Annotated in this window: 36 protein-coding genes and 1 tRNA gene; 22 read left to right on the top strand and 15 right to left on the bottom strand. The window is 71.4% G+C overall.

Annotated elements, in window-relative coordinates; all coding sequences use genetic code 11:
- Positions 1-285 precede the first annotated feature (285 nt).
- Positions 286-358 (top strand) — tRNA-Thr (locus ABZZ38_RS26030).
- 55 nt (positions 359-413) lie between these two features.
- Here ABZZ38_RS26030 and ABZZ38_RS26025 read toward each other — a convergent pair.
- Positions 414-3,065 carry a SpoIIE family protein phosphatase gene (locus ABZZ38_RS26025; RefSeq protein WP_356744196.1) on the bottom strand — a complete coding sequence of 884 codons (2,652 nt, stop codon included), beginning with the start codon at positions 3,063-3,065 and terminating at the stop codon, positions 414-416.
- A gap of 308 nt (positions 3,066-3,373) precedes the next feature.
- Here ABZZ38_RS26025 and ABZZ38_RS26020 point away from each other — a divergent pair, with 308 nt between their 5' ends.
- The 10 genes from ABZZ38_RS26020 to ABZZ38_RS25975 all read left to right on the top strand — a co-directional run bounded on the left by ABZZ38_RS26020 (position 3,374) and on the right by ABZZ38_RS25975 (position 18,353).
- Positions 3,374-8,830 (top strand): HAMP domain-containing protein, encoded by a 5,457-nt coding sequence (locus tag ABZZ38_RS26020; RefSeq protein WP_356744195.1) that lies wholly within the window; start codon positions 3,374-3,376, stop codon positions 8,828-8,830.
- A gap of 244 nt (positions 8,831-9,074) precedes the next feature.
- Positions 9,075-9,755 carry a response regulator gene (locus tag ABZZ38_RS26015; protein ID WP_356744194.1) on the top strand — a complete coding sequence of 227 codons (681 nt, stop codon included), beginning with the start codon at positions 9,075-9,077 and terminating at the stop codon, positions 9,753-9,755.
- A 126-nt stretch (positions 9,756-9,881) separates the two neighbouring features.
- Positions 9,882-12,716 (top strand): DNA translocase FtsK, encoded by a 2,835-nt coding sequence (locus ABZZ38_RS26010; protein ID WP_356744192.1) that lies wholly within the window; start codon positions 9,882-9,884, stop codon positions 12,714-12,716.
- Between the two features lie 239 nt (positions 12,717-12,955).
- Positions 12,956-13,813, top strand: coding sequence for a helix-turn-helix domain-containing protein (locus ABZZ38_RS26005; RefSeq protein WP_356744190.1), 858 nt, complete (start codon positions 12,956-12,958; stop codon positions 13,811-13,813).
- Positions 13,814-13,908: 95 nt separating this feature from the next.
- The gene (gene rimO, locus ABZZ38_RS26000) at positions 13,909-15,390 is read left to right on the top strand and encodes a 30S ribosomal protein S12 methylthiotransferase RimO (protein WP_356744188.1); all 1,482 of its coding nucleotides are present in this window, start codon (positions 13,909-13,911) and stop codon (positions 15,388-15,390) included.
- Positions 15,387-16,199: a CDP-diacylglycerol--glycerol-3-phosphate 3-phosphatidyltransferase gene (pgsA, locus tag ABZZ38_RS25995; protein WP_356744186.1), complete on the top strand. Its 813-nt coding sequence runs from the start codon at positions 15,387-15,389 to the stop codon at positions 16,197-16,199. Before rimO ends, pgsA begins: the two co-directional genes overlap by 4 nt.
- Positions 16,196-16,717 (top strand): CinA family protein, encoded by a 522-nt coding sequence (locus ABZZ38_RS25990; protein WP_356744184.1) that lies wholly within the window; start codon positions 16,196-16,198, stop codon positions 16,715-16,717. Before pgsA ends, ABZZ38_RS25990 begins: the two co-directional genes overlap by 4 nt.
- A 109-nt stretch (positions 16,718-16,826) precedes the next feature.
- Positions 16,827-17,204, top strand: a complete 378-nt coding sequence (locus ABZZ38_RS25985; RefSeq protein WP_356744182.1) for a helix-turn-helix transcriptional regulator — start codon at positions 16,827-16,829, stop codon at positions 17,202-17,204.
- 239 nt (positions 17,205-17,443) lie between these two features.
- Positions 17,444-17,929, top strand: a complete 486-nt coding sequence (locus tag ABZZ38_RS25980) for a DNA starvation/stationary phase protection protein (RefSeq protein ID WP_356744180.1) — start codon at positions 17,444-17,446, stop codon at positions 17,927-17,929.
- Positions 17,930-18,029: 100 nt separating this feature from the next.
- A complete protein-coding gene (locus ABZZ38_RS25975; protein ID WP_356744178.1) occupies positions 18,030-18,353 on the top strand; it encodes a hypothetical protein in 324 nt (107 codons plus the stop codon).
- 12 nt (positions 18,354-18,365) lie between these two features.
- Here ABZZ38_RS25975 and ABZZ38_RS25970 read toward each other — a convergent pair whose 3' ends face one another.
- Entirely contained in the window at positions 18,366-19,190 is an 825-nt protein-coding gene (locus ABZZ38_RS25970) for a DNA-formamidopyrimidine glycosylase family protein (RefSeq protein ID WP_356744176.1), read from the bottom strand.
- A 34-nt stretch (positions 19,191-19,224) separates the two neighbouring features.
- Entirely contained in the window at positions 19,225-23,844 is a 4,620-nt protein-coding gene (locus tag ABZZ38_RS25965) for an ATP-dependent helicase (RefSeq protein ID WP_356744174.1), read from the bottom strand.
- A 161-nt stretch (positions 23,845-24,005) separates the two neighbouring features.
- On the opposite strand from ABZZ38_RS25965, the gene ABZZ38_RS25960 reads away from it, so the two are divergent.
- From ABZZ38_RS25960 to ABZZ38_RS25950, 3 genes are all read left to right on the top strand, one after another.
- Positions 24,006-24,866, top strand: a complete 861-nt coding sequence (locus tag ABZZ38_RS25960; protein WP_356744172.1) for an AraC family transcriptional regulator — start codon at positions 24,006-24,008, stop codon at positions 24,864-24,866.
- A gap of 130 nt (positions 24,867-24,996) precedes the next feature.
- The gene (locus tag ABZZ38_RS25955; RefSeq protein WP_356744202.1) at positions 24,997-25,671 is read left to right on the top strand and encodes an AzlC family ABC transporter permease; all 675 of its coding nucleotides are present in this window, start codon (positions 24,997-24,999) and stop codon (positions 25,669-25,671) included.
- Positions 25,668-25,976 carry an AzlD domain-containing protein gene (locus tag ABZZ38_RS25950; protein WP_356744170.1) on the top strand — a complete coding sequence of 103 codons (309 nt, stop codon included), beginning with the start codon at positions 25,668-25,670 and terminating at the stop codon, positions 25,974-25,976. The genes ABZZ38_RS25955 and ABZZ38_RS25950 overlap by 4 nt, the downstream gene beginning before the upstream one ends.
- 18 nt (positions 25,977-25,994) lie before the next feature.
- Here ABZZ38_RS25950 and ABZZ38_RS25945 read toward each other — a convergent pair whose 3' ends face one another.
- A complete protein-coding gene (locus tag ABZZ38_RS25945; RefSeq protein WP_356744168.1) occupies positions 25,995-26,900 on the bottom strand; it encodes a hypothetical protein in 906 nt (301 codons plus the stop codon).
- 79 nt (positions 26,901-26,979) lie between these two features.
- On the opposite strand from ABZZ38_RS25945, the gene ABZZ38_RS25940 reads away from it, so the two are divergent.
- The 4 genes from ABZZ38_RS25940 (at position 26,980) to recX (ending at position 32,805) form a co-directional block, all read left to right on the top strand.
- Positions 26,980-27,174, top strand: coding sequence for a DUF3046 domain-containing protein (locus tag ABZZ38_RS25940; RefSeq protein ID WP_356744166.1), 195 nt, complete (start codon positions 26,980-26,982; stop codon positions 27,172-27,174).
- Positions 27,175-27,361: 187 nt separating this feature from the next.
- A complete protein-coding gene (locus tag ABZZ38_RS25935) occupies positions 27,362-28,504 on the top strand; it encodes an AI-2E family transporter (protein WP_356744200.1) in 1,143 nt (380 codons plus the stop codon).
- A 2,603-nt stretch (positions 28,505-31,107) separates the two neighbouring features.
- The gene (gene recA, locus ABZZ38_RS25930) at positions 31,108-32,235 is read left to right on the top strand and encodes a recombinase RecA (RefSeq protein ID WP_356744164.1); all 1,128 of its coding nucleotides are present in this window, start codon (positions 31,108-31,110) and stop codon (positions 32,233-32,235) included.
- A 3-nt stretch (positions 32,236-32,238) separates the two neighbouring features.
- On the top strand, positions 32,239-32,805 hold the full coding sequence (recX, locus tag ABZZ38_RS25925; protein WP_356744162.1) for a recombination regulator RecX: 567 nt from the start codon (positions 32,239-32,241) through the stop codon (positions 32,803-32,805).
- A 402-nt stretch (positions 32,806-33,207) separates the two neighbouring features.
- Here the strand turns inward: recX and ABZZ38_RS25920 are convergent, their stop codons facing one another.
- The 8 genes from ABZZ38_RS25920 to ABZZ38_RS25885 all read right to left on the bottom strand — a co-directional run bounded on the left by ABZZ38_RS25920 (position 33,208) and on the right by ABZZ38_RS25885 (position 40,019).
- Positions 33,208-33,609, bottom strand: coding sequence for a rhodanese-like domain-containing protein (locus ABZZ38_RS25920; protein WP_356744160.1), 402 nt, complete (start codon positions 33,607-33,609; stop codon positions 33,208-33,210).
- Positions 33,606-34,148, bottom strand: a complete 543-nt coding sequence (locus ABZZ38_RS25915; protein WP_356744158.1) for a cysteine dioxygenase — start codon at positions 34,146-34,148, stop codon at positions 33,606-33,608. Before ABZZ38_RS25915 ends, ABZZ38_RS25920 begins: the two co-directional genes overlap by 4 nt.
- Before the next feature lie 92 nt (positions 34,149-34,240).
- Complete coding sequence (locus ABZZ38_RS25910) at positions 34,241-34,327, bottom strand: putative leader peptide (protein WP_356744198.1); 87 nt, start codon at positions 34,325-34,327, stop codon at positions 34,241-34,243.
- Positions 34,328-34,419: 92 nt separating this feature from the next.
- Positions 34,420-36,129 (bottom strand): FAD-dependent monooxygenase, encoded by a 1,710-nt coding sequence (locus ABZZ38_RS25905; RefSeq protein WP_356744156.1) that lies wholly within the window; start codon positions 36,127-36,129, stop codon positions 34,420-34,422.
- Positions 36,130-36,506: 377 nt separating this feature from the next.
- Positions 36,507-37,385, bottom strand: a complete 879-nt coding sequence (locus ABZZ38_RS25900) for an amino acid ABC transporter permease (RefSeq protein ID WP_356744154.1) — start codon at positions 37,383-37,385, stop codon at positions 36,507-36,509.
- Positions 37,382-38,056: an amino acid ABC transporter permease gene (locus ABZZ38_RS25895; RefSeq protein WP_356744152.1), complete on the bottom strand. Its 675-nt coding sequence runs from the start codon at positions 38,054-38,056 to the stop codon at positions 37,382-37,384. Before ABZZ38_RS25895 ends, ABZZ38_RS25900 begins: the two co-directional genes overlap by 4 nt.
- Positions 38,057-38,130: 74 nt before the next feature.
- Complete coding sequence (locus ABZZ38_RS25890; RefSeq protein ID WP_356744150.1) at positions 38,131-38,961, bottom strand: glutamate ABC transporter substrate-binding protein; 831 nt, start codon at positions 38,959-38,961, stop codon at positions 38,131-38,133.
- 272 nt (positions 38,962-39,233) lie between these two features.
- The gene (locus tag ABZZ38_RS25885) at positions 39,234-40,019 is read right to left on the bottom strand and encodes an amino acid ABC transporter ATP-binding protein (RefSeq protein ID WP_356744148.1); all 786 of its coding nucleotides are present in this window, start codon (positions 40,017-40,019) and stop codon (positions 39,234-39,236) included.
- 249 nt (positions 40,020-40,268) lie between these two features.
- On the opposite strand from ABZZ38_RS25885, the gene ABZZ38_RS25880 reads away from it, so the two are divergent.
- Together ABZZ38_RS25880 and ABZZ38_RS25875 are read left to right on the top strand one after the other, a co-directional pair.
- The gene (locus ABZZ38_RS25880) at positions 40,269-41,036 is read left to right on the top strand and encodes a response regulator transcription factor (protein ID WP_356744146.1); all 768 of its coding nucleotides are present in this window, start codon (positions 40,269-40,271) and stop codon (positions 41,034-41,036) included.
- A 15-nt stretch (positions 41,037-41,051) separates the two neighbouring features.
- Positions 41,052-42,443, top strand: a complete 1,392-nt coding sequence (locus ABZZ38_RS25875) for a HAMP domain-containing sensor histidine kinase (protein ID WP_356744144.1) — start codon at positions 41,052-41,054, stop codon at positions 42,441-42,443.
- A gap of 56 nt (positions 42,444-42,499) precedes the next feature.
- Here the strand turns inward: ABZZ38_RS25875 and ABZZ38_RS25870 are convergent, their stop codons facing one another.
- The 3 genes from ABZZ38_RS25870 to ABZZ38_RS25860 all read right to left on the bottom strand — a co-directional run bounded on the left by ABZZ38_RS25870 (position 42,500) and on the right by ABZZ38_RS25860 (position 45,181).
- Positions 42,500-43,498, bottom strand: coding sequence for a TAXI family TRAP transporter solute-binding subunit (locus ABZZ38_RS25870; RefSeq protein WP_356744142.1), 999 nt, complete (start codon positions 43,496-43,498; stop codon positions 42,500-42,502).
- Between the two features lie 123 nt (positions 43,499-43,621).
- On the bottom strand, positions 43,622-44,545 hold the full coding sequence (locus tag ABZZ38_RS25865; RefSeq protein ID WP_356744140.1) for a methyltransferase domain-containing protein: 924 nt from the start codon (positions 44,543-44,545) through the stop codon (positions 43,622-43,624).
- A gap of 249 nt (positions 44,546-44,794) precedes the next feature.
- Positions 44,795-45,181, bottom strand: coding sequence for an MMPL family transporter (locus ABZZ38_RS25860; RefSeq protein ID WP_356744138.1), 387 nt, complete (start codon positions 45,179-45,181; stop codon positions 44,795-44,797).
- Between the two features lie 339 nt (positions 45,182-45,520).
- Here ABZZ38_RS25860 and miaB point away from each other — a divergent pair, with 339 nt between their 5' ends.
- A complete protein-coding gene (miaB, locus tag ABZZ38_RS25855; protein ID WP_356744136.1) occupies positions 45,521-47,014 on the top strand; it encodes a tRNA (N6-isopentenyl adenosine(37)-C2)-methylthiotransferase MiaB in 1,494 nt (497 codons plus the stop codon).
- Between the two features lie 35 nt (positions 47,015-47,049).
- Positions 47,050-47,787: a class III extradiol dioxygenase subunit B-like domain-containing protein gene (locus ABZZ38_RS25850; protein ID WP_356744134.1), complete on the top strand. Its 738-nt coding sequence runs from the start codon at positions 47,050-47,052 to the stop codon at positions 47,785-47,787.
- Positions 47,788-47,923: the final 136 nt, after the last annotated feature.

Genomic DNA, 47,923 nt, shown 5'->3' with positions numbered 1-47,923 from the left:
ACTGCAGGGGGGACCCTGTGGGAGAGTAGGACACCGCCGAACAATTATTGTGGGAGAGCCCCGCACCTTCTGGTGCGGGGCTTTTCTGCGTTCACCGTACGAGCGGAGACCGACGGGCCGACTGACGTGGGATCAGAGCCCCGCCGCAAGTGGGGACTTGGGGAGCCGCGTGCCGCCACGGCTCATGGAGTCGCCGTGCCGCCCGCTCTGCCGGTTATGCATATCCCGCTGCTCGGGGTATGATCTATTCCGTTGCCGAGGGGGAAACCCCGAAGCGACAAGCCGGCCCCTATAGCTCAGTCGGCAGAGCGTCTCCATGGTAAGGAGAAGGTCAACGGTTCGATTCCGTTTGGGGGCTCCGTACGAAGAAGGCCCCCGCCCAAGTGGCGGGGGCCTTCTTCGCGTTGAGGTGCTCAGTCCGCGTGCGGCTCGGGGACGCGCATCGCCAGGATCGCCATGTCGTCGGAGGGCGGCTCCGGGGCGAAACGCTCGACCGCGCGCATGATGCGGGCCGTGACCGCCCCGGCCGTCAGGCCCGTACACGTGGTGAGGACGTCGGCCAGGCCGTCGTCGCCCAACATGCGGCTGCCCTCGCGGCGTTCGGTGACGCCGTCGGTGACGCAGAGGAGGACGTCGCCCGGGTCGAGGACGACGGTCTCCTCGTACAGTTCCAGGTCGTCCATGACGCCCAGCAAGGGCTGCGGTTCGGCGGCGGGCTCCACCGTGCCGTCCTGGCGCAGGCGCAGCGGCAGCGGGTGGCCCGCGCAGACGACCTTGAGGAGAGCGCTGCCGTCCTCCTGGGGCCACAGCTCGCCGTACAGCAGGGTCAGGAAGCGGCTGCGGGCGCCCTCGTCGAGGATCGCGGCGTTCAGGCGCTCCAGGACCGCCGGGCCGCCGAGGCCCTCACGGGCGAGCAGGCGCAGGGCGTGGCGGGCGAGGCCCGTGACGGCCGCGGCTTCCGGGCCCGTACCGCAGACGTCGCCGATGGCGAAGCCGTACGCGTTGTCGTGGATCGGGAAAAGATCGTAGAAGTCGCCCCCGACTTCGTTGCCCTCGCCGGCCGCGCGGTAGATGACGTCGACCTCGACGCCGGGCACCTGAGGGAGGCCGGGGGGCAGCAGGCTGCGCTGGAGGGACTGGCTGATCGCCGTGCGCTCGGAGTACAGGCGGGCATTGTCCAGGGCGAGGGCGGCCCGGCGGGAGAGGTCCTCGGCGAGCTCCAGGATCTCCTGGCGGAAATGGTCGTCGGTCGGCTTGCCCAGGGTCAGCATGCCGATGACGCGGTTGCGGGCGACCAGGGGCAGGACGACCGTCTCGCCGCCGACCGTGGCGGCCGTCGTCAGCGTCGTACCGATACCGGAGGAGAGCGGCGAGGAACTGTGACCCAGCTCGCGCATGGAGGTCCGCAGGGCGGCCTGGTGGGCGGCGTCGGCGGGGGCCGTCCAGATCCGGGCGCCGGGCGCCGGCACGGGCTCGGGTGGGGGGATCTTCGAAAGGAGGGCCTTGAGACCGTCGATGCGCTCCTCGTCCTCGTGCAGGACGTACGAGAGGTACGGGTCGGAGGTCGGGTCGGCGATCGTGTAGACGGCGCACCAGGTGGCGAGCGTCGGCACGGTCATCTGCGCCATCAGGGCCAGGGTCTGGTCACGGTCGAGGGTGCCGGCCAGCAGGTCGGACGCCTCGACGAGGAAGCTCAGGGAGCCGCGGCGGAGGCGTTCCAGCTCACCGAGACGGGCGGACTCGACGGCCAGGGCGATACGGTCGGCGGCGAACTGGAGGCGCAGGGCCTCCTCGTTGGAATACCGGCCGGCGGCTTCCGCGGCGACGCCGAGCGAGCCGGTCAGACGCCCCTCGACCTTGAGGGGGACGGTGACGACCGAGCGCATGCCGGTGCCGTTGAGGAGTGGGACGCCGCCGGGGACGGCGGTGAGGTCCTCGTGAACGGCCGGCATGCGGGCCGAGGAGTAGCGGCCGGTGCCGGCGGCCTCGACGGGGACGCGGGCGAACCGCTGGCGGGCGGAGGGCAGGCCCGTGGTGGCCCGTACCTCCAGCTCGGTCTCGTCGTCGGTGGCCAGCAGCAGGAAGGCCGCGTCGCCGTCCAGCATGTCGCGTGCGCGTTCGACGGTGCGCTGGAGCAGGCCGTCGAGGTCGTCGGGAGCGGGGGAGCCGATGAACACCTCGAACGGATCGGTGCTGCGGCTCTCGCTCGCCGAGTCGACGGGCGTGCGGGGCGGGGACTGCAGGATGGCGCGCTCGTAGTCCCGCACAAGCAGGCAGACGGTGGACTGCTCGCCCTGGGCGTCGCGCACGCGCAGGTGGGAGGCGTAGACGGGGATCACCCGGCCGTCCGCGCAGCGAATGCCGTAGCTGCCCTCCCAGCGGGAGAGCCGGAGGGCCTCGGCGATGCCGGTGCCGATGCCGGGCGTCTGGGGCCAGGCGGCGAAGTCGCCGAGCGGCTTGCCGACGACCAGGTCCGCCGCGTATCCGAAGAGGTGTTCGGCGTCTTCGTTCCAGGTGGTGATGGTGCCGTTGCGGTCGATCTGCGCGACGGCGACGCGGACGCGCTCGTCGGCGACCGGGAGGAGGTCGACGGGGAGGACCGGGCCGGCGGAGCGGGTGCCGACGGGGCGCTCCGGGAGCTCCAGCTGGAACCAGACCCGTTTCTGGGTGGGGGAGTAGTCGACGCCCCAGCGGGAGGCCAGGGCGGCGCACAGGAGGAGGCCGCGGCCGTTCTCCCGCTCCGGGTCGGGCTCGGCGTGGCCGGTGCCCTGGAGGGGGACCTCCCGCTCGGGATAGCGGTCGGCTACCTCGACACGGACGCCGTGCTCCGTGCGCAGGCACAGGACGTCGGCGGCGGTGCCGGCGTGGATGACGGCGTTGGTGACCAGTTCGCTGGTGAGGACCACGGCGTCGTCGACGACGTCGGTGTGTCCCCAGCCCTGGAGGGTGTCCCGGACGAAGGCCCGCGCGGTCGCGACGGACCGCCCCACAGGTTCGAAGCTGGCAGCCGCCCGCGCGGTGATCACAGAACTCCTCGTACGCGTCTCGACGCCCGGCTCTGCCATGATCGGGTGTGCCCCTCCCGGTGCCCGGTGGTCGTACTCCGTCACTCCGCCCCCGCCGGGCGGACGGGGCGGTTGGACAGCCGGATGCCAGGTTACTTACCTTCGCTGTCCGGGCGGATGGTGGTCACCGCTGTTTCCGTCCCCCGAGGACGGGGACGTTATGCGAAGCTGCCGAACTGTTATGGCCTCGTTCGGTCGTGGTGAAACACTGGGAGGGCTTCCTGCGGAAGCCGGAACAGCAATGCCCGAACACGTGATGATCGGGCCGTACGGTCAACCCCTTCGGGAGGGACACGGTGGAGTCTGGCGTGACGGCGCGGGGCGGTGGCACGCGCACGAAGGGCGGGCGGTCCCGGAGCGGTGGGACGGTCGAGGTGGATGCCGCTGCCCTGGAGCGGCTGCTGGCGGCACTGGCCGCGATGCGGGACGGCAATTTCCGCAAGCGCCTGACCGTGACGGGCGACGGGGTGATGGGGGAGATCGCCGCCGTCTTCAACGAGGTCGCCGACCGGAAACTGCATCTGACCGGTGAGCTGTCGCGGGTGCGGCGGATGGTCGGGCGTGAGGGCAAGCTGTCCGAGCGGCTGGAGGTGGGGGCCAGCGAGGGCGCGTGGGCGCAGGCGATCGAGGCCGCGAACGCGCTGGTGGACGACCTGACGCGGCCCGTTTCGGAGGTCGGGCGGGTGCTGTCCGCGGTGGCGGACGGTGACCTGGAGCAGCGGATGGAGCTGCGCTCGGAGGGGTCCGAGGGGGCGGCGCGGCCGTTGCGGGGCGAGTTCCTGAAGGTGGCCCGTACGGTCAACAACCTGGTGGACCAGCTGTCGGCGTTCACCGACGAGGTGACGCGGGTCGCCCTGGAGGTGGGTACCGAGGGGAAGCTGGGGGGCCAGGCGCAGGTGCGCGGCATGTCGGGTTCCTGGAAGGATCTGACGGATTCCGTCAACACCATGGCGTACCGGCTGACCGCTCAGGTGCGTGACATCGCCCTCGTGACGACGGCGGTCGCGAAGGGTGATCTTTCGCGGAAGGTCACCGTGCACGTGGCCGGCGAGATGCTCCAGCTGAAGAACACCGTGAACACGATGGTGGACCAGCTGTCGTCGTTCTCGTCCGAGGTGACGCGGGTCGCGCGTGAGGTGGGCACGGAGGGCGAGCTCGGCGGCCAGGCCGAGGTGCCGGGCGTGGCCGGTGTGTGGAAGGACCTGACCGACTCCGTCAACACGATGGCGGGCAACCTCACCTCGCAGGTGCGGGGGATCGCCGAGGTGACGACGGCCGTCGCGAACGGTGACCTGTCGCAGAAGGTCACGGTGAGCGCACGCGGTGAGGTCGCGCAGCTCGCGGACACGATCAACCAGATGACCGAGACGCTGCGTACCTTCGCCGACGAGGTGACGCGGGTGGCGAGCGAGGTCGGCGCGGAGGGTCTGCTCGGCGGGCAGGCGCAGGTGCCGGGCGCGGCGGGTACCTGGAAGGACCTGACCGACTCGGTCAACACCGTCTTCCGGAACCTGACCACTCAGGTGCGGGACATCGCGCAGGTGACGACGGCGGTGGCCAACGGTGACCTGTCGCAGAAGGTCACCGTCGATGTCGCGGGCGAGATGCTGGAACTGAAGAACACCGTCAACACGATGGTGGACCAGCTCTCGGCGTTCGGATCCGAAGTGACGCGTGTGGCCCGTGAGGTGGGCGTCGAAGGCCGGCTGGGCGGCCAGGCCGAGGTGCCGGGCGCGGCGGGTACGTGGAAGGACCTGACCGACTCGGTGAACACGGCGTTCCGCAACCTCACCGGTCAGGTGCGGGACATCGCGCAGGTGACGACGGCGGTGGCCAATGGTGATCTGACGCAGAAGGTCACCGTCGATGTCGCGGGCGAGATGCTGGAGCTGAAGAACACCGTCAACACGATGGTGGCGCAGCTGTCGGCGTTCGCCGACCAGGTGACGCGGATGGCGCGGGACGTGGGCACGGAGGGCCGGCTCGGTGGCCAGGCGCGGGTGCCCGGAGTCTCGGGTACGTGGAAGGAACTCACCGACTCCGTCAACTTCATGGCGGGGAACCTGACCTCGCAGGTGCGTCAGATCGCGCAGGTGACGACGGCGGTGGCGCGTGGTGACCTGTCGCAGAAGATCGACGTGGACGCGCGGGGCGAGATCCTGGAGCTGAAGAACACCATCAACACGATGGTGGACCAGCTGTCCGCGTTCGCGGAGCAGGTGACCCGGGTGGCCCGGGAGGTCGGTACGGACGGGCGGCTCGGCGGGCAGGCGCAGGTGCCGGGCGTCGCCGGTGTGTGGCGGGATCTGACGGACTCGGTCAACGGCATGGCCGGGAACCTCACCGCCCAGGTCCGTAACATCGCGCAGGTAGCCACCGCCGTGGCCCGTGGTGACCTGTCGCAGAAGATCGACGTGGACGCGCGGGGCGAGATCCTGGAGCTGAAGAACACCCTCAACACGATGGTCGACCAGCTCTCCAACTTCGCGGAGCAGGTGACCCGGGTGGCCCGCGAGGTGGGCACCGAGGGCATCCTGGGCGGTCAGGCCGAGGTGCAGGGCGTCTCGGGCACCTGGAAGGACCTGACCCAGTCCGTCAACTCGATGGCGAACAACCTCACCTCGCAGGTGCGCAACATCGCCGAGGTGACCACGGCCGTCGCCAAGGGCGACCTGTCGAAGAAGATCACCGTGGACGCGCGCGGTGAGATCCTCGATCTGGTCACGACCGTCAACACGATGGTCGACCAGCTCTCCAACTTCGCCGACGAGGTGACGCGGGTCGCCCGTGAGGTGGGCACGGAGGGCATCCTGGGCGGTCAGGCCCGGGTGCGGGGTGTCACCGGTATCTGGAAGGACCTCAGCGACAACGTCAACGTGATGGCCAACAACCTGACCTCTCAGGTGCGGAACATCTCGCGGGTGTCGTCGGCGGTCGCCAACGGTGACCTGACCAAGAAGGTGACGGTGGAGGCGCGCGGCGAGGTCGCCGAGCTCGCCGACACCGTCAACACCATGGTGACCACGCTGTCCTCGTTCGCCGACGAGGTGACGCGGGTCGCCCGCGAGGTGGGCACGGAAGGCGAGCTGGGCGGCCAGGCGCGGGTGCCGGGTGTGTCCGGTACGTGGAAGGACCTCACCGAGTCGGTGAACTCGATGGCCTCCAATCTGACCGGTCAGGTGCGGCAGATCGCCGCGGTCACCACCGCCATCGCCAAGGGCGACCTCACCAAGAAGATCGACATCGATGCGCGCGGCGAGATCCTGGAGCTGAAGAACACCATCAACACGATGGTCGACCAGCTGTCCTCCTTCGCCGAGGAGGTCACCCGGGTGGCCCGTGAGGTGGGCACGGACGGCCAGCTGGGCGGCCAGGCGCGGGTACGGGACGTCGACGGCACGTGGCGTGACCTGACCGAGTCGGTGAACGAGATGGCCGGGAACCTCACCCGCCAGGTGCGGGCGATCGCGGCCGTCGCCACGGCGGTGACCCGCGGCGATCTGAACCTGAAGATCGACGTGGACGCGGCGGGCGAGATCCAGGTCCTCCAGGACAACATCAACACCATGATCGCCAACCTGCGCGACACGACCCTCGCCAATGAGGAGCAGGACTGGCTCAAGGGCAACCTGGCCCGTATCTCCGGCCTCATGCAGGGGCGGCGCGACCTCGACGACGTCGCCTCGCTGATCATGAGTGAGCTGACGCCGGTCGTCTCGGCGCAGCACGGCGCGTTCTTCCTGGCGATGCCCACGGGCGGCGGCAATGAGATCGGGGCCGATGAGGACGGTTCGTACGAGCTGGTCATGCGCGGCAGCTACGGGTACTCCGCCGGGTCGATGCCCACGTCGTTCCGGCCGGGCGAGACGCTGATCGGGACGGCGGCCGAGGAGAAGCGGACCATCCAGGTCAATGTGCCGCCGGGCTACCTGAAGATCTCCTCGGGGCTCGGTGAGGCGGCCCCGGCCCATGTGATCGTGCTGCCGGTGCTCTTCGAGGGGAAGGTCCTCGGGGTGATCGAGCTGGCGTCGTTCCAGCCCTTCACCCAGATCCAGCGCGACTTCCTCAACCAGCTCGCCGAGATGATCGCGACGAGCGTCAACACCATCAGCGTCAACTCCAAGACCGAGGTGCTGCTGAAGCAGTCGCAGGAGCTGACCGAGCAGCTGCGGGAGCGCTCGGCGGAGCTGGAGAGCCGGCAGAAGGCACTTCAGGACTCCAACGCCGAACTGGAGGAGAAGGCCGAGCTGCTGGCGCAGCAGAACCGCGACATCGAGGTGAAGAACACCGAGATCGAGGAGGCCCGGCAGGTGCTGGAGGAGCGGGCCGAGCAGCTCGCCGTCTCCATGCGCTACAAGTCGGAGTTCCTGGCGAACATGTCGCACGAGCTGCGTACGCCGCTGAACTCGCTGCTCATCCTGGCGAAGCTGCTCGCGGACAACGCGGACGGCAACCTGTCGCCGAAGCAGGTCGAGTTCGCCGAGACCATCCACGGCGCGGGCTCGGACCTGTTGCAGCTGATCAACGACATCCTCGACCTGTCGAAGGTCGAGGCGGGCAAGATGGACGTCAGTCCGACCCGTATCGCGCTCGTCCAGCTCGTCGACTACGTCGAGGCGACGTTCCGGCCGCTGACCGCGGAGAAGGGGCTCGACTTCTCCGTGCGGGTCTCGCCGGAGCTGCCCGCGACGCTGCACACGGACGAACAGCGGCTGTTGCAGGTGCTGCGCAACCTGCTGTCGAACGCGGTGAAGTTCACCGACAGCGGGGCGGTGGAGCTGGTGATCCGGCCGGCCCACACGGATGTGCCGCAGTCGATCCGGGAGCAGCTGCTGGAGTCCGGTTCGCTGAGCGACCCGGAGGCCGGACTGATCGCCTTCTCGGTGACGGACACCGGGATCGGTATCGCGGCCAGCAAGATGCGGGTGATCTTCGAGGCGTTCAAGCAGGCGGACGGGACCACCAGCCGCAAGTACGGCGGTACGGGTCTGGGGCTTTCGATCAGCCGGGAGATCGCCCGGCTGCTGGGCGGGGAGATCCACGCGGCGAGCGAGCCGGGCCGGGGCTCCACGTTCACGCTCTACCTGCCGCTGCACCCGACGGAGCTGCCCTCGTCGGGCCATGGGCAGCACGTTCCGGGCACGGGTGAGCCCGGTGGGCTCGACGGGTCCGGGCTGGAGGGCCCCGGGGTTCACGCGGCGGGCGACGCGCGGGGCGGCACAGGGGCCCTGTTCCGGCACCGCCGCAGGGCGTTGGCCAGGGCCGAGCAGCAGGCCGCGCTGCCGGGCCAGGCCGCTTCGGCCGCGTCCGGCGCGGGCACGGGGTCGACCGCGCCCGAGTGGGCGGGCGGCGGGCAGGAGGCGCCGGAGCCGGGACGCACCTTCGAGTTCAACGGTGAGAAGGTGTTGATCGTCGACGACGACATCCGTAACGTCTTCGCGCTCACCAGCGTGCTGGAGCAGCACGGGCTGTCCGTGCTGTACGCGGAGAACGGCCGCGAGGGCATCGAAGTCCTGGAGCAGCATGACGATGTGACCGTCGTCCTGATGGACATCATGATGCCCGAGATGGACGGGTACGCGACGACGACGGCGATCCGGCGGATGCCCCAGTTCGCGGGTCTGCCGATCATCGCGCTGACCGCGAAGGCGATGAAGGGCGACCGGGAGAAGGCCATCGAGTCCGGCGCTTCCGATTACGTTACGAAGCCGGTGGATCCTGATCACCTGCTCTCCGTAATGGAGCAGTGGATGCGCGGAGAGTGAGCGGAGAGCGCACGAATGGCGGCGAGTTGTTGACAGACTGTGGTCGAAAGCGTGTGAGGGGCCGGTATTCGGGGAACCTTCTGGTCTCTCACCGCGTTTCTGCTACGTGCACAGTGACATCGCGGTGACAGGGTGTGGCGACAGGCGGGGTGCGGCTACGATGACCGGCACAAGGACGGACGGCGCAAGGGAGTCGTCCCCTGGGGCGGCGCCCGGCCAACTGCCGGGGCGAGGAGGACGGGCCATGGTGCAGAAGGCCAAGATCCTCCTGGTCGATGACCGACCGGAGAATCTGCTGGCGCTGGAGGCCATCCTCTCTGCGCTCGATCAGACGCTGGTCCGGGCATCGTCAGGGGAGGAAGCGCTCAAGGCGCTGCTGACGGACGACTTCGCGGTCATTCTGCTGGACGTCCAGATGCCAGGAATGGACGGATTCGAGACCGCCGCGCACATCAAGCGTCGGGAACGGACACGGGACATCCCGATCATCTTCCTGACCGCGATCAACCACGGACCGCACCACACCTTCCGGGGATACGCGGCGGGAGCCGTGGACTACATCTCCAAGCCGTTCGACCCCTGGGTGCTGCGGGCCAAGGTCTCGGTCTTCGTCGAGCTCTACATGAAGAACTGTCAGCTCCGGGAGCAGGCCGCGCTGCTGCGCCTCCAGCTCGAAGGGGGCGGCGGGCAGACCGGTGCCGCCAGGGAGTCGGCGGGCCTGCTGGCCGAACTGTCCGCGCGGCTCGCCGCCGTCGAGGAGCAGGCCGAGGCGCTCTCGAAGCAGCTCGACGACGAATCGGCCGACGCCGCGGCCGTGGCCACCGCCGCGCACCTGGAGCGCAAGCTCACCGGGCTGCGCCGCGCCCTCGACGCCCTGGAGCCGGGCACCGGCGGCGGCCCGTCCGGTCTGACCGCGCAGAACTGACGACGCAGAACTGACGGCGCCGAGGCGTGAGAGGACGTCAGTTTCCGGTGACCGTACGGGCGACACGAACGGGTGAAGCGGTAGGCACACGTGTCCACCGCGCCCCACACCGGTAACCTCACCCCCATGGCCTCACGTACGTCCGGCAAGGGTTCCCAGGGCACGGCGGGCACCGCGAAGCCGCGCGCGGCCGGCCGTACGACCGGCGCGGCGAAGAAGGCGGCGCCGGCCGCGAAGCCTCCCGCGAGGAAAGCCGCCCCCGCCAGGAAGGCCGCGCCCGCGAAGAGGGCCCCCGCCGGAAAGGCGGCGGCCAGGAAAGTCGCACCGAGGTCCGCGCCGTCGCCCACCGGGGGCGTGTACCGGCTGGTGCGCGCCGTGTGGCTCGGCCTCGCCCACGCCGTCGGCGCGATGTTCCGCGGCATAGGGCGTGGCGCCAAGGGCCTCGACCCGGCGCACCGCAAGGACGGGCTGGCGCTGCTGCTCCTCGGCATCGCGCTGATCGTCGCCGCCGGCACCTGGGCCAGCCTCCGCGGCCCGGTCGGCGACCTCGTCGAGATGCTGGTGACCGGCGCGTTCGGCCGGCTCGACCTCCTGGTCCCGCTGCTCGTGGGCGCCATCGCGGTCCGCCTGATCCTCCACCCGGAGAAACCGGAGGCCAACGGGCGCATCGTCATCGGGCTGTCCGCGCTGGTCATCGGCGTGCTCGGCCAGGTGCACATCGCCTGCGGCTCGCCCGGCCGTGACCAGGGCAGCGAAGCGCTCCAGGACGCGGGTGGACTGATCGGCTGGGTCGCCTCCAAGCCGCTGGTCTTCATGATGGGCGAGGTCCTCGCCGTACCCATGCTGGTGCTGCTCACCGTCTTCGGCCTGCTCGTCGTCACGGCGACGCCCGTCTACGCCATCCCGCAGCGGCTGCGCGCGCTCGCCGTCCGCCTGGGCCTCGTCCACCCCGGCGTACCGGTGGCCGGTGCGGACGACGCGTTGTACGACGACGCCCGGTACGACGAGCAGTGGCGCGAGGCGCTGCCCCCCGGGTCCCGGCGGCGCGGCGCGGCGTACGACGGCCACGACCCGTACGACCCCCAGCGGGCCGAGCAGGAGGCGCCCGGCAGGCGCCGGCGCCCGCGCAAGGGCGCCGGGGCATCCGTACCGCCCGAGCCGGACTTCGACCGGCCCAGGGACGCCGTGGACATCGCCGCCGCGGCCGCCGCCGCCCTCGACGGCGCCGTGCTGAACGGCATGCCGCCCTCGCCGGTCGTCGCCGACCTGACGCGGGACGTCACCGGGGACCGGGAGCGCGACGTCCGCGAGGCCCGGGACGACCGCGCGACCCGGGGCGCCCCCGGCACCCGCGACGCCGCCCCCGTCCCGCCCGCCCGCGACGCCGGTACCCCCGGCGCCGTACCGGACCTGACCAAGCCCGCGCCCGTACGGGAGGAGACGCAGCCCCTCCCGCCGCGCGCCGAGCAGCTGCGGATCGCCGGGGACATCACCTACGTCCTGCCCTCGCTGGACCTGCTGGAGCGCGGCGGCCCGGGGAAGACCCGCAGCGCGGCCAACGACGCGATCGTGGCGTCGTTGCGGAAGGTGTTCGAGGAGTTCAAGGTCGACGCGGCCGTCACCGGCTTCACCCGCGGCCCGACGGTCACCCGCTACGAGGTGGAGCTCGGCCCGGCCGTCAAGGTCGAGCGGATCACGGCGCTGACGAAGAACATCGCGTACGCCGTCGCCAGCCCCGACGTACGGATCATCTCGCCGATCCCCGGCAAGTCCGCCGTCGGCATCGAGATCCCCAACACCGACCGCGAGATGGTCAACCTCGGCGACGTGCTGCGGCTCGCGGACGCCGCCGAGGACGACCACCCGATGCTGGTCGCGCTCGGCAAGGACGTCGAGGGCGGCTATGTGATGGCCAACCTGGCGAAGATGCCGCACGTGCTCGTCGCCGGCGCGACCGGATCCGGCAAGTCGTCCTGCATCAACTGCCTGATCACCTCGGTGATGATAAGGGCGACCCCCGAGGACGTACGGATGGTGCTCGTCGACCCCAAGCGGGTCGAGCTGACCGCGTACGAGGGCATCCCGCACCTCATCACGCCCATCATCACCAACCCCAAGCGGGCAGCCGAGGCGCTCCAGTGGGTCGTGCGGGAGATGGACCTGCGCTATGACGACCTCGCGGCGTACGGATACCGGCACATCGACGACTTCAACGCCGCCGTACGGGCCGGCAAGGTGAAGCAGCCCGAGGGCAGCGAGCGCGAGCTCCAGCCGTACCCGTACCTGCTGGTCATCGTCGACGAGCTCGCGGACCTGATGATGGTCGCGCCGCGGGACGTCGAGGACGCCATCGTCCGCATCACCCAGCTGGCCCGCGCCGCCGGCATCCACCTCGTGCTCGCCACCCAGCGGCCGTCCGTGGACGTCGTCACCGGCCTGATCAAGGCGAACGTCCCCTCCCGGCTCGCCTTCGCCACCTCGTCGCTCGCCGACAGCCGCGTCATCCTCGACCAGCCGGGCGCCGAGAAGCTGATCGGCAAGGGCGACGGGCTCTTCCTGCCGATGGGCGCGAACAAGCCGGTCCGCATGCAGGGCGCCTTCGTCACCGAGGAAGAAGTCCAGGCGGTCGTCGCGCACTGCAAGCAGCAGATGGCGCCGGTCTTCCGGGACGACGTCACGGTCGGCACGAAGCAGAAGAAGGAGATCGACGAGGACATCGGCGATGACCTCGACCTGCTGTGCCAGGCCGCCGAACTGGTCGTCACCACACAGTTCGGCTCGACGTCGATGCTGCAGCGCAAGCTGCGCGTCGGCTTCGCGAAGGCCGGCCGGCTCATGGACCTGATGGAGTCGCGGAACATCGTCGGCCCGAGCGAGGGCTCCAAGGCGCGGGACGTGCTTGTCAAACCGGATGAGCTGGACGGAGTACTGGCCGTGATCCGCGGGGAGTCCGATGCGTAGGCATGGGCCCTCCGGGCGCACGGTGTCTCACTCGTAAGGGGATTGTGAGCAACCGTTTCCCCGCGCCGTACGTCACGTTGGGAGGAGGGACGGACAATGGTTCCCCGCCCGTTCCGGCCCCCGGGGGCGCACGGCCATTCCGATGGCGTACAAAGTGCGCCCGCCCGGTTGCTCAACCCTTTCGTACCACCCATAGACTGAACCTCCAGCAGGTGGTTACACGCTCGAAAGGCGCCCTCGTGTCCATCGGCAACTCCCCCGAAGACGACCGGCCCTCGCCCCCTTCGACCTCTTCCGACGCGTCCGCCACGCCTGAACCGGCCACCGATTCGGACCGTCCGTCGATCGGCCGCGCGCTCCAGCAGGCCCGCATCGACGCGGGACTGACCGTCGAGGAGGTCAGTACCGCCACGCGTGTACGCATCCCCATCGTCCACGCCATCGAGGGGGACGACTTCTCGCGGTGCGGCGGCGACGTGTACGCCCGAGGGCACATCCGCACGCTCGCGCGCGCCGTCGGGCTCGATCCCGTCCGGCTCGTCCAGCAGTACGACGCGGAGCACGGCGGCCGCCCGTCGCCGACGTCCGCCGCGCCGCTCTTCGAGGCCGAACGCATCCGCCCGGAGCGGCGGCGCCCGAACTGGACCGCCGCCATGGTCGCCGCGATCGTCGCCGTGATCGGTTTCGTCGGCTTCACGATGTTCAACGGCGACGACCGCGGCTCCAGCGGCCACCACGTGGCCGAGGGACCGGCGCCCGCCCAGAAGGCCGCCCCCAAGCCCAAGCCGCCGAAGCCGCCCGCGCCCTCCGAGAGCGCGATCGCGGCCGTCCCCAAGGACAAGGTGACGGTCAGGCTCACCGCCACCGACGACAAGAGCTGGATCTCCGCCAAGGCGAGCGACGGCAAGCTGCTCTTCGACGGACTTCTCCTCAAGGGCGCCTCCAAGACCTTCCAGGACAACGAGAAGATCGACCTCATCCTCGGCAACGCCGGCGCGATCGAGCTCTACGTGAACGGCAAGAGGGTCGACGACACGTTCGAGACCGGGCAGGTCGAGCGGTTGACGTACACGAAGGGTGATCCCCAGGTCGGGTGACCCGGGACAGGTCACCGGTGGGCGGCGGGGGGCCTGCCGGAGGGGTGACCCCCTGAGCGGAGGGGGTACGGCTGGGACGAAGTAGTCTTGAGCCCATGCCCGAACGCCGTACCGTCGCCCTTGTCACTCTTGGCTGCGCCCGTAACGAGGTGGACTCGGAGGAGCTCGCAGGCCGCTTGGCAGCGGACGGCTGGGAGCTCGTCGAGGACGCCGCCGACGCGGACGTCGCCGTCGTCAACACCTGTGGGTTCGTCGAGGCCGCCAAGAAGGACTCCGTAGACGCCCTGCTCGAAGCCAACGATCTGAAGGACCACGGCAGGACCCAGGCCGTCGTCGCGGTCGGCTGCATGGCCGAGCGGTACGGCAAGGAGCTCGCCGAAGCGCTCCCCGAGGCCGACGGGGTGCTGGGCTTCGACGACTACACCGACATCTCCGACCGGCTCCGGACCATCCTGAGCGGCGGCAGCGTGGAGGCCCACACCCCGCGCGACCGGCGCAAGCTCCTGCCGCTCAGCCCCGTGCAGCGCCAGCAGGCCGCCGCCGAGGTCGCCCTGCCCGGGCACGCCCAGGCCCCCGAGACCGTTCCGGAGGACCTGCCCGAGGGCGTCGCCCCGGCGTCCGGGCCGCGCGCCCCGCTGCGCCGCCGGCTCGACACCAGCCCGGTCGCCTCGGTGAAGCTCGCCTCGGGCTGCGACCGGCGCTGCTCCTTCTGCGCCATCCCGTCCTTCCGCGGCTCCTTCGTCTCGCGCCGCCCGAGCGACGTACTCGGCGAGACCCGCTGGCTGGCGGAGCAGGGCGTGAAGGAGGTCATGCTGGTCTCCGAGAACAACACCTCGTACGGCAAGGATCTGGGCGACATCCGGCTCCTGGAGAACCTGCTCCCGGAGCTCGCGGCGGTCGACGGGATCGAGCGTGTACGGGTCAGCTACCTGCAGCCCGCCGAGATGCGGCCCGGGCTCATCGACGTCCTCACCTCGACGGAGAAGGTCGCGCCCTACTTCGACCTCTCCTTCCAGCACTCGGCGCCCGCCGTGCTGCGCTCCATGCGGCGCTTCGGCGACACCGACCGGTTCCTGGAGCTGCTGGACACGATCCGCGGCAAGGCGCCGCAGGCCGGTGTGCGCTCCAACTTCATCGTGGGCTTCCCCGGCGAGACCGAGGACGACTTCGCCGAGCTGGAACGCTTCCTCACGCACGCCCGCCTCGACGCCATCGGCGTCTTCGGTTACTCCGACGAGGACGGCACCGAGGCCGCCACGTACGAGCACAAGCTGGACCAGGACGTCGTCGACGAGCGGCTCGCCCACCTGTCGCGGCTCGCGGAGGAGCTGACCGCGCAGCGTGCGGAGGAGCGGATCGGCGAGACCATGGAAGTACTGGTCGAGTCGGTCGACGCGTCGCCCGACGGGGACGGCGCGATCGGGCGCGGCCCGCACCAGGCGCCCGAGACCGACGGCCAGGTGGTGTTCACGACGACCGACGGACTCGTGCCCGGCCGTATGGTCACGGCGAAGGTGGTGGCCACGGAGGGCGTCGACCTGATTGCCGAGTGTCTTCACGAGGAGGCGGGCAGATGACCGGAGTCCCGGCATCCGCCGCGGGTGGTACGGGCAGGCCGACACCGCCCGGCGGCAAGCTGGGCGCGGCGGCCGTCAACCAGGCCGGCCTCTGGAACATCGCCAACATCCTCACCATGGTGCGGCTGGTGCTCGTGCCGGCGTTCGTGGTGCTGCTGCTCCAGGACGGCGGGTACGACCCGGCCTGGCGGGCCTGGGCGTGGGCGGCGTTCGCCGTCGCCATGATCACCGACATCTTCGACGGTCACCTGGCTCGCGCGTACAACCTGGTCACGGACTTCGGGAAGATCGCCGACCCCATCGCCGACAAGGCGATCATGGCGGCGGGGCTGGTGTGCCTGTCGGCGCTCGGTGACCTGCCGTGGTGGGTCACCGGGGTCATCCTCTTCCGGGAGCTGGGCATCACGCTGATGCGCTTCTGGGTGATCCGGCACGGGGTCATCCCGGCCAGCCGCGGCGGCAAGATGAAGACCCTGGCCCAGGGCACGGCGGTCGGGATGTACGTGCTCGCCCTCACCGGGCCGCTGGCCACGCTGCGGTGGTGGGTGATGGCGGTGGCCGTCGTCCTGACGGTCGTGACCGGGCTCGACTATGTGCGTCAGGCGGTCGTGCTGCGGCGCCGGGGGCTCGCGGCCGAGCGGGCCCGGCAGGCGGCGCGGACGGCGGCGGGGGCGGCGGCATGGGTGGAGTCCGGGGCCGTGGCGGGGTCCGGGACCGGGCCCGGGACGAATTCCGGCGCGGAGCCCGAGGCCGGTCCAGAGGTGGAGTCCGGGGCGGGGGCGGAGTCCGGAACGGAGCCCGGGCGATGAACCAGGCGGCGCGGGCGCTGGCGCTTCTCGCGGAGCGTGATCAGACGGTCGCTGTGGCGGAGTCGCTCACGGGTGGTCTCGTGGCCGCGGAGCTCACCTCCGTGCCCGGTGCGTCACGATCCTTTCGCGGGTCCGTCACGGCGTACGCGACGGCGCTGAAGCATGAGCTGCTCGGTGTGGACGAGACCCTTCTGGCGGAGCGCGGGGCGGTCGATCCGGACGTCGCGCTGCAGATGGCGGCGGGTGTACGGACTCGGCTGGGGGCCGGCTGGGGAGTCGCGACGACGGGTGTCGCGGGGCCCGACCCGCAGGACGGACAGCCGGTGGGAACGGTCTTCGTGGCCGTCTGCGGACCGGTCGACGGAGCCCTCGCGGCGGGGAAAGTCCTCGCCCTGCGATTGAACGGCGACCGGGCGGAAATTCGTAGAGAGAGTGCACGGAGCGTGCTGGAACTGCTCGCCGACCAACTCTCGGGAAATACGCGGGCACAGGATACGGAACAGAACGGGGGGACTTGATGTTTGCAGCCCTGAGTGAACACGACATCGCTCCCCGCACGGCCGCAGCGCGAGGCGGTACGGTGGGGCGTGAAGGATGCGGCTACACGGTCCGAGGAGGGAGCCACCGATGATTCTGCTCCGTCGCCTGTTGGGTGACGTGCTGCGTCGGCAGCGCCAGCGCCAGGGCCGTACTCTGCGCGAAGTCTCCTCGTCCGCCCGAGTTTCGCTCGGCTATCTCTCCGAGGTGGAGCGGGGGCAGAAGGAGGCTTCCTCCGAGCTGCTCTCCGCGATCTGCGACGCGCTTGACGTACGGATGTCCGAGCTCATGCGGGAAGTGAGCGACGAGCTCTCGCTGGCGGAGCTGGCGGAATCGGCAGCGGCGAGCGAGCCGGCGCCGGTACGCCCGATGCTCAATTCTGTGTCCGTGGCGTCGGTGGCGGGTGTGCCGACCGAGCGGGTGACCATCAAGGCGCCCGCCGAGACGGTGGACGTCGTCGCCGCCTGAGCGCTCTGACGCGGCCGGCCGCGGCAAGTGGCCGGCCTGCTTGTGAGCCGCTGAGGGCGCACGCGAAAAGCGTTTGTGGTGAGCACGTGTTTTGAGCGCACGCGTTTTGGGCTGAGCCCCGGTCGGGTACCCGAATGGCCGACCGGGGCTTTTCGTTTACTCCGAATGCCCGGTTTGGTTCATATGTGTCATGGTGGACGGGCGTGCGCTCCACCGCACGCCGGAACGGAGGATTCGGAATGTCAGTCGTGAAGAGCTCCCTGCCGGACGAGGACCTGAAGGTGGTCGGCGAAGCCCTGCAGGGCGCGCTGGTGGACGTGCTGGATCTGTCCCTGATCGCCAAGCAGGTGCACTGGAACGTGGTGGGACCGCGCTTCCGCTCCGTCCACCTGCAGCTCGACGAGGTCGTGGCCACCGCTCGCGAGCACTCCGACACCGTGGCGGAGCGCGCGTCGGCGCTCGGCATCAACCCGGACGGGCGAGCCGCGACGGTCGCGTCCAGCAGCGCGATCGGGAACGCACCCGAGGGGTGGATCAAGGACGTCGACGCGGTCAGGATCATGGTGGACGCGCTCGTCGCCGTGGTGCGGCGGATGCGTGAGCGCATCGAAGCGACCGACAAGCCCGACCCGGTCACCCAGGACCTGCTGATCGCGCTGACCGCGGACCTCGAGAAGCACGCGTGGATGTTCCAGGCGGAGAGCCGGCAGGCCGACGCCGTGTAGACCGGGCGGTGGAGGCAGCCGGGCACGCGCGGTGCGTGTGCCCCGGTACGCCCTCCCGCCGGCCGGCGGGCCGGTCTAGCGTCGACGGGAGGAGGCGGCGATGGTACGGCGACGAATCTCCCGACCGGCGCTCGCGCTCACCGCGCTGGCGCTGGGCGGGGTGTGGTGCTGGGCGGTTCTGCGACTGGCCCTGACCCCCGGGCAGTCGGGGATCCTCGAAGGCGCCGTGGCCGCGGGAGGCTGGGGCTTGAGCCTGCTGCCGGTGCACGTCGCCGCCGCCCCCTCCGCCGGCTCGCGCAAGGGCCGACGCCGGCCGCCCGCCCCGCTCCCGCCGCCCGCGTCGCCTTCGCTGTTTGCCGCGTGGGTGCGCGCGGCTGCCGGGGCGTCGCGGCGCCGCCGTGCGGGGACGCGGAACCGGGCCTGACATGACGTCAGTTCACGTGCTGCTCAGGGAGTGGGTGCCGGGGCCGGGCTCCGGGCCGGGGCCCGTTTGGCAGCCCGGGCACCAGTACGAGACACGCTCGTGGCGGTCGTCCCAGCGGATCGGCGTGCCGCAGCGGTAACAGGGCTGATGCCTGCGGCCGTACACGTACAGCTTCCGGTCGGGGCGGGAGCTGGTGGTGGTACGGCGTTCGACCCGCTCCTTGTTCGCCTCCAGGAGGCGGTGGGCGGTGGCGACCAGCCGTTCGGGTACGCCCGGCGCGAGTTCGCCGACGGGGAGCCACGGGGTCACGCGGGCCATGAACGCCAGCTCGCACTTGAAGACATTGCCGATACCGGCGAGATTCCGCTGGTCGAGCAGCGCTTCGCCGAGCGGGCGCGCCGGGTCGGCGCACACGCGGCGTACCGCTTCCTCGGCATCCCAGTCGGGGCCCAGGAGATCGGGGCCGAGGTGGCCGACGACGGTCTGCTCCTCACTGGTGCGGATCAGATCGAGGACGGGCAGGCGGTAGCCGACGGCGGTGTTGGCCGTGGTGGCGAGGATCGCCCGGATCTGGTGCGCGGGTCCGCCGCGCCAGTGCTCGCCGGGCGCGTAGACGTGCCAGGCGCCGTCCATCCGCAGGTGGGAGTGGAGGGTCAGGCCACCCTCGACCCGGGTGAGCAGGTGCTTGCCGCGCGGAGCGACGGCGAGGACTTCCCGGCCGGACAGGTCGGTGGTGGCCAGCCGCGGGACCCGCAGGTCGGAGCGCGTCAGCACCCTGCCCGCGAGCGCGGTGTGCAGACGGCGGGCGACCAGCCAGACGGTGTCTCCTTCAGGCATGCGTCCATGATGCGGGACCGGGCTCGCCCGGTTCCTAGGCGCGCAGCCGCAGGCCCCGTGGGGTGGCGTGGAAGCCCGCCGTCTCCAGGGCGCGGGACAGGGGGGACGTCAGGGCCGCCGTGCCGTTGATCCGCTCCACGGTCACGGTACCGAGGGAGCCCGCGCGAGCCGCCGCGGCGAGGGCCTCGGCGGCGGCGTGCAGGACCGGATCATCAGGGTCGCCCGGCCACGACAGCAGCGTCTTGCCGCCGCGTTCCATGTAGAGCGCGAGCTGCCCGTCGACGATCACGACGAGGGAGCCCGCTTTGCGGCCCGGTTTGTGGCCTGCGCCGGTGGGGGGCTCGGGCCAGGGCAGGGCGGCGCCGTACGCGTTGGCCGGGTCCGCCGCGGCCAGGACCACCGCGCGGGGGGCGGCCGACGGCTCGGCGCGGTCGCGGGCGGTCGCCGCCGCGCGCAGCCGGTCCACCGCGCCGTCCATCGCGAACTGCGCCGCCCCCAGGCCCTCGACGACATAGCCGCGGCGGGCCTGGCCGCTGTCCTCGAACGCCGACAGGACGCGGTACGTCGCGGAGAACCCGCCCTCGACCCCCTCGGCGGTGACCGCGCCGCGGGTGACGACGCCGTGCCGGTCCAGGAGCGTGCGGGCCAGGGCGTGGGCGCGGTGGGTCGGGTCCGGTTCGGCGGGCGGGAGCAGGGACCACCGGCCGCTCACGGTCGGCGGCCCGGAACGCGAGGCGGTGCGCGCGGACGCGGTCAGGGTGCCGTACCGGCCGCGCGGGACGGTGCGCTTGGCGCGGTGGGCGGTGGAGCCCGCCGTACGTCCCGAGCCGAGCAGGGCGCGCAGGGGGGCGAGGGTGTCGTTGGTGAGGCGGCCGGACCAGGCCAGGTCCCAGAGGGCGTCGGCCAGTTGGACATCGGTGGCGTCGGGGTGGGTGGTGGCGCGTACCTGGTCGGCGATCTGGCGGAAGAACAGTCCGTACCCGCCGGAGAGGACGGTCAGGATCGACTCGTGGAGGGCGGTCAGCTCCAGTGGGTGCGGCGGGGGCAGGAGGAGCGGTGCCGCGTCGGCGAGATAGAGCGCGACCCAGCCGTCCTTGCCGGGCAGGGCGCCCGCCCCGGCCCACAGAACCTCGCCGGTGGTGGTGAGTTCGTCCAGGAGGGTGGGGCTGTAGTGGGCGACGCGGGACGGCAGGATCAGCTTTTCGAGCGCGGAGGCGGGGACGGGGGCGCCCTGCAACTGCTCGACGGCGCGGGCCAGTCCGTCGATGCCGCGCAGGCTGTTGCCGCCCAGGTGCTGCCACTGGGGCAGGAACGTCGCCAGGGCGGCCGGCGGGACAGGCTCCAGTTCGTGGCGCAGGGCGGCCAGGGAGCGGCGGCGCAGCCGGCGCAGTACGGTCGCGTCGCACCACTCCTGGCCCACACCCGCGGGATGGAACTCGCCCTGGACGACACGGCCGCTCGCGGCCAGGCGGTGCAGGGCGCCGTCCGTGACGGCGGTGCCCAGGCCGAAGCGGGCCGCCGCCGCGGTGGACGTGAAGGGGCCATGCGTGCGCGCGTACCGCGCGAGGAGGTCGCCGAGCGGGTCCTTCACCGGCTCGGTGAACGCCTCGGGCACACCGACCGGGAGGGCGGTGCCCAGGGCGTCACGCAGCCGCCCCGCGTCCTCGATGGCGGCCCAGTGGTCGGCTCCGCCGATACGGACGTGGATCACGCGGCGGGTCCGGGCGAGCTGCCGCGGCCACTCGGGGCCGGCGCCGCGCTCGGCCAGCTCGGCGTCGGTGAGCGGGCCGAGGACGCGCAGGACGTCCGCGACACCCTCCACGTCCTTCACACGCCGGTCCTCGGCGAGCCACTGCAGCTCGCTCTCCAGCTCGGTCAGGACATCGGTGTCCAGCAGCTCGCGCAGCTCGGCCTGGCCCAGCAGCTCGGCCAGCAGCCGTGAGTCCAGGGACAGGGCCGCCGCGCGCCGCTCGGCGAGCGGGGAGTCACCCTCGTACAGGAACTGGGCGACATAGCCGAACAGGAGCGAGCGGGCGAAGGGGGACGGCTCGGGGGTGGTGACCTCGACGAGCCGGACCCGGCGCGACTCGATGTCGCCCATCAGCTCCTCCAGGCCGGGGACGTCGAAGACGTCCTGGAGGCACTCGCGGACGGCCTCCAGCACGATCGGGAAGGAGCCGAACTCACTGGCCACCTGCAGCAACTGGGCGGCGCGCTGGCGCTGCTGCCACAGCGGGGTGCGCTTGCCGGGGCTGCGGCGCGGCAGCAGCAGTGCGCGGGCCGCGCACTCCCGGAACCGGGAGGCGAACAGCGCGGAGCCGCCCACCTGGTCGGTGACGAGCTGGTTGACCTCGCCCTTGTCGAAGAGGACGTCGGCGGCGCCGACCGGCGCCTGCTCGCTGTCGTACTCGGGGCCCGGCGCGGCCGGCTCCTGGTCGAGCAGGTCGAGGCCCATCAGATCGGCGTCGGGCAGCCGCAGCACGATGCCGTCGTCGGCGTGCATGACCTGGGCGTCCATGCCGTACCGCTCGGAGAGCCGGGCACCGAGGGCCAGCGCCCACGGGGCGTGCACCTGCGCGCCGAACGGTGAGTGCACCACGACCCGCCAGTCGCCCAGCTCGTCACGGAACCGCTCCACCAGGATCGTCCGGTCGTCCGGGACATGACCGCAGGCGCGGCGCTGGTCGTCCAGATACGCGAGGACGTTGTCCGCCGCCCACGCGTCCAGGCCCGCCGCCAGCAGGCGCAGCCGCGCGTCGTCCGGCTCCAGCGAACCGACCTCGCGCAGGAACGCTCCCACCGCGCGGCCCAGTTCCAGCGGCCGGCCCAGCTGGTCGCCCTTCCAGAACGGCAGCCGGCCCGGGACGCCGGGGGCGGGCGAGACTAGCACCCGGTCGCGCGTGATGTCCTCGATCCGCCACGACGACGTGCCGAGGGTGAACACGTCGCCCACCCGCGACTCGTAGACCATCTCCTCGTCGAGTTCGCCGACCCGGCCGCCACCCTTCTTGGGGTCGGCGCCCGCGAGGAAGACGCCGAACAGGCCCCGGTCGGGGATCGTGCCGCCCGAGGTGACGGCGAGGCGCTGCGCCCCCGGGCGGCCCGTGACCGTGCCGGTGATCCGGTCCCACACGACGCGTGGGCGCAGCTCCGCGAACGCGTCGGACGGATAGCGCCCCGCGAGCATGTCCAGGACGGCGGTGAACGCGGACTCGGGCAACGACGCGAACGGCGCCGCCCGCCGCACCACCGTCAGGAGGTCGTCGAACTGCCATGACTCCAGGGCCACCATGGCGACGAGCTGCTGGGCGAGCACGTCCAACGGGTTGGACGGGATCCTCATGGACTCGATCGAACCGCTGCGCATCCGCTCGGTGACCACCGCGGCCTGCACCAGGTCGCCCCGGTACTTCGGGAAGACCACGCCGGTGGAGACCGCGCCCACCTGGTGCCCGGCGCGGCCCACGCGCTGGAGGCCGGAGGCGACGGACGGCGGTGACTCGACCTGGACGACCAGGTCCACCGCGCCCATGTCGATGCCGAGCTCCAGGCTGGAGGTGGCCACCACCGCCGGCAGCCGGCCCGCCTTGAGGTCCTCCTCGACCAGGGCCCGCTGCTCCTTGGAGACCGAACCGTGGTGCGCCCGGGCCAGCAGCGGCGGGGCGCCCTTCGCCGCGCCCGACTGCGCCATCAGCTCGGCGGGCGACTGGTCCTCGGGCAGGGCCTCTCCGGTGGCCCGCTCGTAGGCGATCTCGTTGAGCCGGTTGCACAGCCGCTCGGCCAGCCGCCGGGAGTTGGCGAAGACGATCGTCGAACGGTGGGCCTGGACGAGGTCGGCGATCCGCTCCTCGACGTGCGGCCAGATCGACGGCCGCTCCGCTCCGTCCGCGTCCGAGGCGGGCGAGCCCCCTAGCTCGCCGAGGTCCTCGACGGGGACGACCACGGACAGGTCGAACTCCTTGCCGGACGGCGGCTGGACGATCTCCACCTTGCGCTGCGGGGACAGGTAGCGGGCCACCTCGTCCACCGGACGCACCGTCGCCGACAGGCCGATACGGCGAGCCGGGCGCGGCAGCAGCTCGTCCAGCCGCTCCAGGGAGACGGCGAGGTGAGCACCCCGCTTCGTGCCGGCGACCGCGTGCACCTCGTCCAGGATCACCGTCTCGACGCCGGACAGCGCCTCGCGCGTCGCGGAGGTGAGCATCAAGAACAGCGACTCGGGCGTGGTGATCAGGATGTCCGGTGGCCGGGTGGCCAGCGAGCGCCGCTCGGCGGCCGGGGTGTCGCCGGAGCGGATGCCGACCCGCACCTCGGGCTCCGGCATCCCCAGGCGCACCGCCTCCTGGCGGATGCCGGTGAGCGGGCTGCGCAGATTGCGCTCCACGTCGACGGCGAGCGCCTTCAGCGGCGACACGTACAGCACCCGGCAGCGCTTCTTCGCGTCCGCGGGCGGCGGCGTGGAGGCGAGCCGGTCCAGCGCGGCGAGGAACGCCGCCAGCGTCTTCCCGGACCCGGTCGGCGCCACGACCAGCACGTCCGAGCCGGCGCCGATCGCCCGCCAGGCACCTTCCTGTGCGGCGGTGGGCGCGCTGAAGGCCCCCGTGAACCAGGCTCGGGTCGCGGGGGAGAAGGAGTCGAGCGCAGTCCTGGCCATGTCCCCCATCGTGCACCCCGCCACTGACAATCCGGCCGCGTGGCGGCTCCGCGGTTGCCGCGCGGCGCCCGCCGGCCGGCTCCGTGGCGGCCCCGGGCGCCGCTTCACGCCATGGACGCCGCAGGTCGGGAGGGCGTGCGGCGGGGCGCAGAATGGGGGACATGGCGAGTGAGCGGGACGGTGAGTGGGCCAGGCACTGGCAGTACCCCGGCGTGCCCGGACTCGATCTGCTGCGGGCACGGTACGTGCGCCACTCCTTCGCCCGGCACAGCCACGAGGGATTCGTCCTCGGCGCCGTCCGGCGCGGCATCGAGGACGTGATCATGCCGGAAGGCACGATCCGGGCCCGGCCCGGCACCGTCGTCATGATCAACCCGGAGGTACCGCACTCCGCGCGCGCCGGGGTGCCCGAAGGCTGGTCGTACGCGACCCTCTACCCGTCCTCGGCCCTCGTGGCCGGGATCGCGCGGGAGGAGACGACGCTGCGCGGCACGGCCGGCTTCGCCGAGACCATCGTCGAGGACGAGGACACCGCCCAGCTCATACGGGCCGTGCACCGGGCGGCCGAGGAGGGCAACGCGCTCGCCGCCGACAGCCTCCTGCGCATCGCGGTCGCCCGGCTGCTGCGCCGCCACGGACAGTCGATGCCCACCCGGCAGCCGCTCGCCGCCGGGTCGCGCACGGCGTCCCTGGCCCGGGAGCTCCTCCTGGGACGCATGGCCGACCCGCCCTCCCTGGAGCGGCTCGCGCGGGAGCTCGGCACCAGCCCCTTCGCGCTGCTGCGCGCCTTCAAAGCCGCCTACGGCATGCCGCCCCACACCTGGCTCACCAACGCGCGTGTGCGGGCCGCCCGCCGCCTCCTGGAATCCGGTACGGCGCCCGCGGACGCGGCCGTCGCGGTGGGCTTCACCGACCAGCCGCACCTGAACCGGCACTTCACCCGCATCGTCGGGGTCCCGCCCGGCGCCTACCGGCGCGAGCGCGCAAGAACGTACAAGACCGGGAACGAGGGCCCGCCGTAGCGTCCCCGTCGTGGCAGAACAGACAGCGCACCCAGCACAACCAGCACAGTCGGCAGGCGCGGCACGCGCAGCGGGCGGAGGACGCGGGGAGGCGGTACGCACGCCGGACGCCGCCAAGCCCGACAGCGCCGTGGTCCGCGACGCGCTCGGCGTCGGCGTGGCCGTGGGACTCTCCGGCTTCGCCTTCGGCGTGACCTCGGCCGGCGCGGGCCTGAGCGTCATGCAGAGCTGCGCGCTCAGCCTGCTGGTCTTCACCGGCGCCTCGCAGTTCGCGCTCGTCGGCGCGCTCGCCGCCGGCGGGAACCCGCTCACCGCCGCCGCGGGCGCCTTCTTCCTGGGGACCCGCAACGCCTTCTACGGGCTGCGGCTGTCGCAGTTGCTCGCCCTGCCCCGCTCCGTACGCCCGCTCGCCGCCCACTGGGTCATCGACGAGACCACGGCCGTCTCCCTGATCCAGCCGAACCGGCGCGCCGCACGGATCGGCTTCACCGTCGCCGGGCTCACCCTCTACGTGCTGTGGAACCTGACCACGCTCCTGGGGGCCCTCGGCGCCGAGGCCCTCGGCGACACCGACGCCTGGGGCCTGGACGCCGCCGGGCCTGCCGCGTTCCTCGCCCTCCTCGCGCCCATGCTGCGGACGGCCACCGAGCGCGCCGTAGCCGGGATCGCCGTCATCCTGGGGCTCGGTTCCCTGCCTCTGCTGCCCGCCGGTGTGCCGGTGCTGGCCGCGGCGCTCGCGGCACCCGCCGTGCTGTGGTTCCAGGGGCGCGGGACCGGTGACGGGCGGAAGGGGACGCGGCGGTGACCATCTGGATCGCGATCGGCCTGACCGCCGTCGGCTGCTACCTCGTCAAGCTCATCGGGCTGCTCGTACCGGCCGCCGCCCTGGAGAGGCCGCTCGTCCAACGACTGTCCGCGCTGCTGCCCGTCGCGCTGCTGGCCGCGCTGACCGCGCAGCAGACCTTCAGCGCCAACAGCTCCCTGGTCGTCGACGCGCGCGGCGCGGGCCTCGCGGCGGCCGCGCTCGCCCTGCTTCTGCGCGCGCCCTTCCTGGTGGTGCTCGTCGCCGCCGTGGCGGTGACGGCCGGCGTTCGCGCCCTGGGCGGCTGACACCCCGGCGCGGCACGGTCAGTCGATCCGGCGGCCGTGCGCCCGCAGCGTACGCAGCGCCTCGATCGTCACGATCGGCCGCCACTCCAGAGCCGTGCCCGGCGCCCACTGACGCCAGCGGATCGGCCAGCCCCCGTCGGCGCACTGTTCGGCGGCGAGGTGGTCCAGCGAGCGCGCCATCTCCTCGTCCGTGAACCAGCGCCGCGCGAGCGAGTCCGGCACGCGCGCGTAGTCGTGCGGGAAGTGGTGCTCGCCGGGCGCGTAACCGGGCGGGACGGGGAACGCGTCGAGGCACCCCGGATCCAGCACCGCCAGCCGCTGGTCCCGCACCAGCCGGCCGAGCCGGTCCGCGGCCGCCTCCGCGCGGGCCCGGTCTGGGACGCCGTCCAGGAACGCGACGGCCGCCTGGACCTCGTACGGATGGGACTTCTCCAGGCTCTCCACGGCGCCCCAGCAGAAGTCCGTGGCCCGGAACAGCCAGGCGTGCCACACCTGGTTGCGGTGCAGCAGCCCCACCACCGGGCCGGTGGACAACACCGCACTCGGTGGGTCGTCGACGACCGCGATGAACGGGGCGACCGGATATCCCCGCACGGAGGGGTGCAGCGCGGGCAGCGCCCCGTCCTGCGTGGACGCCCCCGTCAGGTAGCGGCAGACGCGCTCCACGCGGAGCCCGCCGCAGCGCCCGATGGAGTCGAGCACCCGCAGCGCGTGCGCGGTGTGGAGTGGCTGGCTCACGGGGCCGCGCAGATCCGGTTCCAGGGCGTGCCCGTAGCCGCCGTCCTCGTCGAGGTACGCGGTGAGGGCCGCCTCGACGGCGTCGGCGCCACCGCCGAGGAAGTGGTAAGCGAACCGCCGCTGTTCGAGCACGCGGGCCGTCAGCCAGATGAAGTTCGCGGCGCGCGAGAGGGGAGTTCCAGCCATGCTCCGACGGTAGGGCGGAAAGGGCTTTCGGCAAGCCGAGCGGAGACGGCTGCACTCCCAGGAGCGGGATACTGGTGGCATGCGGTTGACGATTTTCTGGGAGCGGATGGCGGACCACTTCGGTGAGGTGTACGCCGAGTCCTTCGCGCGGGACCACGTGATGTCGGAACTGGGCGGTCGTACGGTGCGCGAGGCGCTGGAAGCCGGCTGGGAGGCGAAGGACGTGTGGCGGGCGGTGTGCGCGGCGGTGGACGTCCCGGCGGACAAGCGGTGATCCACAGGGGCGGGGACCGGTTGTCGTAGCGGTGCGCGAGACTTGCTCCGTGGCCCCGACAGACGAGACCGACAAGACGACCACCACGACCGCGCCGACGACCGGAGACCCGACCGCCGCCACGGCGGTGCCCACAGCTCCTCCGACCACGCCGACCGGTGCCCCGCCGGCGCCGACCGTCACTCGCATGCCCCGCTGGCTGCCGCGCGCGATGGTGCTCGCCCTTGCCCTCTACGCCTGCTTCCAACTCGGCAGCTGGGCCTTCCACCAGCTCATCGGCCTGCTGATCAACATCCTGATCGCCTTCTTCCTGGCACTGGCGATCGAGCCCGCGGTCGGCCGGATGGCGGCCCGCGGCATGAGGCGCGGACTCGCCACCTTCCTGGTCTTCTTCGCGATCCTGGCCGCCGGTGTCGGGTTCGTCGTGCTGCTCGGGTCGATGCTGGCGGGCCAGATCATCGAGATCGTCGAGGACTTCCCCCGCTACCTCGACTCCCTGATCAACTGGATCAACCACACCTTCCAGACCGAGCTGTCCCGGGTCGAGGTCAAGGACAGCCTGCTGCGCTCGGACTGGCTGCGGAAGTACGTCCAGAACAGCGCCAGCGGCGTGCTGGACATCTCCGCGACCGTGCTGGGCGGACTGTTCAAGCTGCTGACCATCTTCCTGTTCTCGTTCTACTTCGCGGCCGACGGGCCCAGGCTGCGCCGCGCCCTGTGCTCCGTACTGCCGCCCGCCAAGCAGGCCGAGGTGCTGCGCGCCTGGGAGATCGCCGTCGACAAGACGGGCGGCTACCTGTATTCGCGGGGCCTGATGGCGCTGATCTCCGGGGTCGCGCACTACGTCCTGCTGGAGTTCCTGGCCGTGCCGTACGCGCCCGCGCTCGCCGTCTGGGTGGGGCTGGTCTCGCAGTTCCTGCCCACCATCGGTACGTATCTGGCGGGCGCGCTGCCGATGCTGATCGCCTTCACCGAGAACCCCTGGTACGCGTTGTGGGTGCTGGCGTTCGTCGTCGTCTACCAGCAGTTCGAGAACTACGTGCTGCAGCCGAAGCTCACCGCGAAGACCGTCGACATCCATCCGGCCGTGGCATTCGGCTCCGTCGTCGCCGGTACCGCGCTGCTGGGCGCGGTCGGCGCGCTCATCGCCATCCCGGCGGTCGCCACCCTCCAGGCCTTCCTCGGCGCCTATGTGAAGCGGTACGACGTGACGGAGGACCCGCGCATGCACGGGCACCGGCGCCACGGTGAACTGGTGCTGGCCCGGGTGCAGCGCGCCCTGGGCGCGAAGAAGGACCAGCCGGCGGACCCGGCCGAAGACGCGGTCTGACCCGCTATCGGGGCTGAAACCGCCGCTGCACGGCCTCGAGGTCACGGAGGGGGCGGCGGTCGGCATGGCGTCCGCCGTCGACGCGACGAGAGCAGGGACAGCCTGACCTGGGGCCGGCTCCTCGCCATGCTGCTGACCGGTGCGCCCAACCCTCGGCCACTGGCAGCGGACCCGCCCCTAACGCGCCCGAAGGTTGGTCGGTCGCACCGAGCCCTGGCAACCCGTGGTGCCCGACGTCATGGTGGTCGCGCTTCCGCTGCTCAGTAGGGCGACGGTTCAGGCGTCCGGCGGGCAGGCCTGGTCGATCCCCACGCTGACCGGTCAAAACGAGCAGATCTGCTGTCAGAGTTAGCCAGAAACGCGCGCACCGGAAACGCGCCTCCTCTCAGCCCCTGCAGTTGCAAGTATCCCGAATGTGGGAACGGCGAGGGGCCACCAGCTGTAATGCAGAGAGTGAGGCCCCAGATGCAACATCCACAGCCCACAAAGGCCCGCCCGTTGGGGGAGGGGGATCGGTCGCGTTCGAAGATGGTGGTGCTCACGGCAGCTCAGTGAATGCGGCCTTCCATGGGAATCCATTGGGACGCCGCATTCACTGGAGCGGATCGCAGGTAGTCACCGCCCGAAATGCTCGAGCGGTCAACCTACTAGTAGGATCTTTCGATAATGCCGCCGGACGTGACAAAAGTCATCGGTGGGCAAAAGGCGTAGGAGACCTGACTGGTCTGCCAAGCCCCCGCATCGCGAGTGATGAGGGGGCCGCCATCAAGCGGCTTGCATATGGCGGTCGCCTTGTAGTGTCCGCCATTACTGCTTCTGCAATGGGCCTGCCAGCCGTTACCGTCCGCGAACCTCGAGTTGCTGCATCCAGTCGGCCACCCTGTGGCGGCCGCAGCGGCTGTGCCTGGGAAGCCGAGGGCTGCCGTCATCGTGGCGGCGAACAGTATCGTGCACAGCTTCTTCATTTATGGCCATCCTTTCCGATCGGCCGGCGTGTCCTCAGGTCTGATTGCTGGGGGACGTCTCAATGCCCGCAGAAGTGGCTCGGTAGGCCCCATTGCAGTACGCGTAGGAAAATCCGGTCTGCCTCCACCCGCCGAAGAAGTGCAGCACTTTCCCGGTCTCCGGGTCCTTGCAGACGGCGATAGCTCGGTAGGAGCCGCCGTTGTGCGCAGTGCAGCGCGCAACGGCCCCCCAACTACCAGGGACCTCGTACTTGCATCCGCTGGGGTGTGCCAAGGCGCCGAGTTCGGAGGCTGATGCGGTTGCCCCGCCACCGAGTGAGAAAAGACTGACCAGCAGCACTCCAAGTGCGGGGGTGGTGGCGGTCCGCCGAATTCGAGTACTCTTCAGCAAATTTTCACCTACTTCCTCAGCGGTAAACGCTTGAGATGTTATCCGACAGGAAAGAGAACATGGCAGGTTTGCATGCCGCACTCCCCTGTGTATGTGGAGGGCGTTTGAGCCCTGTGTGGCAGGACAATGCCATGCCTGACTGAGTTAGGCAAGTGCCGGGCGCCGTCCCGGGGTTTACTTGATCATCGCGGTAAAGAGAAAAGGGTGGGTGCGCACAGCCTGCCCGGAATAACCGAAAGGTTTAATTCCGTACTAGTGCACCGGAAGGCAACGAATGATTTTAGCCGTAATGGCCGGAATTCGCTGCAACATTTTTAACAGTCACGCTCGCTCGGGCAATCCGATACCTTGGTTTTCCTGCGAATATGCCATGGGATCCGGCTCCAGGCCTACGGTTCGAAGCATCGTGAACCGGTGGCGTGAAAAACCAAAGTCTGACCGGATGCCTCGCGCGCTGGGATTCCGCCGTGTCCAGATCCAGATCCCAGGATGGCCGTGCGAAGCCGGGGTGCTGACTTAGCCGTCATGGATGAGGTGCGCGGGGTCGACTGGGGCGAGGTGGACCTTGCGCCTGCATCTCGTTATCCATAGCGGCGATGGCCTGCAGGACCTCCTTAGATACCCCGGCTGGAAGGAAGGCAACCGGTGGTCTGGTGTCATCCCGGCTCGATGATGGCGAGGACCGCGACGCGGTCCTCTGATCCTCGCCCGCTCTGTGTTCGAGCTACTCAGTCGGAAGCGAGCTGAGACAACTGGCCAACTCGAGTCGCCGGAGTGGCACCCGGCTCGCTTACTCGGTGAGTCCGACGATGTCGTGCTCAGGGTCGGAAGAGAGGGTGATGGCGGACCGGACCTTAGAAGATGGAGGTCCTGAGTGTCTTAAGGCCAGTCCGCGGTCCCCGAGTCGCGCGCTGATCGCAGACCCGCGCCGGTGTTGTGGTCGGCTCATGGTGGGCGCCTTCGGTGAAGGGGGACGTTCTGCGGGTCTGTGGTCGGGGAGGGGCCCGATGGGACATCGAGCCCGGCTGCCGACTGCCAGTCGCCGGGTGAAGGCCTCAGCGGCGCGGCGCGCTTGACATGGAAATCGAACATCCATTCTGATGGGGTTCCGGCCCGGAGTTCCGGGGGGTTCGCGGGTTGTCCACGGAGTTATCCACAGGTCGGAGGGACGGCGGGGCCCATTGTCAGTGGCAGGGGTTAGCGTCTTTGACGTGAAGCGATCGACACAAGCAAATCGGGTGGAACCCATGGCAGGAACCGACCGCGAGAAGGCGCTCGACGCCGCGCTCGCACAGATTGAACGGCAATTCGGCAAGGGCGCGGTCATGCGCCTGGGCGAGCGGCCGAATGAGCCCATCGAGGTCATCCCCACCGGGTCGACCGCCCTGGACGTCGCGCTCGGCGTCGGCGGCCTGCCGCGTGGCCGCGTGGTGGAGGTGTACGGGCCGGAGTCGTCCGGTAAGACGACGCTGACGCTGCACGCCGTGGCCAACGCGCAGAAGGCCGGCGGCCAGGTGGCGTTCGTGGACGCCGAGCACGCCCTCGACCCCGAGTACGCGAAGAAGCTCGGCGTCGACATCGACAACCTGATCCTGTCCCAGCCGGACAACGGCGAGCAGGCCCTGGAGATCGTGGACATGCTGGTCCGCTCCGGCGCGCTCGACCTGATCGTCATCGACTCCGTGGCGGCGCTCGTGCCGCGCGCGGAGATCGAGGGTGAGATGGGCGACTCGCACGTGGGTCTGCAGGCCCGTCTGATGAGCCAGGCGCTCCGGAAGATCACCAGCGCGCTCAACCAGTCCAAGACCACGGCGATCTTCATCAACCAGCTCCGCGAGAAGATCGGCGTGATGTTCGGCTCGCCGGAGACCACGACCGGTGGCCGCGCGCTGAAGTTCTACGCCTCGGTGCGTATCGACATCCGCCGCATCGAGACCCTCAAGGACGGCACGGAGGCGGTCGGCAACCGCACCCGCTGCAAGGTCGTCAAGAACAAGGTCGCGCCGCCCTTCAAGCAGGCCGAGTTCGACATCCTCTACGGCCAGGGCATCAGCCGCGAGGGTGGCCTGATCGACATGGGCGTGGAGCACGGCTTCGTCCGCAAGGCGGGCGCCTGGTACACGTACGAGGGCGACCAGCTCGGCCAGGGCAAGGAGAACGCCCGCAACTTCCTGAAGGACAACCCCGACCTCGCCAACGAGATCGAGAAGAAGATCAAGGAGAAGCTGGGCGTCGGCGTCCGGCCGGAGACCCCGGCGGCCGAGCCGGGCGCCGACGCGGCGGACACGCCTGCCGTGGACGACGCGGCGAAGTCGGTCCCGGCCCCGGCGGTGAAGGCCGCCAAGGCGACCAAGGCCACGGCGGCCAAGGGCTAGCCCATGGTCCGGCGCACCGAATGGCCGGGCGACAGCGCCGACTCGTCGAGGGCCGAGCAGGAGCTGTCGCCCCAGGACCCGGCTGAGCGGGCGCGGGCAATCTGCCTGCGCCTGCTCACCGGGACCCCCCGCACCCGCAAGCAACTCGCGGACGCCCTGCGTAAAAGGGAAATACCGGACGAGGTCGCCGATGAGGTCCTCGCCCGCTTCGAGGACGTCGGCCTCATCGACGACGCGGCCTTCGCGGACGCGTGGGTGGAGTCCCGGCACCACGGCCGGGGCCTGGCCCGCCGCGCCCTCGCACGGGAGCTGCGCACCAAGGGGGTGGACGCGGAGCTGATCGACGAGGCGGTCGGCCAACTGGACTCGGAGCAGGAGGAGGCGACGGCCCGCGAACTGGTGGCGCGCAAACTCCGCGCCACCCGTGGCCTCGACCGCGACCGCCGCCTGCGCCGCCTCGCGGGCATGCTCGCCCGCAAGGGCTACCCCGAGGGCATGGCCCTCCGCGTCGTACGCCAGGCGCTGGAGGAGGAGGGCGAGGACACGGAGGATTTGCACGCCGACCTCTGACCCGTCGCAGCCGGCGCCGGGCGGACCGGCACCCGGCACGGCTCCGGCCCGGCATGGCCCGACCCTGTCCGGGCCCAAGGCCCTCCGCCCGCAGCCGCACCGCGAGGAGGGGCGTGCGGCGGCCTTCTGTGTCGTGCCGCCGACGAGGTCACCGGGGGTGGGAGTGGGGGCGGGGGTGAGACTGGGGCCGGGCGTCCCGCGACCCGGAGGCGCTCCCCTGCGACCGGCCCCCTCGCGGGCCTGTGCGACGAGCTCATCGAAGTCGTCCCCGACATCCGGCCCATCGAGGTCACGTACGCCGGGAAGCGCGTCCCCACACCCGGGCGTCCCCATACCCGGGCGTCCGGCGACCCGGGGCGTCCCGTCACCCCCGGGCGTCCCGTCACCCCCGGGGCGGCGACGTCACGGGGTGACCGGTAGGCCCTCGGCCTTCCAGGCCTGGAAGCCGCCGATCAGGTCGGTCGCGCGGTGCAGGCCCAGCTGCCGCAAGGACGCGGCCGCCAGGGACGAGGCGTAACCCTCGTTGCACACGACCACGATCCGGACATCGTGGCTCACCGCCTCCGGAGCGCGGTGGCTGCCCCATGGGTCCAGGCGCCACTCCAGTTCGTTGCGCTCGACGACCAGCGCTCCGGGGATCAGCCCGTCGCGCTCACGCAGCGCCGCGTATCGGATGTCCACCAGCAGGGCCTCGCCCGCCTCCGCCGCCGCGAACGCCGCCCGCGGCGACACCCGGTCCAGTCCTGCCCGGACCCGTTCCAGCAACTCGTCGATGCCGACCCGGTCGGCCCGCCCGGTACTCACTGCCAGTCCTCGGGGCGCTCGACCTGTTCCAGCCGCAGCACCGCGCCCGTACGGCTGAAACGCCGGATCAGCGGCAGCGGCGGGTAATAGGCGTGGACCGAGACGGCGTGGTCGGTGGCCGACTCGTTCGTCACCTCGTGTACATGGTGCCGCCCGAACGCCCGGCCCCGACCCGCCTCGAGCACCCGCTCACGGTCGACGTCCTCGGTCAGTTCGAGCGTGCGCCAGCCGCCCGAAGGCAACCGGACGGAGAGCGAGCTCTCCTTCAGCGCGCCGCGCCCGGTGTGGAACGCGCCGATCGACTCGGCGTGGTCGTGCCAGCCGGTGCCGGTGCCCGGCGGCCACCCGATGAGCCACGCCTCGCTGCCGCCCGGCCCGTCCAGCCGCAGCCAGGTGCGGCCCTCCGGATCGAGCGGAAGGGAGCCGATCAGTTCGGCGTCCGCGGCGGTGCGGCGGACGAAGTCGAGAAGCTGCGCGGCGGTCGGCGCCGCGGCGCCGGCGGCGCGGCCGGCAGTACGTACGGAGACATGCTGGGACACGGGAAACCGTCCTGGTCCTGGAAGTCGCGGAGACCGCGTACGCGCGGGCAGGGAGAGCCGGCGCGGCATACGCGGAAAGGGGGAGGGCGAGTTCAGCAGGACGGTCGACACACGCAGCCCGCGTAGCGGAGCAGGTCCATATGGACCCTCCGCCACAGGCGCACGTCGGTGCCGTTCATGATCCGGAGTACACCATGGACGCCCATGACGGTCAATCGACGGTCACCGACAGGTGGAAAGGCAGCGGGAACGGCCGTCAGGGCGGCGTGGCTCAGCTCACATCCGCCGGCTGGTCGCGCCGCACGGCCGCCGGAGCTCCGCCCCGCACCGCGTCCGCCGCCGCGCGCAGCTCCTCCGGCCGCACCCCGGCGAGCGCCGCCGCCAGGTGCCCGTCGGGCCGCACCACCAGCACGGTGTGGGCGGCGGCCCCCGGATACGCCTCCGTGACCAGCAGTTCGCCGGGAACCGGCAGCGCCTCCACCGCCGCCACCAGCCGTGGCATCACACCCGCGGTCATCCAGTGCCGCCGGTCCCACACCCCCGTACCGGGCGCCACCAGCACCACCAGCAGCTTCCCCCGCGCCATCCGGTCCCGCAGCCGCACGGTCCTCCCGTCATCCGGCACGGTGACCCGTACGTCGGCGACCGGCGCACCCAGCGGCGTACCGACGCTCGCGTGCGCCTCGGCATAGGGGGGCGCGAGCGGGGAGTGCGGATACGAGGGAGGCGCACCCAGCGGCCCCCGCCCCACATGACCATCCGTCAGCAAAGCGTCGTGTCCGCCGCCCCGCAGATACGTCCGCAGCCCCCCGTCGCCCCGCAGCACCGGCAACGACTGGTCGGCGGCGCGTAGCCGCGCCGCGACCGCCGTGCGCCGCTCGGCCTGGTAGCTGTCCAGGAGCACCTCCGACGCGCCCTGGTGCCAGGCCAGTGCCAGTTTCCACGCCAGGTTGTCGGCGTCCCGCAACCCCTCGTCGAGCCCCTGCGTACCGAGCGCGCCCAGCAGATGGGCGGCGTCCCCGGCGAGGAAGGCCCGCTCCACGCGCCACCGCTTGGCGAGCCGGTGGTGCAGCGTGTAGACGCCGGTGTCGATCAGGTCGTACGCGGGTGTCTCCCCGCACCAGCCGGCCAGCGTCTCCCGGATCCGGGTCACGAGCGCGTCGGGCGTCACCAGGTCGCCACGCGGCGGCAGCAACCAGTCCAGCCGCCACCCGCCGTCCGGCAGCGGCCGTGCCGTGACCTCCTCGCCCACGCCCTGCCACGGCGGACGGCGGTGCAACAACCCCTCGTCGCCCCACGGAAGTTCGACGCGCAACGCGGCGACGGCGTGCCGTTCGACGGCGGTACGCCCCGGGAAGCGGACTCCGAGCAGCTTGCGCACGGTCGAGCGGGCACCGTCGCAGCCCACGAGGTAACTCCCGCGCCACCAGGTCGACTCGGGCCCACGGGTGTGCACGGTGACGCCGTCGGCGTCCTGCTCGACCGCGTCCAGACGGCTGTGCGTGACCACGCGCACCAGGCCCCGCCGCGGCAGCGCGGCGATGGCCTCCCGCAACCCGCGAGCGAGGGCGTGCTGGGGGATGTGCAGCGGCGAAACGGCGGCGTCCGCATCCGGCGGACCGGACTGGGCCGACTGGGCCGACTCCCCGGATCCCGCGGACCTCACAACTCCCACGGTTCCCGCCGTCCCCGCCGGCCCCGTGGCCTCCACAGGGGCCGAGAAGATGACGTGGCGTGTCTGCTGCTTGCGCCGCATCGACCGCCACCCGCTCCAGCGGGCCCCTTCGTCCCGCACGGTCGCGCACCCGAGCCCCTCCACGAACGCCGCCATGTCCGGGCGGAGCACGGCCGTCCGGGCGGCACGGGGCTCCTCCTTGCCCGGGCCCTCGTCCAGGACGACGGAGGGGACACCCTGCGCCGCCAGCGCCAGGGACAGCGCGAGCCCGACCGGGCCCGCGCCGGCCACGATCACCGGGTCCACGGCGTGACTCCCGAGGCCCGTACGGTCATGCGGTCAGCAGCGAGAACACCAGCGACAACACCAGCGGAAACGCCAGTGGCGACAGCAGCGGAACCAGCAAGGGGAAGTGCACGGGGGGCGGGGAGGGGAGCGGCGGAAGCTCGGGGCGCGATCACAGAACGTATGCAACCTACTGCACATGCTTGCGTCAAGCGACGGGCCAGCTGCACGGCGCCCGGCGCGCCGCACCCACCGAGCGCCTGCGCGGCGCGCCGCCGGGAAGGGGCCGCTGCGGACATACGGTGCGCGTGCTCCGCCGCACGTCCCGGTACGCCGATGGGCGGTGACGTCGCCGCCACCGCCCATGACCTGTTCGTGCGCCCGCGTGCGGAGCGGCGTCAGGCGCCGCCGCTGAGCCCGGCGTCGATCTTCTTGATGTCGACGACGGTTCCCGTGCTCTTCTTGCCCCGGCGGACCCGGCCCTCCAGCCAGCCGGCCAGGCTGGTCAGCGCGAAGTTGACCAGGATGAACATCAGCGCGACAACCGTGATGGTGGCGATGGTGTTGGCGCCGTAGTTCGCGGTGATCGGGCGGACCTGGAAGAGCAGTTCCCCGAGCCCGAGCAGGGCGCCGCCCAGGGCGGTGTCCTTGACGATCACGACCAGCTGGCTGACCAGCGCAGGGAGCATCGCCGTGACCGCCTGCGGCAGCAGCACGTACGTCATCGTCTGGCCCTTGCGCATGCCGATCGCCTTCGCCGCGTCGGTCTGGCCGTTCGGCAGGGAGAGGATGCCCGCGCGCACGATCTCGGCGATGACCGAGGCGTTGTAGAGGACGAGCCCCGTCACCACGGCGTACATCGGCCGGATCTCGGAGTCGATGTCGCTGAACTGAACGAACGCCTGGCTGGCGAACATCATCATCAGCAGCACCGGAATGGCGCGGAAGAACTCCACCACCGCCCCGACCGGCACCCGCACCCACGCGTGGTCGGAGAGCCGGGCGATGCCGAGCAGCGCGCCGAGCGGGAGTGCGATGACGACGGCGAAGGCGGCGGCCGTGAGCGTCTCGCCCAAGCCGGGGAGCAGGAACGTGGTCCACACCGCGGAGTCCGTGACGAACGGGCTCCACTTGTCCGCGGCGAGCTGGTTCTTCTCGGCCATCGTCGCCAGCACCCACCACCCGGCCAGGGCGAGGACGACGAGGAAGACGACGGTGTAGAGGATGTTGCGCCGCTTGGCCCCCGGTCCGGGGGCGTCGTACAGAACGGAAGTCATCGCTTCACCGCCACGCGCTTGGACACCCAGCCGAGGATCAGCCCGGTCGGGAGCGTGAGAACCACGAAGCCGAAGGCGAAGACGGCGAAGACTGCCAAGATCGCGTCGGATTCGTTCTCGATCATTTCCTTCATCAGCAGGGCGGCTTCCGCGACACCGATTGCGACCGCCACCGTGGTGTTCTTCGTCAGCGCGATCAGTACGTTCGCCAGCGGAGCGACGACCGAGCGGAAGGCCTGCGGGAGAATGATCAGGGTCAGCACCTGGATGAAGCTCAGCCCCAGGGCGCGCGCCGCCTCCGCCTGCCCCACGGGCACGGTGTTGATCCCCGAGCGCAGCGCCTCGCACACGAAGGTACCGGTGTAGGCGGTCAGGCCGAGGACGGCCAGCCGGAAGCCGATGTCCTTGAAGTCCTCGGCTCCGAGCGAGAATCCGAGGGTCTGGTTGAGCCCCAGCGAGCAGCCGATGATGATGAGCGTCAAAGGCGTGTTGCGGACGACGTTGACGTACACGGTGCCGAACGTCCGCATCAGCGGAACGGGGCTGACCCGCATACCGGCCAGCAGCGTTCCCCAGATCAGGGAACCTATCGCCGAGTAGAGGGTGAGCTGCACCGTCACCCAGAAGGCGCCGAGCAGGTCGTACTGCCCGGAATCAAGAAAATCGAACACGTTGACCCGCGATCTCTCCTGGTTGGATCGTGGCGCGCGCCGCCGGCCGCGGCCGGCGGCGCGTCACCTCTGCCTCAGCTGGTCTCGGCGATCTGCGGGGCGGGCTCGTGCTTGTAGTTCGCCGGGCCGAAGTTGGCCTTCACGAACTTGTCCCAGGAGCCGTCCGACTTCATCTTCTCGAGCGCCTTGTTGATCTTGCTCTGAAGGTCCTTGTCGCCCTTCTTGATACCGATGCCGTACCTCTCGTCGCTCAGCTTGAGACCGGCGAGCTTGAACTTGCCCTGGTGCTCCTTCTGCGCGGCGTAACCGGCGAGGATCGAGTCGTCGGTGGTCACGGCGTCAACGGCCTTGTTCTCCAGGCCGGTCAGGCACTCGGAGTAGCCGCCGTACTCCTGTGGGGTCGTCTTGGGGGCGAGCTTCTCCTTGACGTTCTGCGCCGAGGTGGAGCCGGTGACCGAGCAGAGCTTCTTGTTGTTGAGGTCCTCGGCCTTGGTGATGGAGTTGTCGTCGGCGCGGATCAGCAGGTCCTGGTGGGCGAGGAGGTACGGGCCGGCGAAGTCGACCACGGCCTTGCGCTTGTCGGTGATCGAGTAGCTGGCGACGACGAACTTCACGTCACCGTTTTTGATCAGGTTCTCGCGCTCGGCGCTGGGGGCCTGCTTCCAGACGATGTCCTTGGCGTCGTAGCCGAGCTCCTTGGCGACGTACGTGGCGACGTCGACGTCGAAGCCGGTGTACTTGCCGTCCGGCGTCTTCAGGCCGACGCCGGGCTGGTCGAACTTGATGCCGATGGTGATCTTGCCGCTACCGCTGCCCTTGTCGTCCTTGCCGCCGCCACACGCCGTGACGGCCAGGGAGAGGGTGAGGACCGTGGCGACGGCCGCGCCTGCCTTGCGGAGCTTCATGGTGAACATCCCTTGAGTCGTGGTTCGTTGGTCGTCAGTGGACGTCGGAGTCGTCACACGCCGTCCGGTCGTCGGTCGTCGCGTTTCCGGTTTCCGGTCGTCGGTCGTCCTGCAGTCGGTCGTCCGGTCTCCGGTCACCCGCTCGTCGGTCCGGCCCCGGCCGGTGCTCGGCCCTTCGGCCATCCGCCGTGCGTACGGCCGTCCGTCGGCCGGTCGGTCCGGTGGACCGGGTCCCCCGTCCCGGCCCGTCGGCCCGCCGGTACGTACGGTCGTCAGTGGTGAAGGATCTTCGACAGGAAGTCCTTGGCCCGGTCGCTGCGCGGGGCGCTGAAGAACTGCTCCGGCGACGCCTCTTCGACGATCCTGCCGTCCGCCATGAAGACGACACGGTTGGCGGCGGAGCGCGCGAAGCCCATCTCGTGGGTGACGACGACCATCGTCATCCCGTCGCGCGCCAGCTGCTGCATGACCTCCAGGACCTCGTTGATCATCTCCGGGTCGAGCGCCGAGGTCGGCTCGTCGAAGAGCATGACCTTCGGGTCCATCGCCAGCGCCCGGGCGATCGCCACGCGCTGCTGCTGGCCACCGGAGAGCTGCGCCGGGTACTTGTCGGCCTGCGAGCCGACGCCCACCCGGTCGAGCAGGCTCCGCGCCGTCTGCTCCGCGGTCTTCTTCTCCGCCTTGCGGACCTTGATCTGGCCCAGCATGACGTTCTCCAGCACGGTCTTGTGCGCGAAGAGGTTGAACGACTGGAAGACCATGCCCACGTCGGCCCGCAGCCGGGCGAGCTCCCTGCCCTCCTGCGGCAGCGGCTTGCCGTCGATGGTGATCGTGCCCGAGTCGATCGTCTCCAGGCGGTTGATGGTGCGGCACAGCGTGGACTTACCGGACCCGGACGGCCCGATGACGACCACGACCTCGCCACGGGCGATGGTCAGGTCGATGTCCTGGAGCACATGCAGCGCGCCGAAGTGCTTGTTGACGTTGCTCAGTACGACCAGGTCGCCCGCCGTCGGTACGGCGTCCTCCGCGCCCTTGGTCACTGACACTCGGCTCATCGGCTTCTTGCTCCGTCCTCCTCGGTTGGGAGGACACTAAGCACGCAGTGCGACCAGCGTCAGTACATCTGAGCTGAAATTGAGCATAACGATCCGGCCGCAACCGGACACTATGCGTGAAGGGGACGGCGATCCTGAGAACGGGTGCGTAACGGAACCCCGGTGTCACGGAAACGCTCTTGACTGGCATGGCACCATCGGCGTTCATGCCCTGGTAACCAACGCGCTCGCACCTTCGGAGGGGGGCCCATGAGACTGCTGCTTGTCGAGGACGACGACCACGTCGCCGCGGCCCTGTCCGCGGTCCTCAGGAAGCACGGCTTCGACGTCACGCACGCCCGCAACGGCGAGGAGGCCCTCCAGGCCGTCCTGCCCGCCGCGGGAGGCGCGAGCAGTGCCCGTGGCCCCTTCGACGTCATCCTCCTGGACCTCGGCCTGCCCGATCAGGACGGCTACCAGGTCTGCGGCAAGATCCGGAAGCTCACCGCCACCCCGGTCATCATGGTCACCGCACGGGCCGACGTCCGCTCCCGGATCCACGGGCTGAACCTCGGTGCCGACGACTACGTCGTCAAGCCCTACGACACGGGCGAGTTGCTCGCCCGCATCCACGCCGTCAGCCGGCGCTCCGTGAGCGGGCCGGCGGGCACGGGCACCAACACCGGCCAGGGCGCGAGCGGGGACAGCGGCGATACGCAGGCGGCGACCGCCGCCGCAGGCGCACCCCTGCGCCTCGGCTCCGTCACCATCGAACTGCCCACGCGCCGGGTCAGCGTGGACGGCACGGTGGTCCAGCTCACGCGCAAGGAGTTCGACCTCCTCGCCCTCCTCGCCCAGCGCCCCGGCGTCGTCTTCCGCCGGGAACAGATCATCAGCGAGGTCTGGCGCACCAGCTGGGAGGGGACCGGCCGCACCCTGGAGGTCCACGTGGCGTCCCTGCGCGCCAAGCTGCGCATGCCCGCCCTCATCGAGACCGTGCGCGGCGTCGGCTACCGCCTGGTCGCCCCGGCCGCGTAACCGCCTCCGCCGCCTGTGCGCACACGTCTCCTCCCCCTCCTCATCGTCCTCATGGCGGGCGTGCTGCTCGCGCTGGGCTTCCCGCTCGCCGCCAGCCTTGCCGCCGCGCGCCAGCAGACCGTCGTCGTCGACCGCATCGACGACACGGCACGCTTCGCGGCGCTCGCCCAGTTCGTCACCGAACGCGGCCTCGGCCTCGACGAGCGGAAGTCCACCCTGCAGGGGGAGCTCGACCGCTACCACGAGGTGTACGGGATCGAGGTGGGCGTCTTCTACCGCGACGGCACCGCCATGGCCCGCGCCCCCAAGCAGTGGGACATCCCCGCCGCGGGCGAACCGCGCCGCGCCTTCCGGGAGGCCCTGCTGGGCCGCCGCAGCCACGACCCGCCCCAGGTGTGGCCCTGGCAGCCGCACGCCCGGCTCGCGGTCGCCTCACCCGTCGTGCGCGACGGCGACGTCGTCGCCGTCGTGGTCACCGACTCGCCCACCGGCCAGCTGCGCTCCCTCACCCTGGACGGCTGGCTGCTGATCGCCGCGGGCGAGTCCGCCGCGATGCTGCTCGCGGTCGGTGCGGCCTTCCGCCTCACCGGATGGGTCCTGAAGCCCGTACGCGTGCTGGACGCGGCCACCCACGACATCGCGACCGGGCGGCTGAACTCCCGGGTCGCCGCGGCCGGCGGTCCGCCGGAACTGCGCCGCCTGGCCCGGTCGTTCAACGAGATGGCCGACAACGTCGAGGACGTCCTGGAGCAGCAGCGCGCCTTCGTCGCCGACGCCTCGCACCAACTGCGCAACCCGCTCTCCGCCCTCCTCCTGCGCATCGAGCTCCTCGCGCTGGAACTGCCCCCGGACAACGAGGAGATCGCCTCCGTACGCATGGAGGGCAAGCGACTCACCCAGGTCCTCGACGACCTGCTGGACCTGGCCCTCGCCGAGCACGCCTCGGCGGACCTTCGGCTGACCGACATCGGCGAACTGACCGCCGAGCGGATCGCCGCCTGGCGGCCCCTCGCCGACGAGAAGGGCGTACGCCTGACCGGAACCACGGCGGCCGTCACCGCCTGGGCCGACCCGGTGGCGCTCTCCAGCGCCCTCGACGCCGTGATCGACAACGCCCTGAAGTTCACCCCCGCGGGCCAGGAGGTCACCGTGGCCGTCGCCGCCGACGGCGAGACCTCCACGATCGTGGTCTCGGACCGCGGCCCGGGGCTCACCGACGAGGAACTGGCCCGTATCGGCGACCGGTTCTGGCGCAGCAACCGCCACCAGAACATCAAGGGCTCCGGCCTCGGCCTGTCCATTTCGCGCGCCCTGCTCGCGGCGGGCGGCGGCTCGATCTCGTACGCCCACCACGAGCCGCACGGTCTGCGCGTCACGGTCACCGTCCCGCGCACCGAGCCGCACTGACGCGGCGTACACCCGGGCGCCGAACGGCCGCACCGGCGTCGCGCTGCCCGCGGCCGCTACGGCTTGACCGAGCGGTAGTAGCGCCGCGCCCCCTCGTGCAGCGGCAGCGGGTCCGTGAAGATCGCCGTCCGCAGGTCCACCAGCTGCGCCGGGTGCACCTGCCGCCCGATGCGGTCGCGGCTCCTGATCACCGTACGCGTGAAGGCCTCCGTCAGCGCCGCATCCGCCCGGTCCGTGGTGACGAGCAGGTTGGCCACCGCGACCGTCGCGACCGGCTGGCCCTCCTGGGCGAGGGCGTACGCGTCGGCCGGCACCACGGCCGACCGGTAGTACCGGCTGGTGCCGCCGCCCTCGTGGACGCGGTTCACCAGATCGTCCTCCAGCGGCACGAGCCGGATGGGGAACTGCTCCGACAGCCTCTGGACGGCGCTGGTGGGCAGACCTCCCGACCAGAAGAAGGCGTCCAGCCGGTCCCTCTTCAGCAGCTCCGGCATGGTGTCGATGCCGGCCGGCACCGGCGTGATGTCCTTCGCGGCGTCCAGCCCGGCGGCTGTCAGCAGCCGGTTGGCGATCAGCCGCACGCCCGAACCCTCCTGGCCCACCCCGACCCGCAGGCCGCGCAGATCGCGCGTGGTGCGCACCTTCGAGCCCCTCGGCACGATCAGCTGCACGTAGTCGTCGTACAGGCGCGCACAGCCGCGCAGGTCGTACGCGCCGGGCAGGCTGTCCCGGATGTACGTCGCCACCGCGTCGGCCGTCGCGATGGTGAAGTCGGCCTCCCCGGAGGCCAGCCGCGCGAGGTTCTGCCCGGAGCCCTCGCTGTTGCGCAGGCTGATCGCCACCTGCGGGACCTCACGGCCGAGGGCCTCCTCCAGCAGCTCCCCGTAGCGTTGGTACACGCCGGTCGGGACGCCCGTGCTGAAGGTGACCCTTCCACGCGGTGAGGGCTCCGCGCTGGGCCACACCCACCACAGGAGCAGCCCGAGCACCACGAGAGCGGCGGCCGACGCCCGGAGGGCGCGGCGGCGGCTGAGGCGGGACAGGGCCGGGAACATGGGCGCGATCCTGCCACCTCCCTCCCCGCGCTGGCCAGGCCCGCCGCCTCCGTCCGCGCGCTGACCGGCCCGCCTCGCTCCACCCGCTGACCGGGCGCGCCGTCCGTCGGTGCCTGCCGGGGGTCAGGGGCGCACGGCCGTGGTGATGCTGTACCGCCAGGTCTCCTGGTGGCGGTACAGCTCCACCCCGCTCATGGCGTTGACCAGCAGCTCGCCGCGTCCCACGCTCCGGGCCACCGCGTAGGGCACCCGCCCGAGCAGGGAGAAGGCGCGCAGCATGGGCAGGACGTGGGCGGTGACGTCCGCGACGGACTCCACCTCGAAGCCCGCCCCGCCCAGAAGCTGCCCCAGACGGCCATGGGGCAGCATCAGCATCCCGGGCATGGCGGCGAGCTCGCAGACGTCCGTCAGCACGGACTCCGCTTCCGGAGTGAGCTCCGCGCTCGGGGTCCGGGAGTACTCGAACATCACCAGTCGCCCCCGGGGGCGTACGACCCGGAAGAACTCCGACAGCGCGCGCCCCGGGTCTGCGGAGTGCACGAAGGACTCCATGGTGTAGAGCCCGTCGAAGGAGCCGTCCGCGAACGGCAGGGCGTGATAGTCGCCCACCAGGAAGCGGGTCGCGCGCGCCGCCCCGGGCGTCTGCGCGCTCCTGCGGCGGGCGAGGGCGATGTCGGACTCGATGCCGTCGATCCCCGTGACGTGGACACCGCTCCGGGCGGCGACGGTACGCGCGACATCACCGACCCCGCAGCCGGCGTCGAGGACCGGCGAACCGGCGGGCAGGGCCAGCTTCCGGGCCGCGATGGTCTCCATCCGGCGCATCGACGCGGCGAAGGCCCACGGCGACTGGCCGGGCTCGTACCATCCGAAGTGCCGCGTCCGCCCCAGCAGCATCGCGTATCCCCACCGGGAGCCGAAGCGCTGGTAGTAGGGGAGCACGGACTGCCGGTAGAACCTCGTGGCCGCCGGGCCGGCCGTGACCCCCGTCGGTGTTCCTCGCGAGCCCGTCCGCTTCTCCGAGGCATTCCCCGAGCCGTTTCCCATGGCCGTCCCTCCGTCGCTCGTGCGGCGGCCCGATGGTCCACCGGGTCCGGCCGGTGCGGCTGCCGGACGCGCCCGGCGAGGGAAGTCATGCCCCTCACACGGCCCAGTGAGTCGCGCCCGCGGGCGACCGGGTGGGCGAATCCGTGCCCTCCGGCCCTCCGGCCCTCCGGCTCTCCCGGTCGACGCCCTCGCGCCGCTCGACGGGCAGCGTGCGAAGCCCGCCCGGCCCGCCCAACCGGGTCAGCCCGCTCAGGTGGGGCGCGATGATCCCGACGGCTCGGGCTCAGGCCCCGGCAGCGACGTCGGCTCCGTCCGCGCCGGCCGCGGAACCGGCCGTGACGTCCTGAACGGCAGCCACCAGTTGGCCCGCCCGAGCAGCGCCATCAGAGCGGGCGCCAGGAGCAGCCGGATCAGCGTGGCGTCGACGAACACCGCCACGGCCAGGCTCACGCCCACCACCTTCAGCAGGAGCAGCCCGGAAGCCGCCAGGGCCGACGTGACCACGACGACGACCGCGGCGGAGGCGCTGAACAACCCGGCGGTGTGCTGGACGGCCCGCGCGACGGCCTGCCGGGTGGACGCGCCCGCCGCGTGCTCCTCCACCGTCCGGGCCAGCAGCAGCACCTCGTAGTCCATCGACAGCCGGTAGGCCCGTGACTCCCCGCGGCATGCTCGGCAAACCCCCGGAACCTCTACTCGGACGGCGGAAAACGGGCGACGGGGCCAGTGGACGCCGTCCGCCGCCCACCCCGGCCCGGCCGGTGTGGGGCCATCACGCGCGTCGGCACCCGGAGTGCGGAGACCCCTGGCGGCCCGGGAACGGAAACCCGGGCGCCTGGGCCGTAGCCGCACACCGTCCGGCCCCCACAGGGCAGGGACCGAAGGCATGGGCGGACCGTAGACTGTCTCACCGGCCGTTCTGCCGGAACGCGCCCCGCGTACCCGTCCACCGTCTCGTCTGGATAGTTGTTGATCATGACCGAACTCCCACGTACTTACGAGGTCCGGACGTACGGCTGCCAGATGAACGTCCACGACTCCGAGCGCCTCTCCGGGCTGCTGGAGGACGCGGGCTACGTGCGCGCCCCGGAGGGCGCCGACGGCGACGCCGACGTGGTGGTCTTCAACACCTGCGCGGTGCGGGAGAACGCCGACAACAAGCTCTACGGCAACCTCGGGCGCCTGGCGCCCAGGAAGACCCAGCGGCCCGGCATGCAGATCGCCGTCGGCGGCTGCCTGGCGCAGAAGGACCGCGACACCATCGTGAAGAAGGCGCCGTGGGTCGACGTCGTCTTCGGTACGCACAACATCGGCAAGCTGCCGGTGCTCCTGGAGCGCGCCCGCGTCCAGGAGGAGGCGCAGGTCGAGATCGCCGAGTCGCTGGAGGCGTTCCCCTCCACACTGCCGACCCGGCGCGAGTCCGCGTACGCCGCGTGGGTGTCCATCTCCGTCGGCTGCAACAACACCTGCACGTTCTGCATCGTCCCGGCCCTGCGCGGCAAGGAGAAGGACCGCCGCCCCGGCGACATCCTCGCCGAGATCGAGGCACTGGTCGACGAGGGCGTCTCGGAGATCACCCTGCTCGGCCAGAACGTGAACGCGTACGGCTCCGACATCGGCGACCGCGAGGCGTTCTCGAAGCTGCTGCGCGCCTGCGGGAAGATCGAGGGCCTGGAGCGCGTCCGCTTCACCTCCCCGCACCCCCGCGACTTCACGGACGACGTGATCGCCGCGATGGCCGAGACGCCGAACGTGATGCCGCAGCTGCACATGCCGCTCCAGTCCGGCTCGGACACGGTCCTGAAGGCGATGCGCCGTTCGTACCGCCAGGACCGCTACCTCGGCATCATCGAGAAGGTCCGCGCGGCCATCCCGCACGCCGCCATCTCCACCGACATCATCGTGGGCTTCCCCGGTGAGACGGAGGAGGACTTCGAGCAGACCCTGCACGTGGTGCGCGAGGCCCGCTTCGCGCAGGCCTTCACCTTCCAGTACTCCAAGCGCCCCGGCACGCCCGCCGCCGAGATGGAGAACCAGATCCCCAAGGAGGTCGTGCAGGCCCGCTACGAGCGCCTGGTCGCCCTCCAGGAGGAGATCTCCTGGGAGGAGAACAAGAAGCAGGTCGGCCGGACCCTGGAGGTCATGGTCGCCGAGGGCGAGGGCCGCAAGGACGGCGCGACCCACCGGTTGTCGGGCCGCGCCCCCGACAATCGCCTGGTGCACTTCACCAAGCCCGACCAGGAGGTGCGCCCGGGTGACGTGGTGACGGTCGGCATCACCTACGCCGCCCCGCACCACCTGCTGGCGGAGGGCCCGACGACGCGGGTACGGCGGACCCGCGCGGGTGACGCCTGGGAGAAGCGCAACGCCACCGAGGCGGCGAAGCCCGCGGGGGTGATGCTGGGCCTGCCGCAGGTCGGCGCCCCGGCGCCGCTGCCGCCGGTCACCGGAGGCTGCGCGGTCGGCTGACCCCGGCACAGAGGCCACCGGTTACGCTGCGGATCATGCTTGTCGCCGCAGCCGTGTGCCCCTGCCCCCCGCTTCTCGTGCCCGACGTCGCCGCCGGTGCCGCACCCGAACTGGACGCGGCGCGCACGGCCTGCTCCGACGCGCTGGCGGTGCTCGCCGCCTCGCGCCCGGACCGGCTGTTCGTGGTCGGCCCGGACGGCGGGGACGTGTGCGAGCGGTACGCCGCGGGCTCGGCCGGCGACTTCCGGGGCTTCGGCGTGGACCTCCACGTACGCCTCGGCGCGGGCCACGCCGACTCCGACGCCGCCAAGGCCGCCGATGCCGGTGACCGTCCACTGCCCGCCTCGCTCGCCGTCGGGGCCTGGCTGCTCGGGCGTACCGGCTGGGCCGACGGCCCGGTCGAGGGCCTGGCCGTGGGCGAGCGTCTCGCGCCCGCCCGCTGCGCCGGGGCAGGCCGTGAGCTGGCGGCGCGGGCCGGCCGGGTCGCGCTCCTGGTGATGGGCGACGGCAGCGCGTGCCGCTCGCTCAAGGCGCCCGGCTACCTCGACGAGCGCGCGGCCGGCTTCGATGAACGGGCCACCCGGGCGCTGGCGGCTGCGGACACCGCTGCCCTCGCGGCGCTGGACGAACACCTGGCGCACGAGCTGAAGGTCGCCGGCCGGGCCCCCTGGCAGGTGCTGGCGGGCGCCGCCGAGGGCGCCGGACTGGAGGGCCGCCTGCTGTACGAGGACGCCCCGTACGGCGTCGGCTATGCCGTCGCCACCTGGTCCTGAACCGCGCACACCCGCCGCGCGGCGCAACGGCGGACGGCCGCGAAGCCATCATCGTGCTTCGCGGCCGTCCGGCGCGCGGCCTCCCCCCGCCCCGGACACCCTCGCACCCAGCTCCACCGATCGGAAGAGCGGCGGG

Origin of the sequence: Streptomyces sp. NPDC006368 (assembly GCF_040612535.1) — a bacterium.
Taxonomy (GTDB): Bacteria; Actinomycetota; Actinomycetes; order Streptomycetales; family Streptomycetaceae; genus Streptomyces.
Note: the sequence above shows the minus strand (reverse complement) of the source record. Positions and strands in the feature narration are given on the sequence as shown.

Excerpts from the sequence above, each read along its gene's own strand:
- ABZZ38_RS25870 (WP_356744142.1), bottom strand. The coding sequence starts at position 43,498 with ATGTTCCCGGCCCTGTCCCGCCTCAGCCGCCGCCGCGCCCTCCGGGCG.
- ABZZ38_RS25850 (WP_356744134.1), top strand. The coding sequence starts at position 47,050 with ATGCTTGTCGCCGCAGCCGTGTGCCCCTGCCCCCCGCTTCTCGTGCCC.
- ABZZ38_RS25900 (WP_356744154.1), bottom strand. The coding sequence starts at position 37,385 with ATGACTTCCGTTCTGTACGACGCCCCCGGACCGGGGGCCAAGCGGCGC.
- ABZZ38_RS25890 (WP_356744150.1), bottom strand. The coding sequence starts at position 38,961 with ATGAAGCTCCGCAAGGCAGGCGCGGCCGTCGCCACGGTCCTCACCCTC.
- ABZZ38_RS25910 (WP_356744198.1), bottom strand. The coding sequence starts at position 34,327 with ATGAACGGCACCGACGTGCGCCTGTGGCGGAGGGTCCATATGGACCTG.
- ABZZ38_RS26010 (WP_356744192.1), top strand. The coding sequence starts at position 9,882 with ATGGCCTCACGTACGTCCGGCAAGGGTTCCCAGGGCACGGCGGGCACC.
- ABZZ38_RS25940 (WP_356744166.1), top strand. The coding sequence starts at position 26,980 with ATGCGGTTGACGATTTTCTGGGAGCGGATGGCGGACCACTTCGGTGAG.
- rimO (WP_356744188.1), top strand. The coding sequence starts at position 13,909 with ATGCCCGAACGCCGTACCGTCGCCCTTGTCACTCTTGGCTGCGCCCGT.
- pgsA (WP_356744186.1), top strand. The coding sequence starts at position 15,387 with ATGACCGGAGTCCCGGCATCCGCCGCGGGTGGTACGGGCAGGCCGACA.
- ABZZ38_RS25960 (WP_356744172.1), top strand. The coding sequence starts at position 24,006 with ATGGCGAGTGAGCGGGACGGTGAGTGGGCCAGGCACTGGCAGTACCCC.
- recA (WP_356744164.1), top strand. The coding sequence starts at position 31,108 with ATGGCAGGAACCGACCGCGAGAAGGCGCTCGACGCCGCGCTCGCACAG.
- ABZZ38_RS25885 (WP_356744148.1), bottom strand. The coding sequence starts at position 40,019 with ATGAGCCGAGTGTCAGTGACCAAGGGCGCGGAGGACGCCGTACCGACG.
- ABZZ38_RS26015 (WP_356744194.1), top strand. The coding sequence starts at position 9,075 with ATGGTGCAGAAGGCCAAGATCCTCCTGGTCGATGACCGACCGGAGAAT.
- ABZZ38_RS25860 (WP_356744138.1), bottom strand. The coding sequence starts at position 45,181 with ATGGACTACGAGGTGCTGCTGCTGGCCCGGACGGTGGAGGAGCACGCG.
- ABZZ38_RS25965 (WP_356744174.1), bottom strand. The coding sequence starts at position 23,844 with ATGGCCAGGACTGCGCTCGACTCCTTCTCCCCCGCGACCCGAGCCTGG.
- ABZZ38_RS26025 (WP_356744196.1), bottom strand. The coding sequence starts at position 3,065 with ATGGCAGAGCCGGGCGTCGAGACGCGTACGAGGAGTTCTGTGATCACC.
- ABZZ38_RS25990 (WP_356744184.1), top strand. The coding sequence starts at position 16,196 with ATGAACCAGGCGGCGCGGGCGCTGGCGCTTCTCGCGGAGCGTGATCAG.
- recX (WP_356744162.1), top strand. The coding sequence starts at position 32,239 with ATGGTCCGGCGCACCGAATGGCCGGGCGACAGCGCCGACTCGTCGAGG.
- ABZZ38_RS25935 (WP_356744200.1), top strand. The coding sequence starts at position 27,362 with ATGCCCCGCTGGCTGCCGCGCGCGATGGTGCTCGCCCTTGCCCTCTAC.
- ABZZ38_RS25945 (WP_356744168.1), bottom strand. The coding sequence starts at position 26,900 with ATGGCTGGAACTCCCCTCTCGCGCGCCGCGAACTTCATCTGGCTGACG.
- ABZZ38_RS25975 (WP_356744178.1), top strand. The coding sequence starts at position 18,030 with ATGGTACGGCGACGAATCTCCCGACCGGCGCTCGCGCTCACCGCGCTG.
- ABZZ38_RS25880 (WP_356744146.1), top strand. The coding sequence starts at position 40,269 with ATGAGACTGCTGCTTGTCGAGGACGACGACCACGTCGCCGCGGCCCTG.
- miaB (WP_356744136.1), top strand. The coding sequence starts at position 45,521 with ATGACCGAACTCCCACGTACTTACGAGGTCCGGACGTACGGCTGCCAG.
- ABZZ38_RS25980 (WP_356744180.1), top strand. The coding sequence starts at position 17,444 with ATGTCAGTCGTGAAGAGCTCCCTGCCGGACGAGGACCTGAAGGTGGTC.
- ABZZ38_RS25985 (WP_356744182.1), top strand. The coding sequence starts at position 16,827 with ATGATTCTGCTCCGTCGCCTGTTGGGTGACGTGCTGCGTCGGCAGCGC.
- ABZZ38_RS25865 (WP_356744140.1), bottom strand. The coding sequence starts at position 44,545 with ATGGGAAACGGCTCGGGGAATGCCTCGGAGAAGCGGACGGGCTCGCGA.
- ABZZ38_RS25970 (WP_356744176.1), bottom strand. The coding sequence starts at position 19,190 with ATGCCTGAAGGAGACACCGTCTGGCTGGTCGCCCGCCGTCTGCACACC.